The following is a 57,671-nucleotide window of genomic DNA, read 5'->3' as shown; positions in this document are numbered from 1 at the left end:
GCTTAATAAAGTCGCGATTATCAAACAGGCCGCCGACCTGCACGCCAGCTCACTGTCGCAAACGGTAGCGGAGTACTATTTAGGTCTGGGTCGTCTCGATAAGCAGATTGAAACCATTCGCGCCGCATACAAGAAAAAATGTACCGTACTGGCCGAGTTGCTTGAGCGTGAGCTGGGCCACGTGCTGACCTTCGAATATCCTAAAGGCGGCATGTTCCTGTGGGCGCGTTTCCGCGAGCCGCGTAACTGCACCGAGTGGATGAAGAAAACGCTGGAGCAGGGCGTGGTGTTTGTACCGGGCGAGTTCTTCTTCTCCGATAACCCGGATCACTCAACCTTCCGCATCTCCTTCGCCACCGCAACTGAAGAGCAGCTGCATGAAGCCGTTGCCCGTCTGAAGCGTGCGCTTTAAGGCCGGATAAGCAGGGTTTACCCCCTAAAAGACCTGTAATATGAATTTATGGCGCATTGCTCACCCAATGCGCCTTATTTTTGCCATCTTCCCGTCATCTGCGTTTCATGCTGCTGTCACGTTATTGTCATTTAACGGTTATTTTTCTGTCATTTAGCCGTGTCATGTTAGCTCCCGAATAAAAAATTTTGTAACTTCCATTATTTCTCTGCATTTCCTTACACCAGCAGAATTCAGGAGACAGGCATGTACATCAACGTAAAAAAATCAGCTCTGGGTGCAGCACTTATGCTGGCTATTAGTGCCAACGCTTTTGCCGTCACGGAAATCCCTTTTTGGCACTCAATGGACGGTGAGCTAGGTAAAGAAGTTAACTCACTGGCCGATCGTTTTAACCAAACGCACCCTGATGTAAAAATCGTTCCTGTTTATAAAGGCAAATACGACCAGAACCTGGCAGCAGGCATCGCGGCTTATCGTACCGGCAACGCACCGGCAATTTTGCAGGTTTATGAAGTGGGCACCGCGACCATGATGGCAAGCAAGGCGATTAAGCCGGTTTACCAGGTGTTTGCCGATGCGGGCCTGAAAGAAGACGTTTCCCAGTTTGTGCCGACGGTTTCCGGCTACTATTCAGATTCTCAGGGACGCCTGCTGTCGCAGCCGTTTAACAGCTCAACGCCGGTGTTGTACTACAACAAAGACGCGTTTAAAAAAGCCGGTCTGAATCCCGATCAGCCGCCAAAAACCTGGCAGGAGCTGGAGCAAGACACCGCCAAGCTGAAAGAAGCCGGCATGAAGTGTGGCTATGCCAGCGGTTGGCAGGGTTGGATTCAGATTGAGAACTTCAGCGCCTGGCACGGTCTGCCAGTGGCAACCAAGAACAACGGCTTTGACGGTACCGATGCGGTTCTGGAGTTCAACAAGCCTGAGCAAATCAAGCATATTCAATTCCTGGAAGACATGAACAAGAAGGGTGAATTCACCTACTACGGTCGTCAGGATGAGTCTACCGCCAAGTTCTATAACGGCGACTGCGCCATGACCACCGCCTCTTCCGGTTCACTGGCCGATATCCGCCAGTACGCCAAATTTAACTACGGCGTGGGTATGATGCCTTACGACGCCGACGTCAAGGGTGCACCACAAAACGCCATTATCGGTGGTGCAAGCCTGTGGGTTATGAAAGGCAAGGACGACGCAACCTATAAAGGTGTTGCCGAATTCCTGCAGTTCCTGACAACGCCAGCGATCGCCGCTGAATGGCACCAGAAAACCGGCTATCTGCCGGTGACGACGGCGGCCTATGAGCTGACCAAGCAGCAGGGCTTTTATGACAAGAACCCAGGCTCTGACGTGGCCACTCGCCAGATGATGAACAAGCCGCCGTTGCCTTTCACCAAAGGTCTGCGTCTGGGCAACATGCCACAGATTCGTACCATTGTTGATGAAGAGCTGGAAGGCGTGTGGAGCGGCCAGAAAACGGCTAAACAGGCGCTGGATGAGTCCGTACAGCGTGGAAATCTGCTGCTGCGTCGCTTTGAAGCATCAGTGAAGCAATAACGCCCGCGGTCTACTAAAGCCTGATAGGGCAGCACGTAAAAATGTGTCTCGATTGTCGTTTTTACGCGTTGCTCTGTCATTCGTTTTGGCGATTGCAAACGTACGAGCTTCACACCCTCTTGTCCGTCTCTTGTTTTGATGAGTAATTCATATGAGTTCACACCGTCCCGGGTTTGGCTGTAGCTGGCTGCCTTATGCGCTGGTTCTGCCTCAATTGTTGATTACGGCCATCTTTTTCCTGTGGCCCGCCGGTCAGGCACTGTGGTTTTCGATGCAAACAATGGATCCTTTTGGGGTCTCGAGCGTGTTTGCCGGTCTGACTAACTTTCAACAGCTGTTCCAGGATCCTTACTACCTCGCCTCTTTCTACACCACGCTGAAATTCAGCTTTATGGTGGCATTTTTTGGCCTGGGCATCTCTCTGCTGCTGGCGGCAATGGTTGACCACGTGATCCGCGGCAGCCGGATTTATCAAACGTTACTGATTCTGCCTTATGCCGTTGCGCCCGCCGTTGCCGCCGTACTGTGGATGTTTTTGTTCAGCCCTGGCTTGGGTTTGATAACGCATTTCCTCGGTACGCTTGGTTATAACTGGAACCATGCGCAAAACAGCGGACAAGCGATGTTTCTGGTGGTGCTGGCGTCAATTTGGCAGCAGGTGAGCTACAACTTCCTGTTCTTTTTAGCCGCGCTGCAGTCGATTCCCCGTTCACTGGTTGAGGCCGCGGCCATTGACGGCGCCGGTCCCATTCGACGCTTCTTCAATCTGGTACTGCCGCTGATTTCACCGGTCAGCTTCTTCCTGCTGGTGGTCAATCTGGTTTACGCCTTCTTCGACACCTTCCCGGTGATTGACGCGGCAACGCAGGGCGGACCGGTTCAGGCAACCACTACCTTGATTTATAAGGTATATCGTGAAGGTTTCACCGGTCTCGATCTCTCTAGCTCGGCCGCGCAGTCGGTAGTGCTGATGGTCATGGTGATTGCCCTGACATTTATTCAGTTCCGCTTCGTCGAGCGTAAGGTGCGTTACCAATGATTGAAAACAGAAGAGGTCTTGATATTTTCTGTCACGCTGTGCTGATTATTGGCGTGCTGATGGTGTTGTTCCCGCTGTACGTGGCCTTTGTTGCCGCGACGCTGGATAACAAACAGATTTTTCAGGTGCCGATGAGCCTGATCCCCGGCGGGCACTTTTTTGAGAACATCCGCACCATCTGGACGCAGGGCGCGGGCAGCAACAGTCCGGCGTTTGGTCCGCTGCTGTTGAACAGCTTTATCATGGCGATGGCGATTACCGTCGGCAAGATTTCAATTTCAATGCTATCGGCCTTCGCCATCGTCTATTTCCGTTTTCCGCTGCGTAACCTGTTCTTCTGGCTAATTTTTATGACTCTGATGTTGCCAGTAGAAGTGCGTATTTTCCCGACGGTGCAGGTTATTGCTAATTTGCACATGCTCGACAGTTACACGGGTCTTACGCTGCCGCTAATGGCTTCGGCCACCGCGACCTTCCTGTTCCGACAGTTCTTTATGACTCTGCCGGACGAACTGCTGGAAGCGGCGCGTATCGACGGCGCGGGTGCGATGCGCTTTTTCTGGGACATCGTGCTGCCATTATCGAAAACCAACCTCGCAGCGCTGTTTGTTATCACCTTTATTTACGGCTGGAACCAATATCTGTGGCCGATTTTAGTGACCAGCGATGCCTCGATGGGCACCGCGGTGGCCGGAATCAAGAGCATGATCTCCTCTGGAGACGGTTCGACACAGTGGAATCAGGTGATGGCCGCAATGATCCTGACGTTATTGCCACCTTTGGCAGTAGTGCTCCTGATGCAGCGCTGGTTTGTGCGCGGCCTGGTAGACAGTGAAAAATGATTAACATGGCAAACGATTCACTTGGTAAACAACAAACATGGCAAATTTAAAACTACAGGCAGTGACCAAGTCTTACGACGGACAGAATCAGATTATCAAAACTATCGATCTGGACGTTGCCGACGGCGAATTTATCGTGATGGTTGGCCCTTCGGGCTGCGGTAAGTCTACCCTGCTGCGCATGGTGGCCGGGCTGGAGCGCACCACCAGCGGCGATATTTATATCGACAATGTGCGTGTGACCAATCTTGAACCGAAAGATCGCGGCATCGCGATGGTATTTCAAAACTACGCGCTCTATCCGCACATGAGCGTGTACGACAACATGGCCTACGGCCTGAAAATTCGCGGCTTCGGTAAAGCGCAGATTCAGGCGCGGGTTGAAGAGGCGGCGCGTATTCTTGAGCTGGGTCCACTGCTTAAACGCAAACCGCGCGAGCTTTCCGGCGGTCAGCGCCAGCGTGTAGCAATGGGGCGTGCCATCGTGCGCGAGCCGGCCGTTTTTCTTTTTGATGAACCTTTATCGAACCTGGATGCGAAGCTGCGCGTGCAAATGCGCCTCGAGTTACAGCAGTTGCACCGCCGCCTGCGGACCACCAGCCTGTATGTGACGCACGACCAGGTTGAGGCGATGACCTTGGCCGAGCGCGTGATTGTGATGAACAAAGGGATTGCCGAGCAAATCGGTACTCCTTCAGAGGTTTATCAGCGTCCTGCCAGTCTGTTTGTCGCCAGCTTTATTGGTTCACCGGCAATGAACCTGCTGCCGGGGCAATTGACCTCCGACGGCACATCGCTGGTGATGGAGGGCGGATACGAGCTGCCGCTGCCAAAGGCCCGTCCCGAGTGGGGCGGTCGCGTGTTGACCTTAGGGGTGCGACCGGAGCATATTCAACTCACGGACGATCCGCACACTGGCATTCCGATGGAGCTGAAAAACCTTGAGTTGCTGGGTGCGGACAATCTGGCCCACGGCGTTTGGGCGGGAAGCGGCATGGTAGTGCGACTCTCACATGAAAATTGTCCGGCGACGGGCACGCAATTACGTTTGGTTTTACCCGCGCACGCGCTACACTTTTTTGATTCAAAAAGCGGATTACGGATGGAGTGAACATGACAGCTTGGCCTTATCCACGAATTGTGGCCCATCGCGGCGGCGGTTCGCTGGCGCCTGAAAATACTTTGGCGGCGATTGATACCGGTGCGCGTCTCGGCCACAGCATGATTGAGTTTGACGTCAAATTGGCACAGGGCGGCGAAATTTTTCTGCTGCATGATGACACCCTTAACCGCACCAGCAACGGCTGGGGCGTGGCGGGAGAGTTGGGTTGGGACAAACTGGTTCAGCTTGATGCAGGCAGCTGGTACAGCAGCAGCTTTAGCGGAGAGAAATTGCCGCTGCTGTCAGAAGTGGCGGCGCGCTGTGCCAAATACGGCATGATGGCCAATATCGAAATCAAAGGCACGACCGGACTGGCATTTGAGACCGGTGAGCAGGTGGCATTGGCGGCACGCGAACTGTGGCAGGGTCAGGCCGTTCCGCCTCTGCTTTCCTCGTTTGACGTCGCGTCGCTTGAGGCCGCGCAGGCCGCTGCGCCCGAGCTGCCACGCGGAATTTTATTGGATAAGTGGGACGAGAACTGGCAGGCGTTAACCACGCGTCTGGGCTGCGTTTCGTTGCATATTAATCATAAAGAACTGACCGAAGAGCGGGTGCACAGCCTGAAACAGGCCGGTTTGCACATTCTGGTGTATACGGTGAACAGTCCGGAAAGAGCAAGCCAACTGTTGGGCTGGGGCGTGGACTGCATCTGCACAGACCGCATCGACCTGATAGGCCCGGATTTTGCGGCCAAGATTTAAGAACTAACGCCCTTCCCCGTGGGAGGGGTTAGGATGGGGGACTGAGGTGGCGAAACACGTGCCCCCATCACGAATACCCTACGGTCTTTGGTTCAGCTTCTGCTGCAGAATCTGCTGGTTGTTATTGAGCTGGTTTTGCTGCAGGCGCTGTTGGTCATTGAGCGATTGAGAACGTAACCGCAATTGCTGCTGTTGTTGGCTGAACTTTTGATCCTGCTCCAACTGACGCTGATGCAGCCGATCATCGCTCTGCATACGTTGTTGCATGCGCTGTTGCGATGGATTGTTCAGCAACTGTTGCTGCCTTTCAATCGGCGTTTGCGTTACGGCGGCGAAAGCGGACGCTGCAATCAACGCCAGTGCCATGCCGGTGATAATCTGATGAATAACGTTCATGATAGTTCCCCTGCTAAAGTTTCCTGCTTTAAGTTTACTTCATCAACGAGGTCGTTGGGCATTTTTCAGACAAACCTTGAACTTAAGCACTAAGCGGGTTCTCGTTAAAGTATTCCACCAGATAATCGATAAAAGCCCGTAATTTGGGGGTCACATGTTTACTCACCGGCCACAGCGCCCAATAACCATTTTCGGCCGCAGACTGCCCTTTAAGAATCTGCTCTAATTTCCCCTCAATGAGATACTGACGCACCTGATATTCTGGCAAACAGGCGATCCCCAAGCCTTTAAGCGTGGCGTCGATAATCACCCGGTTAGTATTACACACCAACGCCGCGGGCAGCTCTGAGGCCTCAATATCCCCGGTCCACTGTTCGATTCTTCCCGTGCTGGGATATTTATGCAGCAGGCAGGTGTGTTGAGCCAGCTCGGCAGCATGCTGCGGCGTGTCCCTTTTCTCGAGATAAGCCGGCGCTGCCACAATCGCCCGCTGATAGCCCCCTAGAAATCGAGATTTTAGCCGTGAATCTATCGGCGTACCGGTGCGGATGACCGCGTCAAAACCCTCTTCGATGATATCTACCATCCGGTCGGTCATGTCGATATCGAGCTGAATATCGGGATAGCGCTGCATAAATCCACTGACCAGCGGCAGCACAATCACGTCGACAAACGGCAGGCTAATCTTCAGTTGGCCCTGAGGTGCGCGATGGCTTTCCATCAGTTCAAGCTCGGCGTTTTCAACTTCGGCAAGAATACGGCGACAGCGCTCTAAATACTGTGCCCCTTCCGTGGTGAGGGTGATGCTGCGCGTACTGCGATAAAACAACTGTGCGGATAAACGCGCCTCTAGCCGTGCAATGCTTTTACCCACCGCGGACGAAGACACGCCCAGCTGTTTGGCCGTTTCAGAGAAACTTCGCGTCTCGGCAACCTGTGCAAAAATTTCAATACCGCTGAGTTTACTCATGAGAAAAAACCCTCATTTAAGACATTTTTGTCCGATATGTTTGGAATTTTAGCTTATTTTTCTTCTGTGTTTTTATCTTTATCCTCTTCGTCAGGCTGAACGGTCTCTTCAGCCATTTAATTACAGGAAAAAATCATGTCGCAGTCGTTACCTGACGAAAGCCGTATAAACACCATAAATACTGCATCATTAACCTATTCTCCGCGCCAGATTATACAAACAGCGTGGATCGTTATTGCTGTCTTTATGCTATCCAATGCACCAACTTCGCTTTATATCCACTGGAAACAGCAGTTTAGTTTTACTTCTGGAACTCTGACGCTCATTTTCGGCTGTTATATTTTGGCTCTGGTGATAACGCTGCTGGTTGCCGGACAGCTTGCCGGCCGGCTGGGAAGAAAAAAAATCATTCTGCCCGGCCTGATCGCCGCCCTATTGGCGTGTCTGTGTTTCATGATGGCGCAGTCGGTCTGCTTACTGTTGGTGGCGCGGTTTCTGACCGGTATTGCGGTGGGGATCACCGTCACAGCCAGCATGGCGGCCGTAGTTGATGCGGGAGGTGAGGGCAGAAAAAGGCAGGCCGCGCTGATAGCGTCTATCGCGATGGTTACCGGCGCAGGGCTAGGACCGGTGATGAGTGGGGTCATTGTGCGATTCTTGCCGCATCCGGTATTCACCGTGTTTACCGTCGAGTTGGTGGTGCAGCTTAGCGCGATAGCCCTTGCACTGCGTTTACCTGCGGCACAGGAAAAAATGGCTGAGAAATCCCGCCCATTGCGTCTGCCGTCGATTGCGTCGAAGAATATTTTTCATTTAATGCTGGGAATACTGTTCTTCGCCCCCGGCCTGACCGCAACCTCGATGATGCTGTCGCTGGGACCCGTATTGCTCAATCGTTTTTCACATGCAAGCAGTCCGATGATTGCCGGATTAATGGCCTGTATGATGTTCAGCGTGGCGGTAGGTACGCAGTTGCTGTGTCGTAAGCAGCCGATTGCGAGAGTGTTTTATTTCAGCGGCGCGGCGCTGATTGTGGCGATGATGAGTATTATTTTTACATTGCACGGCGGTGGGGTTAAGACGATTTTCATTGCCGCTTTGGCGGCAGGGGCTGCACAGGGGCTGGGGCAGTTGGGTGGATTAACGCTGTTGTCGCTAAATATTGCCGCCGAGCGTCGCGCAGAAGCCAACGCATTGCTTAACATCGGCGCTTATATTCCAGCCGGTTTACTGCCGGTCGTCACCGGCTATCTTATTGATCTGACTTGCCTGTCCCTGGGCTTTACCTTGCTCGCCGCTACGCTAACGGCCCTCTCGATGGTGGCGATAACGTTGCTTGTCGTTCAGCGGCGAGTGAGCCTTTATTAACTCGCAGACGGCAACGGCAGCGCTTTTACCTGTGAAGCTGTACCGTTGGGCCGTGAAGCATCGCGTACGAACGGCAGGTTATTGCAGGCGTGCTGGCGTGCCGAGCGGATGAACGCCTCGGTTACGGCCTGGCGCTGCTCACCGTCGCGAACGGCGGCATAGAGTCGGCTCCACAGACCGTCGCCCAGCGTTTTGGTCACCACCAATCCCTGCTTCTCAAAGCTCTCAACCACCCAGTGTGGCAGGGCGGCGATACCCATGTGCGCCGACACCATCTGAATCAGCAGCAGCGTGTTATCGACGTTTTTCAGTGCCGGACTCACACCCGCCGGCTGCAGGAAATGACGCCAGATATCCAGACGCTGACGCTGAACCGGATAGATCATGAGGATCTCGCTGCTCAAGTCTTCCGGCGTAATTACCGCTTTCTTTGCCAGTGGATGGTCCGGCGCCAAAACCAGACGCACTTCAAAATCAAACATCGGTGAGTAGTGCAGACCGCTGCGCGGAAGAATGTCGGAGGTCAGCACGATGTCCAGCTCGCCCTGTTGGAGCGCAGGCTGCGGGTCAAAAGTGACGCCAGATTTAAAATCCATTAATACCTGTGGCCAATTCTTGTGGAACGCGTCCAGTGCAGGCGTTAACCACTGTATGCAGCTGTGACATTCGATAGCAATGCGCAGCGAAGTCTGTTGCGGCTCGTGACAAGCCTGGAGTGCCTGCTGAATTTGCGGCAGCACCTGCTCCGCCAGCTGTAGCATGATTTCGCCCTGCGGCGTAAACCGCAGCGGCTGGCTTTTACGCACGAAAAGTCTGAAACCGAGACGCTGCTCGAGGTCGCTGAACTGATGCGACAGGGCAGATTGGGTCTGGTGAAGCTGTGCCGCTGCGGCGGCAAGAGAGCCGGTATTTCGCAGAGCTTGCAGCGTCCGCAGATGTTTCAGTTCGATCATGAGAGTCCTTCACTTTCACTGTGAATAAATTGCGCTTGTGGATTATACAGTACCTGCGGATTATGGATGTGTAAACATCTGGATGGCCAAATGGGAATTTAAAGATGACGATACTGAATCACACTCTGGGTTTTCCGCGCGTTGGTTTGCGTCGTGAGCTGAAAAAAGCGCAGGAAAGCTACTGGGCTGGCAGCACCACTCAAGAAGAACTGCTGGCGACCGGGCGCGAGCTGCGTGCGCGTCATTGGCAGCAACAACAGCAGGCTGGTGTGGATCTGTTGCCGGTTGGCGATTTCGCCTGGTACGATCACGTGCTGACCACCAGCCTGCTGCTGGGTAACGTTCCGGCCCGTCACCAGAATGATGACGGTTCAGTTGATCTCGATACTCTGTTCCGTCTGGGTCGTGGTCGTGCACCGACCGGCAAACCTGCCGCCGCTGCTGAAATGACCAAATGGTTTAACACCAACTATCACTACATGGTGCCTGAGTTCACTCAAGGTCAGCAGTTCAAACTGACCTGGACTCAGCTGTTGGACGAAGTTGACGAAGCGCTTGCGCTGGGTCACAAAGTCAAACCTGTGTTGCTGGGTCCATTGACCTACCTGTGGCTGGGCAAAGTAAAGGGCCAGCAGTTTGAGCGCCTGTCGCTGATCAACGATATTCTGCCTGTTTACCAACAAGTGCTGGCCGAGCTGGCAAAACGCGGCATCGAATGGGTTCAAATCGACGAACCTGCACTGGTTCTGGAATTGCCCCAAACGTGGTTGGATGCCTACAAACCGGCTTATGAGCAGTTGCAAGGTCACATTAAAGTGCTGCTGACGACCTATTTCGACAGCGTGGGCCACAACATTGAAACCATCCGCCAATTGCCAGTGCAAGGTCTTCACATTGATGCCGTTGCCGGTCGCGATGATTTGGCTACGGTTGCCGACAAATTGCCAAAAGACTGGCTTCTGTCGCTGGGCGTGATCAACGGCCGTAACGTATGGCGTGCCGACCTGGGCACCTGGTTCGACCGTCTAAAGCCGCTGATTGCGGGCCGCAACGTTTGGCTTGGTAGCTCGTGTTCATTACTGCACAGTCCCATCGATTTAAGCGTTGAAACACGTCTTGATGACGAAGTGAAAAGCTGGTTCGCCTTCGGTCTGCAAAAATGTGCTGAGTTGGCGTTGCTAACGTCTGCCCTGAATGACCCGAGTGAAGAGACGCTGAAAAAACTGGCTGACTACAGCGCGCCAATTCGCGCTCGTCGCGAATCTAAGCGCGTACACAACGAAGCGGTGGGCAAACGTGTTGCGGCCATTACGGCGGCGGACATTGAACGTCCCAACGTTTACACCCAGCGAGCGCTAGCACAGCGCGCCCGCTTCAAATTGCCTTTATGGCCGACCACCACTATCGGTTCATTCCCGCAAACCACCGAAATCCGAGGCCTGCGACTGGACTTCAAACAAGGTCGTCTGGATAACGCCAATTACCGTACCGGCATCAGCGAGCACATCAAGCAGGCGATTAAAGAGCAGGAGCGTCTGGATATCGACGTTCTGGTCCACGGTGAGGCTGAACGTAACGACATGGTCGAATACTTCGGTGAGCATCTCGATGGTTTTGTGTTCACACAAAACGGTTGGGTACAGAGCTACGGTTCACGCTGCGTGAAACCACCGGTTATCATCGGTGACGTGAGCCGCCCCGAAGCTATTACCGTTGAGTGGGCACAATACGCACAGTCTCTGACCGCTAAACCGGTTAAAGGCATGTTGACTGGCCCCATTACCATTCTCTGCTGGTCTTTCCCACGTGAAGACGTCAGCCGTGAAACTATCGCCAAGCAAATCGGTTTAGCGCTGCGTGATGAAGTGGAAGATTTGGAAAAAGCCGGCATCGGCATCATCCAGATTGATGAACCTGCACTACGCGAAGGCTTGCCGCTGCGTCAGTCAGAGTGGAACGCGTATCTGCGTTGGGCGGTTGATGCATTCAAACTGAATGCCGCGATTGCCAAAGACGACACGCAGATCCACACCCACATGTGTTACTGCGAATTCAACGACATCATGGACTCCATTGCGGCACTCGATGCTGACGTTATCACCATTGAAACCTCGCGTTCTGATATGGAATTGATCGAAACCTTCAAAGCGTTCGATTATCCAAATGAAATTGGACCCGGCGTTTATGATATTCACTCACCAAATGTGCCAAGCGTTGAGTGGATTGAAAACCTGTTGCGTAAAGCGGCTGATAGCATTCCGGCAGAGCGCTTGTGGGTGAATCCAGACTGTGGCCTGAAAACGCGCGGCTGGACAGAGACCCGCGAGTCGCTGGAAAACATGGTGAAAGCAGCCAAGCGCCTGCGTGCTGAACACGCTTAAAAGTATGGGCGTAGTCGATATAGTGTGTGGGTTGTATTCTTCGTTAATCATTGGGCGCTTCGGCGCCCTTTTTGCGCCTGTTTTTAGTTTCATTAGTATTTTGTAACCTCTTAAACTTCTCACGTATCCCCCGACTCGCCTTGCCTGCAGCGAATTGCCACACGGATTAAAGTTCAAATGCCTTAATCCCTCGCCTCATTGACTAGGCTTAGTAGGGTGAAATCTTAATTCGAATCGTGTTCGAACAACGTAAGGAGACAAAGATGAGTCGATTTAAAGATAAAGTCGTGGTGGTCACAGGTGCAGGTTCCGGCATGGGGGCAGCAACCGCTCAGCGTTTTGCTGCCGAAGGGGCGACTGTGGTACTGGTGGGACGCACTGAAATCAAATTGGCCAAGATTGCCAATACGCTTGAAACCACGAATTACTATATTCACGTCGCCGATATCTCTAATCCTGAAGAGGTCGAACGCCTGGCGAAAGTGGTGCTGGATAAATTCGGTCACGTTGACGTGTTGGTTAATAACGCCGGCGTTGTGGTGCAGGGCCAGGTTAATGAGGCAAGCATTGAAGACTGGAAGAAAATTTTCGATATCGACGTCAGCGGGGTGTTCTACGCTACGCGCTTCTTTATTGACGCATTGAAGAAGAGCAAAGGCAACATCGTCAACGTTTCATCGGTATCAGGATTGGGCGGTGACTGGGGCATGAGTTTCTACAACGCGGCCAAAGGGGCGGTGACCAATTTTACCCGCTCTCTGGCGATGGACCACGGTGCCGACGGCGTGCGCGTCAATGCAGTTTGTCCTAGTCTGACGTTGACAGACATGGCAGGTGATATTAAAGAAAACAAGGTATTACTGGCGAAATTTGCCGAACGTATCCCACTGGGACGCGGGGCCGAACCGGAAGAGATTGCGTCGGTTATTGCTTTTCTGGCCAGTGATGATGCCCGTTTTGTTACCGGCGTCAATCTGCCGGTCGACGGCGGCCTGAGTGCCTCGAACGGTCAGCCCAAGCAGGCTTAAAACGGCTTAACTCATCAATAACTCAGGTTTTTAAGACAAAAATGAAAAAAGGCCTCGTGTGTTTTCACTGACGGGGCCTTTTTATTAATGCATGAACTTAACGTCGATGGGTTATTTAACGCCGTATTTGGCAAACCACGCCAGCATGCGTTGCCAACCGTCTGCCGCTGCTTCGGCGTTGTAGCTTGGACGGTAGTCGGCATTGAAAGCGTGGTCCGCATCAGGATAAACCACGATTTCCGCATTCGCATTGGCGGCGCGAATGGCCTGACGCATGGTTTCGACCGTATCTTGCGGAATACTGCTGTCACGGCCGCCATAAAGACCCAGCACCGGCGCCGTTAAATCAACCGCCTCGTCGACCGGGTGTGTTGGGCTGGTCAGCGTTTTATTGCCTACCAGTTTGCCGTACCAGGCGACACCGGCCTTCAACTGCGGGCTGTGCGCGGCGTAGAGCCAGGTGATGCGACCACCCCAGCAGAATCCGGTAATGGCCAGCTTACTGGCGTCACCGCCGTGCTGTGCCGCCCAGTGCGCCGTGTGGTCTAAATCGGCCAACACCTGCTGGTCTGGCACTTTACTCACCAGCTTCTCGAACAGCTCACTTATCTCGCTGTAGTCGGACGGGTCGCCCTGACGGAAATAGAGTTCTGGAGCGATCGCCAGATAACCCTCTTTCGCCAAACGGCGGCACAGGTCACGAATGTGCTCATGCACACCAAAGATCTCTTGCACCACTAAAATAATCGGCAGTTTGCCGGTGTATTCGGCAGGTCGTGCCAGATAGGCTGGCAGATTCTCACCCTGTGAAGGGATAGTGGTTTCGCCCGCGTGCAGGCCTTCAGTATCAGTGTGAATAGTGGTCGCAGATACAGGCGTAACGGCAGGGGAGAAACTGTCAGGTGCTTGTTTTAATTGTATTGAATCATCTTTCTTCATTGCAGTCTCCATACGGGGATAAGTTCTTTTCTTTAAAACTCACAATTTGATTTTTGAAAACAAGGGCCAGGAGCTAAAACTATAAGCCATAAAGTTAGCACATCAATCAACATAGCCTGTCCTATAGTTAACCCTTACGTAAAAAATGCTTCGCTGAGTAATATTTAATCTGTTTGTCATACAGATAGCAGGGCGCCTTTGTCTTGAAAGAACGATACGCAGCCTAATTTTGTGATATTAATCACGATTGCCGTGCAAGCGATGATAGCCGTAATACCACTTAGCGATTTGCATCACAAAATTCAATGCCAATGAACGTTAGAGTGGCAGGATGTTTTTTAAAAAGATGACCCGAATTAAGAAGGAGTTTATTTATGTCTCAGTCTGACGTTTTTCACCTTGGTTTGACCAAAAGCAGCCTTCAAGGTGCGACCCTGGCCATTGTTCCTGGCGATCCTCAGCGGGTTGAAAAAATCGCGAAGCTGATGGAAAACCCGGTTCATCTGGCTTCTCATCGTGAATTCACTACTTGGCGCGCAGAGCTTGACGGTAAAGCCGTGATTGTCTGCTCGACCGGTATCGGCGGTCCTTCCACTTCTATTGCGGTGGAAGAGTTGGCCCAGCTGGGTATCCGCACTTTCCTGCGTATCGGCACCACCGGTGCTATTCAACCGCACATTAACGTCGGAGACGTGCTGGTGACCACTGCCGCCGTGCGTCTTGACGGTGCCAGTCTGCATTTCGCACCGATGGAATATCCCGCGGTTGCCGATTTTGCCTGTACTACCGCGTTGGTCGAGGCGTCCAAGGCGGTGGGTGCCAATCTGCACATTGGCGTGACGGCGTCTTCGGACACCTTCTATCCGGGCCAGGAACGTTATGACACTTACTCAGGCCGCGTTGTGCGCCGTTTTAAGGAGTCTATGCAAGAGTGGCAGGAAATGGGCGTGATGAACTATGAGATGGAGTCCGCCACGCTGTTGACCATGTGCGCAAGCCAGGGCCTTCGCGCCGGTATGGTCGCAGGGGTTATCGTTAACCGCACACAGCAAGAAATTCCTAATGCAGAAACCATGAAGCAAACGGAAAGTCACGCAGTGAAGATTGTGGTCGAGGCCGCGCGTCGCCTGATTGCCTAAGCTCACTAATCTGATTTATTTCTGATTATTATCTGAAGCAATACTGAGTTTGTCTGAATAAGGGGTCGCCTGCCGGTGGCCCCTTTTTTTATCTCCGCGCGGCTATCTGGTATGGTCATAGTACGAATTATTGGAATAATAAGAGGCCCTATGACGGCAACAATCTTACTTCACCCTTCCTTGACCCCTTTACAGGGTGGCGTTAACTTCCGTGATCTCGGCGGTAATACGGTCGCCGATGGGCGAAGAATTAAACGTGGCTGGCTTTATCGCTCCGGTGCGTTAGACACGCTTACCGAACAAGATCAGCGTTTCCTGAGCAATATTCCGCTTCAGCACATTCTTGACTACCGCGATGCGGATGAAGTTGCCGCCAAGCCCGATATTCTGTGGCCAGGCTGCGAATATCACCATGCACCGGCGAATCCGCTGAGCAACGTGATTAATGCCAATCTTGAGCGGCTTACCGCCGAGACTATTGCGGCATTTGATCCGCAGGAATTCATGCTGGAGCTTTACCGCCGTCTGCCGTTCAATAACGATGCCTATAAAAAACTGGTGAGCCTGCTGGTTCAGCCCGGCGGCGGTGCGCTGGTTCAGCACTGTGCGGTAGGGAAAGACCGCACGGGTATTGGGTCAGTCATCGTGCTGCTGGCGTTGGGTGCAGACGTTGCTACCGTCAAAGAAGATTATCTGTTGACGGAAACGACGCTGGCGACCTTCCGTGAACATATGCTTGATAAAATGTCGATAACCCTGCCACCGGCGGCGCTGGAGAAGTTTGCCTATGTGTTTTCGGTGCAAGAAATATTCATTGATACGGCGCTAAATGCCATTAACGACCTGTATGGCAACACCGATAACTGGCTCGAAAAAGAGTACGGTCTTACGGCTGAGGTGCGTGAGTCGCTGTGCGCGCGCTATCTTGAATAATCGCTTCGTTAAGCTTTGGTTGTCATTGAATAATGTTTACTGTTATTGGGTAAAAAGTTGCGGATAAAATTCGGTTTTGAATATGGGTGGTAATTTTTGAGCATTAACGAGGTCATTCATTACGTGACGGAGTTTGTCCGTCAGCATCAGGCTTGGGCACCGCCGATTGTCTTCTTTCTGGCTTTTGGTGAGTCATTGGCCTTCCTCTCATTACTGTTACCAGCCACGGTTATCTTGCTCGGATTAGGGGCGTTGATTGGTGAAACCGGTATTCCTTTTTGGCCTATTTTTGCGGCAGCAGCGGCCGGCGCCTTCTTCGGGGACTGGTTGTCATACTGGATTGGTGCACACTACAGCGACAAAGTGCCGCACATCTGGCCTTTCAAATCTCATCCTCAAATGCTGGATCGCGGGCACGCCTTCTTTGAACGCTGGGGCATGCCGGGTGCTTTCATTGGTCGCTTCTTTGGACCGCTGCGCGCCGTTGTTCCCTTGGTGGCAGGAATTTGTGGCATGCCGCAGCGTTACTTCCAGCTGGCAAACTTCACGTCTGCGCTGGTCTGGGGCTTTGGTATTCTGGCGCCGGGTGCATTTGGGATAAAATGGCTAAGCCAGTGGTTTTGATCAGGCGGTGAAGTGAAATCAGCGCCGTTGCGCCCGTTTTCTGGAAGATGTCTCGCAAAGTGCAGGCAGGTAATTTAAAAGCATCTGGACATCCATACAGTATGCATTTACCTTGACCTTCAAGAGATTCAGACAGAGGAAAAACCGTGGATATCAGCATCATTTACGCGGTGGGCGCAGGAATTATCGGTCTTTTGCTCGGCTGGTTAATCGCCAGTTTGCGTCAACAGCAGGTTCAGGCCGATAACGACACCCGCTACAAATTGCTGGAGCAGGCTCAGAGCCAGCTTGCTCAAGAAAAAGAGGCACTGCAGCGCGATATGCTGCAGGCAAAACATCATCAGCGCGAAAATGAGCTGGAGCTGAGAACGCTGCACAGTGCGCAGGCCGCCAGCGCCGAAAAACTCCAGCTTTTGGCGCACTGGCAAAATGAGTGTGAGCAGCTCAATCAGGAACTGCGAGCCCAACGAGAAATTAACAGCGCTCAGGAAGCCGAGCTTCGTGAGGTTGTCACTCGGCTGGATGAAACGCGTCTGGCAGCCGAAGACAAGCAGCGGCTGTTAATTAACAGCGAACAGCGTCTCAACAGTCAGTTTGAAAATCTTGCAAATCGTATCTTCGAGCAAACCGGCCGTCGTGCAGACGAACAAAATAAACAGAGTCTCGACAAACTGCTGCTGCCGCTGCGTGAGCAGCTTGACGGTTTTCGCCGTCAGGTGCAGGACAGCTTTGGGCAGGAAGCGCGTGAACGCCACACGCTAACCCATGAAATTCGCAGTCTCCAGCAGCTCAATGCCCAAATGGCGCGCGAGGCGCTTAATTTGACCAAGGCTCTGAAAGGCGACAACAAAACGCAGGGTAACTGGGGCGAAGTCGTGCTCAGTCGCGTGCTAGAAGCCTCCGGCCTGCGAGAAGGCTACGAGTATCAGACGCAGGTCAGCGTGCAGACTGAAAATAACAGCAGAATGCAGCCCGACGTTGTGGTACGGCTGCCGCAGAACAAAGATGTGGTCATTGACGCCAAAATGTCGCTGGTGGCCTACGAACGCTATTTCAACAGCGAAGATGACCTTGAGCGTGAAGCTGCGCTCAACGAGCATATTACCTCGGTGCGCGGCCATATTCGCCTGTTAGGTCGTAAAGACTATCAGCAGTTGCCCGGCCTGCGCAGTCTTGATTACGTGCTGATGTTTATACCGGTAGAACCGGCCTTTTTGGTGGCTATCGATCGTGAACCCGAACTGATTAGTGAAGCGCTCAACCACAACATTATGTTGGTTAGCCCAACCACGCTGCTGGTTGCGCTGCGCACTATCAGCAATCTGTGGCGTTACGAGCATCAAAGTCAGAACGCCAAACGTATTGCAGACCGCGCCGCTCGCCTGTACGACAAACTCAGGCTGTTCGTTGATGACATGCAGTCAATGGGGCAAAGTCTCGATAAAGCGCAGGCAAGTTATCGGCTGGCAATGAACAAACTTGCCCAAGGGCGTGGTAATCTTATCGGCCAGGTTGAGGGGTTCAGGGCGTTGGGTGTGGAAGTAAAACGGCCTATCAGCCCGGCGCTTGCAGAGCAGGCCAGCGCTGAAGATGACCCAGAGTATCAGGCGTCACTGGATGAACAATATTCGGAGCCTGAGGCGCAGGAAACGGCGGAGCTGGCAACAGAAAACGCCCTGCAGGGCGACAATGACGAACGGCCACTTGAAGACGTTGCTGCGTCATCAAAGAATTTTTAATTTGTTTTGCTCATAGAGTGAACAATAATACCGCGGCTTGATCACCGCGTGCGGCGTTAATCGCATCGGAGATGGGGCTTTCACCGGGGTTCTGATACACTTTCCCCAGGCGATATACTGAATAAGCAGGCAAAAACATGGAAAAGCAGACGCAGGAAAATGTAGATTCTTCAGAAACTACACATTTTGGATTTCGTACCGTAGCCAAAAATAACAAAGCAGAGATGGTCGCTGAAGTCTTTCACTCTGTGGCCGCGAAATATGACCTGATGAATGACCTGATGTCATTCGGCGTTCATCGTATCTGGAAGCGTTATGCTATTGACTGCAGCGGCGTTCGTCGCGGGCAGCGCGTCCTGGATTTGGCTGGCGGCACAGGTGACTTGACCGCCAAGTTCTCTCGTCTGGTGGGCGAGCAGGGTGAAGTTGTGCTGGCCGATATCAACGACTCCATGTTGAAAATGGGCCGCGAGAAGCTGCGCAACAGCGGTATCGTTGGCAACGTCAGCTACGTGCAGGCTAATGCCGAAGCGCTGCCTTTCCCTGACAATTATTTCGACTGTATCACTATCTCTTTTGGTTTGCGTAACGTGACCGAAAAAGAGAAAGCACTGCGTTCAATGTTCCGCGTTTTAAAGCCGGGCGGCCGCCTGCTGGTACTTGAGTTCTCCAAGCCAGTTTTCGCTCCGCTGAGCAAAGCCTATGACACCTATTCATTCCATATTCTGCCAAGAATTGGCGAGCTGGTGGCCCAAGATGCCGAAAGCTACCGCTATCTGGCCGAGTCTATCCGTATGCATCCGGACCAGGACACGCTTAAAGGCATGATGTCTGATGCGGGCTTCGAGAACGTGACTTATAACAACCTCACCGGTGGCATTGTTGCGCTACACCGAGGTTTCAAGTTCTGATATGGAAATGCCGATGTTGTTAACTCCCTTATTGACTGCTGCTATCGAGACCGCCCTTAATCAGTTGTTGTTTAAGGAAAGCAGCATGAAGGCCGCGAGGCTGCGTCTTGCTGGCAAAGTTTTGCGTATTGAGCTAAAGGAACTGAGTTCACCGCTGACGTTTATCTTTAATGAACAAAAAGTTGACGTGGTGGGGCAGTGGGACGGCGAAGCAAATTGCACCGTTATCACACGCCTCTCTACCCTGCGCAAACTGCGCGATCGTCAACAGCTGGCCCCTCTTATTCGCAGCGGCGATTTAAACGTCGAAGGCGATATTCAGGTGGTGCAGCAGTTTTCTGCGCTGATAGACATGTCGGAATGGGAACCTGCCGAGTTGCTGGCTCCCTACATCGGCGATATCGCTGCACAGGGCATCAGTCAGGCCGTGAGTGGTGGATTTCGTTTCCTAACCGCGGGCGTCAAAAAACATCAGAGTCAGGTTGCACAAGTTGTCACCGAAGAATGGAAGCTGGCGCCGGGTGCGCTTGAAGCCGCCTGGTTCACCGATGAAGTTACCGCCGTTGAACACCAGACCCTGGCGCTGGAAGCGCGCTTGAACAAATTACTGGAAGGGAACCCATGACTCCAGGTGAAATGCGTCGCCTGTACCTGATTATTCGGGTATTTCTCTCCTACGGGCTAGATGAACTGATCCCCAAGATTAAGCTGACGCTGCCGCTGAGGTTAGGTCGTTATTTATTCTTTTGGATCCCTTTCCGCCACAAAGATAAGCCGCTCGGCACCCGCCTGCGTCTGGCACTTGAAGAGCTGGGGCCAGTGTGGATCAAGTTTGGTCAGATGCTGTCAACGCGCCGTGACCTTTTTCCGCCTCACGTTGCCGATCAGCTTGCGTTGCTGCAGGACCACGTCGCACCTTTTGACGGCGCGCTGGCCCGCAAGCACATTGAGCTAGCCCTGGGTGGCCCGATTGAAACCTGGTTTGACGATTTTGACCAAAACGCGCTGGCTTCGGCCTCTATTGCGCAAGTTCATACCGCCACCTTGAAAGAGAATGGCAAAAAGGTTGTGCTCAAGGTTATCCGTCCTGACATCATGCCGATTATCAAGGCCGATACCCGCCTGATGGCCCGTCTTGCCGGTTGGGTGCCCTTGCTGCTGCCTGACGGTCGCCGCTTGCGCCCCCTCGAAGTCGTCAAAGAATACGAGAAAACGCTGCTCGACGAGCTGAACCTGCTCCGCGAGGCCGCCAACTCGATTCAACTGCGCAGAAACTTCGAGAACAGCCCTATTCTGTATGTGCCTGAAGTCTATTCCGATTATTGTCGTGAACGTCTGTTGGTGATGGAGCGCATCTACGGTATTCCTATTTCCGACGTGGCTGCGCTGGAAAAACAGGGTACCAACATGAAGCTGTTGGCAGAGCGTGGCGTGCAGGTATTTTTCACTCAGGTATTTCGCGACAGCTTTTTCCATGCCGATATGCATCCGGGAAACATCTTTGTTAGCTATGAAACGCCGGAAGACCCTTGCTACATAGCTATAGATTGCGGCATAGTTGGATCGCTTAACAAAGACGATAAACGTTATCTGGCCGAAAACTTTATTGCCTTCTTCAACCGTGATTACCGCAAAGTTGCAGAGCTGCATGTTGATTCTGGCTGGGTTCCTCGTGATACCAACGTTGAAGAATTTGAGTTTGCCATCCGCACGGTTTGCGAGCCTATTTTCGAAAAGCCGCTAGCAGAAATCTCTTTCGGTAACGTATTGTTAAACCTGTTTAACACCGCCAGGCGTTTCAACATGCAGGTGCAGCCTCAGTTAGTGTTGCTGCAGAAAACACTGCTATATGTTGAGGGCCTGGGCAGACAGCTCTATCCACAGCTTGACCTCTGGACTACGGCAAAGCCTTTCCTGGAGAGCTGGATACGTGATCAGGTAGGTTTACCGGCAATGGTTCGCGCTTTCAAAGAGCGAGCACCTTTCTGGATTGAGAAACTTCCCGAACTTCCTGAGCTGGTGTACGACAGCTTAAAACAGCATCAACTTTTGCAGTACAACATTGAAAAACTGACTCATCAGTTACAGACGCAGAACGAACGTCAGGGCCAATCCCGATATCTTTTCGGCGTTGGGGCAACATTACTCTTCAGCGGTACAGTGCTGATGATGGGTAAGGTTGAGGTTTACCCTGTATGGATGATTGCTGCGGGGCTTGTCGCCTGGATTATCGGATGGAAGCGAACCAGAAAGACCGAGTAGGCCGATAAAATTTAAAATTGAAGTCATGCGTCGTTTATACGACAGTCATTAAATTATTGTTATGTTGAGGTGAATACCATGGGTGCATTTAGCATTACGCATTGGCTGGTCATCGCGGTTATCGTGGTTCTGTTGTTCGGTACCAAAAAATTACGTGGCCTCGGTAGCGATCTTGGCGCTTCAATCAAGGGCTTTAAAAAAGCCATGAACGAAGATGATGCCTCCAAGGCGCACAAAGAAACTGAAACAACCGGGTCTGATGCAGATTTTTCGGCCAAGTCTATCAATGGCACCAAGCCGGAAGTAAAAGCAGAAGAAACTAAGAGTCAAAACAAAGAGCAGGTATAAGCCGTGTTCGACATTGGATTTAGTGAACTGTTGCTGGTATTCGTTATTGGTTTGGTTGTGCTTGGACCAGAGCGTTTACCCGTTGCGGTAAGAACTGTTGCGGGCTGGATCCGTACACTACGATCGATGGCAGCATCCGTACAAAACGAGCTGAATCAAGAGTTAAAACTGCAGGAACTGCAGGATAGCCTGAAGAAAGCTGAAGAGGCCGGTTTAAAGAACCTGTCGCCGGAAATCAAATCATCGATTGATGATTTGAAAGAAGCGGCATCATCGATGAAGCGCTCAATTCATGAGAACCTCAGCCCGGCTGACCAGGCGGTGGCCGATGCCACAGAGGGAAATACCATTCATAATCCTGTACTCAGGGATGCCGAAGCGCATCATGATGAAGGTATTTCACCGGCTACTGCCGAGCATGTCGCGGATTCACCGGCTGTTGCACCGGTGGCAGAACAGACCGTTCCGCCAAAGGCTGCGATAGACTATGTGGTTCAACCGAAAGTTGCGCCATCGGTGCAGTCGGCCCCTTCTTCACAACCAACGGGTGAACGCTAAACATGGCAGTTGAAGATACACAACCGCTTATCAGCCATCTAATAGAGCTGCGTAAGCGCCTGCTGAATTCGATTATTTGCGTAATTGTGGTGTTTTTGGCACTGGTTTATTTTGCCAATGATATTTACTACCTGGTCTCTGCACCGCTTATCAAAGTCATGCCATTGGGCGCGAGCATGATAGCAACTGACGTTGCGTCACCGTTCTTCACGCCAATTAAACTGACGATGATCGTTTCGGTGTTTGTCTCGGCTCCGTTTATCCTTTATCAGGTGTGGGGCTTTGTGGCGCCGGCGCTGTATAAGCATGAACGCCGTTTGATGATGCCGCTGCTGTTCTCAAGCTCCGCGCTGTTTTATCTCGGCATGGCGTTTGCGTACTTCCTGGTGTTTCCGCTGGCCTTCGCCTTCTTTGCAAAAACGGCACCGGCTGGCGTAGAGATTGCGACGGATATCAATAAATATCTCGATTTCGTCATGACCATTTTTATGGCATTCGGCGTGTCGTTTGAAGTTCCGATTGCGATTATTCTACTGTGCTGGACGGGTGTAACCACGCCTGAAGATTTACGCAAGAAACGTCCTTATGTTTTGGTCGGGGCTTTTGTGGTCGCGATGCTGTTGACGCCACCTGACGTGTTCTCACAGACGTTGTTGGCTATTCCAATGTACATCTTGTTTGAAATTGGCGTGTTCTGCGCCCGTTATTACGTAGGCAAAAGACGCCGTGGCGATGAAGACGACGATGCGGACAGCGAGTCCGATGCTTCTTAAACGCTAGCTTGCAGATTAATTAACCGCCCAATTGGGCGGTTTCTGTTTTGAGAGGGTGTGATGTTCGAGATTGGCCTGAATTTAACCAGCAATCAATTTGATAAAGACCGCGCCGAGGTGGTTGATCGCGCTAAAATCGCCGGACTGACGGGGATGCTGATAACCGGCACCTCGCTTGAGGAAAGCCATCAGGCGCAGGCACTGGCCGCTCAATACCCCGACTTTTGCTGGTCAACGGCGGGCATTCATCCTCATCAGGCCAGTACCTGGGATGACGACGTGGAGCAGCAGTTACGTCAGTTAGCGAGTCATGCTCAGGTTGTGGCTATCGGCGAATGCGGACTGGATTTTAACCGCAACTTCTCCACGCCAGTCGCTCAGGAAAAGGCGTTCACCGCCCAGCTTAGCCTGGCCGCCGAGCTGAATATGCCGGTGTTTCTACACTGTCGCGATGCGCACCCGCGTTTTACGCAATTGCTGGAACCCTGGTTACCGCGCCTGCCGGGGGCAGTGGTGCACTGTTTTACCGGCAGTCGGCATGAGCTCGAGCATTATCTGGCTTTAGGTCTGTCAATCGGCATTACAGGTTGGGTGTGTGATGAGCGGCGCGGACTTGAGTTGCGCGAAATGCTGCCGTTCATCCCGCTTGATAAATTGTTACTGGAAACGGACGCGCCTTATTTGCTGCCCCGAGATATGGAAAAAAAACCTAAAAATCGACGCAACGAGCCGTGCTTCCTGCCGCACATTGTTAATCAGGTCGCGCATTGGCGTGAAAAAGAGGAGACCCCAGAAGCATTGGCACAGATAACCGACGGCAATGCGCGCCGGTTGTTCAGACTGTAGAAGGGAAGTCGGTGGGGGGTCAGATCTTTTGGAATTCGGTATTGCTCAGGCTCTGTTTAACCTGTTTGTTGAGCAGGTTTAACAGCAGGTGCGAACGTCGCTCGCCGTCAGGTTCGGTATAAATGGCCTGTAACCCCTCAAAGACGCCTTCGGTGATTAACACGCGGTCACCCTCGTACGGTGTTTCAGGGTCGCGAACATCGATAGGCGGCTGGGTTACCAACTGCTCAATAACTTTGGGATTGACCGTGGCAAGCTGGTGTCCAAAACGGACAAAGTGGCTAACACCGCGGGTTGCGCTGATGGTGGTGGTATGAACCTTTTCAGGATCAAAGGCGATAAACATATAGTTTGGAAACAAAGGCTCGTCCGCCATTGTTCGACGACCGCGCACGATTTTCTCTAACTTGATCGTCGGCACCAAACATTGAACGTGCTGACGCTCAAGGTGTTCCTGGGCACGAATATGTTGACCCCGTTTGCAATACAGTAAGTACCAGCTTTCCATTTATCGTTTTCCTCGTGACTAACAGATTGAGAATAACAAAAGCTTTAAGGGATAAATAGCCGCGCGTGCAGCGCAGCTGCTGCAGGAATGGTAACATCTAAGCTGATAACAATTTTGCAGTTTATTCACTGACTACCTGTTGAATCGAGATCCGCCGATGCAACAACGAACTTCCGGTCTGATAATTTTTTGGAGAAACGTAATGGAGTTGTTCTTACTCAGTAACGGCAAACTTTCAGGTGACAGCCAGCCGCTAGGTTATGCCCATGAGCAGATTAAAGCGATGTTCAACGCGCGCAATATCACTTCCGCAGTGTTAATCCCCTACGCATTGATCCGGACCGACTGGGACGCCAAAGCACTGGAGCTTGAAGAAGCGCTAGGTATTAAGGTGGGCAGTATTCATCATGCTGGCGTTCCTTCTGAGGCTATCGAGCAGGCACAGTGTATTCTGGTTAGCGGTGGCAATACCTGGATGCTGAACCAGATGCTGCACGAAAAAGGGCTAATTGTGCCGGTGCAGCGCGCGGTACGTGAGCGCGAAGTGCCCTATATCGGGTGGAGCGCAGGTTGTAACGTTGCTACGCCAAGCATTCGTACCACCAATGACATGCCAGTTCGTAACTCTGTGGTACTGCCCGCGCTCGGCCTGTTTCCGGTGCAAATTAACCCACACTATATTGATGCACACATCAGCGGCCACATGGGCGAGACGCGCGATGAACGCATTGCCGAATTTTGCGCGGTGAACCCGAGCGAGTCCGTGGTTGCGTTGCGCGAAGGCAGTATGCTGCACGTTTCGGGCAATAAATTGAGCTACTACAGTGCCAAGGGGGAAGGTTTTAAAGTCTTCCGTCACGGCCACGAGACGCAGGAATATCAAGACACGCGAGCACTTTCTGGTCTTGTACCCTTCCAATGCATTTAATAGATTGATAAGACTCGTGGACTGTTGTTTATCCTTTCGGTTGCCCATTTTTGGTTCATTAATCTTGAAAAATGCAGCAACAGCGTCCGACAGGCTTTATACTGCCCTCTAAATTTGGTGATAAAACTTTAATGACGTGCCTCGTATGAAATATCGTGACCTGCGTGACTTCCTGGCTTTGCTTGAAAAGCAGGGTGATCTGAAACGTATCACCCAGCCCGTTGATCCTTACCTCGAAATGACCGAAATCGCCGATCGCACCCTGCGTGCCGGTGGGCCTGCACTGCTGTTTGAAAATCCAAAAGGCTATGACATGCCGGTGCTGTGCAATTTATTCGGCACCCCGGAGCGTGTGGCAAAGGGCATGGGTCAGGACGACGTTAGCGCACTGCGCGAGGTAGGAGAGTTACTGGCTTTTCTTAAAGAGCCTGAGCCACCGCGAGGGTTTCGTGATTTTTACGACAAAATGCCCAAGTTCAAGCAAGTGCTTAACATGCCGACCAAGCGCCTGAACTCTGCGCCTTGTCAGGAACAGATTTGGAAAGGCGACGATGTTGATTTAGGCCGTATTCCCGTGATGCACTGTTGGCCGGAAGATGCGGCCCCGCTGATCACCTGGGGTCTGACGGTCACCCGCGGTCCACACAAAGTGCGTCAGAATCTGGGCATTTATCGCCAACAGGTATTAGGCAGAAACAAGCTGATTATGCGCTGGTTGTCGCACCGCGGCGGCGCGCTGGACTTTCAGGAGTGGTGCCAGCAGAACCCGGGCAAGCGTTTCCCGGTTTCCGTTGCGCTGGGCGCCGACCCCGCGACCATTTTGGGTGCCGTGACGCCGGTGCCTGACACACTTTCCGAATACGCCTTTGCCGGTCTGCTGCGCGGTAATAAAACGGAAGTGGTCAAATGTATCTCCAATGACCTGGAAGTTCCCGCCAGCGCTGAAATTGTGCTTGAAGGCTATATCGAGCCGGGTGAAATGGCACCGGAAGGCCCCTACGGCGACCACACGGGCTACTATAATGAAATAGACAGCTTCCCGGTGTTTACTGTTACACATATTACTCAGCGTAAAGATGCTATCTATCATTCAACCTTTACCGGTCGCCCACCGGATGAACCTGCAGTATTGGGACTGGCGTTGAACGAAGTGTTTGTGCCGATTTTGAAAAAACAGTTTCCAGAAATCGTCGATTTTTATCTGCCGCCGGAGGGTTGCTCTTACCGTTTGGCCGTGGTTACCATGAAAAAGCAGTATGCCGGACACGCCAAGCGCGTAATGATGGGTGTCTGGTCTTTCCTTCGCCAGTTTATGTACACCAAGTTTGTTATTGTGTGTGATGACGATATTAACGCGCGCGACTGGAAAGACGTTATCTGGGCGATTACGACGCGAATGGATCCGGCTCGTGACACGGTGCTGGTTGAGAACACGCCGATCGACTATCTTGATTTTGCCTCACCGGTTTCTGGACTGGGTTCCAAAATGGGGATGGATGCGACCAATAAATGGCCGGGTGAAACCCAGCGTGAATGGGGACGACCGATTGTCATGGATCCTAAAGTTCGTGACCGCGTTGATACCATGTGGGACGAGCTGGGCATTTTTGACGATAAAAAGTTTAGTGATACCAAGTTTGGCGACGCAAAGCCGACCAAATAACGGCTACAGTGTGCAAAATAACTATTCATAGACTGGCAAACGGCGCACGAGCCTGGCGCGATGTGCGTTTGCCATCAATGTAGATCCGATGACCCTCAGAGGGAACGCATGACAATAATGAGCTGTAAAGTGTCCTCAGTTGAGGCCATAACCGACACCGTATATCGGGTTCGCCTGCAACCTGAATCACCTTTTTCATTTCGTGCCGGTCAATATCTGATGGTGGTAATGGACGAGCGCGACAAGCGCCCGTTCTCGATAGCCTCCGTGCCTTCAGAAAAAGGCTATCTGGAGCTGCACATCGGTGCCTCCGAAATGAATCTGTATGCGATGGCCGTTATGGACCGCATTCTAAAAGAGCAAACCATTAACGTCGATTTACCGCACGGGGAAGCCTGGCTGCGCGAAGAGGGTGACCGTCCTCTGGTGTTGATCGCGGGTGGGACGGGGTTCTCCTACGTACGTTCAATTTTAGTGGCAGAGTTGGCGCAACATCCGGATCGCGATATTTCAATCTATTGGGGCGGCCGCGAGCTGAAGCACCTGTATGATTTGGGCGAGCTCGAAGCGCTGAGCATAGTGCATCCAAATCTGAAAGTTATTCCGGTAGTAGAGCAGACGGAAGAGGGCTGGCAGGGCAGAAGTGGCAACGTGCTGAGTGCGGTAATGCAAGATTTTGACTCTCTGAGTGAGCACGATATCTACATCGCCGGTCGTTTTGAGATGGCGAAAGTGGCGCGCGAGCGCTTCTGTGCCGAACGTGGCGCACTTGAAGACCGCATGTTTGGCGACGCCTTTGCCTTTATCTGATTATGCCAGAATCAGTAAAAATCCCGCCCACTGACAGGGGCGGGATGCATTAAATCAAATCCTTTCAGTTAGACTCTTTCAAACACCGTCGCAATACCCTGCCCCAAGCCGATACACATGGTGGCCACGCCAAACTGCACGTCTTTGCGCTCCATAAGATTCAGCAGGGTGGTTGAAATGCGCGCCCCCGAACATCCGAGTGGATGTCCCAGTGCAATCGCACCGCCGTTCAGATTGACCCTTTGTTCCATATTTTCCAGCAGCCCGAGATCTTTAATGCACGGCAATGACTGTGCGGCAAAGGCTTCATTCAACTCAAATAAACCAATATCCTCCACCGAAAGCCCGGCGCGCTTAAGTGCCAGTCGCGTTGCCGGTACCGGCCCGTATCCCATAATGGAAGGATCACAGCCGACCACGGCCATAGAACGGATTTTTGCTCGCGCTTTTAGGCCAAGCGAGGCGGCGCGAGATTCGCTCATAATCAGCATGGCCGAGGCACCATCAGAAAGCGCCGAGGCACTGCCGGCGGTAACGGTGCCGTTGACTGGGTCAAAAGCCGGACGCAGTGCCGCCAGAGATGCTACCGTGGTTTCAGGGCGAATTACTTCATCGAAATTCAGGTTGACCAGCGTGCCGTCGGCGTCATGTCCATACGTCGGCACAATTTCGTTGGCAAAATGGCCGGCGACGGTAGCGGCATGCGCGCGCTGGTGCGAGCGAGCGGCAAATTCGTCCTGCATCTCACGGCTGATATTGTGCATTTTAGCCAACATCTCGGCGGTAAGGCCCATCATACCGGCGGCTTTGGCCACGGTGCGGCTCAGCCCAGGATGGAAATCGACGCCGTGATTCATCGGGACATGGCCCATGTGCTCGACGCCGCCAATCAGGCTGATGTCTGCGTCACCCACCATAATCATACGCGCGGCGTCGTGCAGCGCTTGCATTGACGAGCCGCACAGCCGATTGATGGTGACCGCCGGCACGCTGTGCGGAATTTCCGCCAGCAGTGCAGCGTTGCGCGCCACGTTGAAGCCCTGCTCCAGGGTTTGCTGAACGCATCCCCAATAAATATCGTCGATATCTTTGGCATCAAGCGCTGGATTTCGTGAGAGCACGGCGCGCATCAGGTGCGCGGATAAGTCTTCAGCGCGCACATTGCGGAAGGCGCCGCCTTTGGATCGACCCATTGGGGTTCGGACCGCATCAACGATTACTACAGTTTCCATTATTTCGGTCCTTATGCCTGACGGCCTGTGTTGAGGGAAGCCAGGGGTTCGGCCTGCGGGTAATAGCGCTCGTTGGTTTCAGCCTTGAGGCGTAAACCTGCCGGTGCCTGATAAAGCGGGCCGAGATGCGCATATTTCTCAGTAAGTTGCATGTATTTAGCGCTGCCCAGCGTGTCGAGATAGCGGAACACACCGCCGTGGAAAGGCGGGAAGCCGATGCCGTATACCAGTGCCATATCTGCTTCGGCAGGGCTGGCAATAATCTCTTCTTCGAGACAGCGCACGACTTCATTAATCATCGGGATCATCATCCGCGAGATAATATCTTCAGGGCTGAAGGTGCCTGGCTGCGCATCGGTTGCCGCCAGCAGTGATGTGACCTCTGCATCCTGCTCCTTACGCGGCTTACCTTTGCTGTCTTCGCTATAACGATAGAAGCCGCGCTGATTTTTCTGACCAAACCGTTCGGCTGCAAACAGAATATCAACCACGTCGCGGTAGTCTTTTGCCATCCGGTCAGGGAATCCTTCGGCCATCACTGCCTGCGCGTGATGCGCGGTATCAATGCCGACCACGTCGAGCAGATATGCAGGCCCCATCGGCCAGCCAAACTGTTTTTCCATCACTTTATCAATCTGCACAAAGTCTGCGCCGTCACGCATCAGCATGCTGAATCCGGCGAAGTAGGGGAACAGCACGCGGTTAACGAAAAATCCGGGACAGTCGTTGACGACAATCGGCGTTTTTCCCATTGCCGAGGCGTAGGCTACAACGCGTGAGAGTGTTTGTTCGGACGTTTTGCTGCCGCGAATAATTTCCACCAGCGGCATACGGTGCACGGGGTTAAAGAAGTGCATACCGCAGAAATTTTCCGGGCGTTTCAGCGCCACGGCCAGAGTATCGATAGGGATCGTCGAGGTGTTGGAGGCCAAAATGGCGTCGCCGTCGAGCAGCGCCTCTGCTTCTGCCAACACGGCGGCTTTCACTTTTGGATTCTCAACCACGGCCTCAACCACGATTTGGGCGCGCTCAAGGCCGTTATAGCTCAGGGTAGGCTGAATGGTCGAGAGGATCTTGGCCATTTTCAAACCGTCGAGTTTGCCACGTTCGAGCTGTTTGTTTAACAGCTTGGATGCTTCATTAATACCAAGGTGCAGCGACTTGTCATTGATATCCTTCATGATAACCGGCACACCTTTGAGTGCCGACTGATATGCAATGCCGCCGCCCATAATTCCGGCCCCAAGTACCGCTGCCAGTTCCGGCTTGCCGTTGCTGCCGGCCAACTTCTTGGCTTTGCTTTTAATAAACTGGTCGTTAAGGAAGATACCGACCAGTGCGCGGGCCTCGCTAGACTGGGCCAGCGGCACAAAGCTGCCGGTTTCTAGCGCCAGCGCTTCTTCACGCCCCATCCGTGCTGCCGCTTCAATGGTTTTCACTGCGGTCAATGGCGCAGGATAGTGCCTGCCCGCCGTTTGCAGCACCATGCTCTTTGCTACACTGAAACTCATGGTTGCTTCGATGCGGCTCAGCTTGAGCGGCAGCAACTTGGGTTGGCGCGCGGCCTTCCAGTCCAGCTTGCCGTCAATAGCCTGACGCAGCATGTTGAGCGCTGAATTATGCAGCTTCTCGGCGCTGACTACGGCGTCTACCAGACCTAATTTCAGTGCCTCATTGCCGCTCACGTCTTTACCGGCGGCAATAATTTCCAGTGCGCTGTCTGCGCCCAAGAGGCGAGGTAAACGCACCGAACCGCCAAAGCCCGGCATGATACCCAGGCGAGTTTCAGGCAGGCCAATGCGCGTGTCCGGCGTTGCAATACGGAAATCAGTAGCCAGAACGCATTCGCAGCCGCCGCCAAGCGCGTAGCCACTGATGGCGGAAATTGTCGGCACGGGGAGATCTTCCAGACGATTGAAAATACCGTTGGCAAATCCCAGCCATTGATGGAGCTTTTCGGCGGGCGCGGTAAACAGCGACAGGAACTCCATAATATCGGCGCCGACAATAAAGGCGGGCTTGGCTGAGCTCAGCAGCAGCCCCTTTAATTCAGGCTGTTTTTCAAGAACGGTAATCGCTTCCCCCAAACTGGCAACGGTTTGGGTGTCAAGTTTGTTAACGGAGCCTGGAGCATCAAACACCAGCTCGGCAATGCCGTCTTCGAGCCAGTGCAGGTGTAGTGTTTCGCCTTGGTAGAGCATGTGTCTCTCCTGAATCATCGGGGATGATCTGGTATGACCAGATGAATGGAGTGTGGTTTTGATGTTAATGAAATGCAAATGGGCTGATTGATATTTGCAGGCAAGATCACAAAGAGCGCGGGGCTACGGCGTGGGCCCTGCTGTGATAAGATGCGGCATCGTTTTGCATTTATCGTATGAATCCAGTAAAGGACAGGTCGATGGAATCTCTCTCTACGCTTTATAAAGAACATATCGCCGTTTTACAGGCACGTGCGCTGGAAATACTGCAACGCAATCAACTTGATGCCCTGCTTATTCACTCCGGTGAGTTGCAGGTCACTTTTCTTGATGATTACAGCTACCCCTTCAAGGTTAACCCGCAGTTTAAAGCGTGGGTGCCAGTGACACAGGTCCCTAACTGCTGGCTGTGGGTGGACGGTGTGAATGCGCCGAAGCTGTGGTTTTACTCGCCGGTTGACTACTGGCACAGCGTCGAACCGCTGCCTGATTCCTTCTGGACCAAAGACGTTCAAGTACTGCCGCTGGCAAAACCGGATGATATTAAAAGCCAACTGCCGGCAGATTTATCGCGGGTGGTCTACATTGGTTACAACAAAGACCGCGCGTTGGATCTTGGCATCTCTGCCGACCATCTCAATCCAAAGCGCGTACTGGACTATTTGCATTATCATCGCGCTTATAAAACTGACTATGAAGTGGCCTGCATGCGGGGTGCACAAAAACTGGCGGTGAGCGGCCATCGCGCGGCGCACGAAGCCTTTTTGTCGGGGATGAGCGAATTCGACATCAGCATGGCATATCTGAGCGCCACCGGACATCGTGAAACCGAGGTGCCTTATGGCAATATCGTGGCGCTAAACGAACACGCCTCGGTGCTGCATTACACGACGCTACAGCAGCAGCCACCGGCAGAAATGCGCAGCTTCCTGCTTGATGCCGGTGCCGAATACAACGGTTACGCCGCCGACCTTACCCGCACCTACGCGGCAAAAAGTGACAGCGATTTTGCCGCGCTGATTAAAGACCTTAATACCGAGCAACTGGCGCTTATCGACTCCATCAAGCCCGGCGTTCGTTACACTGATTATCATGTTCAGATGCACCACCGCATTGCGCGAATTCTCAAAGCACATCGGTTGGTGGTGGATATAAGCGAAGAGGCCATGGTGGAACAAGACCTCACCGGACCGTTCTTGCCGCACGGGCTTGGGCATCCGTTAGGTCTGCAAGTGCACGACGTGGGCGGCTTTATGCAGGATGAAACCGGCACGCATTTGGCCGCGCCGTCGAAGTATCCTTATCTGCGCTGCACCCGTATCGTTCAGCCGGGCATGGTATTGACTATCGAACCTGGCCTGTACTTTATCGAGTCGCTATTGGCGCCTTGGCGTGATGGCACGTTCAGTAAGCACTTTGCCTGGGATAAAATCGAAGCCATGAAGCCGTATGGTGGCATTCGCATCGAAGACAATATTGTTATCCACGATAATCGTATTGAAAATATGACCCGTGACCTGAAACTGGCCTGATGCAGCCTTATCCTGTTCCCGCGCAGTCAGTCGAGATTAGCGAAGAGATAAAAAAGAGCCGTTTTATTACCCTGCTGGAGCCAACGGCAGGGATTGAAGCGGCGAAGGCTTTTATCCAGCGGATCAAAAGTTTGCATCCGTCTGCGCGTCATCACTGCTGGGCTTTTGTCGCCGGGCCACCCAATGACTCTCAGCAGTTGGGGTTCTCGGACGATGGCGAGCCGGCGGGTACGGCGGGTAAACCGATCCTCGGGCAGCTGATGGGCAGCGGAATTGGCGAGATAACCGCCGTGGTCGTACGCTATTACGGCGGCATAAAGTTAGGCACCGGTGGGCTGGTCCGCGCCTATGGTAACGGCGTTCAGCTGGCATTGGCCCAGCTGACCGTTTTAGAAAAAGTGCCACAGGCAGAATTCTTGCTGCAGTGCGACTACGCACAAATATCGATGATTGAAACGCTATTGCAGCAGGTCGGTGGCAGTATTTTGGAAAGTAAATACGGCGCAGCGGTGGATTTACGTCTGACGTTGCCGGCCTACGATGCGGCAGAAATTACGAACCGACTGTTTAATCTCAGCCGGGGTTCGCTGGTTCTGCAGCCTGTTTGATCAATTTATTGCATTTTAATTTGCTGAGGAACGCGCCAGCATGCATTTCCGTGCCATAACCCGAATTGTCGGGGTGCTCGTTATCCTATTCTCCGGAACGATGATTATTCCCGGAATAGTGGCATTAATTTATAGAGACGGGGCAGGGCGCGCGTTCAGTGAGACGTTTTTCGTTGCGCTGGCCATCGGCCTGTTTCTGTGGGTTCCCAATCGAAAACAGCGCAGCGAGCTGAAACCCCGCGAGGGCTTCCTCATCGTGGTGCTATTTTGGACCGTACTGGGGAGCGTAGGGGCTTTACCCTTCTTATTTTCCGAACGGCCCAATCTCTCTCTGACCGATGCCTTTTTTGAATCTTTTTCAGGATTGACAACCACCGGTGCGACCACGTTAGTCGGGCTCGACAGCCTGCCGCACGCGATTCTGTTTTATCGCCAAATGCTGCAGTGGTTTGGCGGTATGGGGATCATCGTGCTGGCGGTGGCGATTTTACCTATTTTAGGCGTGGGCGGTATGCAGCTCTATCGCGCCGAAATGCCGGGTCCCTTAAAAGACAATAAAATGCGTCCGCGTATCGCCGAGACGGCAAAAACGCTGTGGTTTATCTATATTCTGCTGACCATTGCCTGCGCGTTGGCGCTGTGGGGAGCCGGTATGTCGGGGTTTGACGCTATCGGCCACAGCTTCTCGACTATCGCCCTCGGGGGTTTTTCAACCCATGATGCCAGTATCGGCTATTTCCACAGCGGGACGATTAATACCATCATTGCTATATTCCTGTTGATCTCTGGCTGTAACTACGGCCTGCACTTTGCGCTGCTCAGCGGGCGTAATATTAAAGTCTACTGGCGTGACCCAGAATTTCGCATGTTTATTGGTGTGCAATTTACCCTGGTGCTGGTTTGCACCTCGGTACTGTGGATGCACGACACTTATACATCGGGGCTTGAGACGGTAAATCAGGCTTTCTTCCAGGTAGTCTCTATGGCAACGACGGCGGGATACACCACGGACAGTATTTCCAAGTGGCCGCTGTTTTTACCGATTCTTCTACTTTGCTCGGCGTTCATCGGCGGATGTGCCGGTTCTACCGGCGGTGGTCTCAAGGTCATTCGTATTCTTCTTTTATACCTGCAGGGGTCACGCGAGCTTAAACGTCTGGTTCACCCAAATGCGGTCTATACCATCAAGCTGGGTAATCGTGCATTGCCAGAGCGAATTCTTGAAGCCGTATGGGGATTCTTCTCTGCCTATGCGCTGGTGTTTATTGTCAGCATGTTGGCGATTGTGGCGACCGGTGTAGATAACTTCTCTGCCTTTGCTGCGGTAACGGCCACGCTGAACAACTTGGGACCCGGCCTTGGCGTTGTGGCAGATAACTTCCAGTCGATGAATCACGTCGCGAAATGGATCCTAATCGTGACCATGTTGTTTGGGCGTCTTGAAGTATTCACCTTATTAGTGCTGTTTACGCCAACCTTCTGGAAGGAGTAATCAGTTTATGGATTCATTATTTATAAAGGAGACCGAGATGAAAGCCTTGGTACTTTACTCAACGCGTGACGGTCAAACCCATGCTATCTCTTCTTATATAGCTAACTGTTTAAAAGAGAATGCCGAATGTGACGTTATGGATCTGCAGGATGCGGAAAATATTGACCTCTCACGCTACGCCAAGGTGATGATTGGTGCATCTATTCGCTACGGCCACTTCTCCCCGCTGCTCGACAAGTTTGTTAAGCGCCACATTAATCATCTAAACACCATGCCGTCGGCTTTCTTCTCGGTAAACCTGACTGCGCGTAAGCCGGAGAAGCGTACGCCGCAAACCAACGCCTATACCAGCAAGTTCCTTTTAGCTACGCCGTGGAAGCCAACGCAGTGCGGCGTTTTTGCAGGCGCGCTGCGTTATCCGCGTTATCGCTGGCTCGACAGAGTGATGATCCAGTTAATAATGCGTATGACCGGTGGCGAAACCGATACCCGTAAAGAAGTTGAGTACACTGACTGGGAGCAGGTGAAGCAGTTTGCAGCCGACTTTGGCAAATTAGCGGTTAAGAAATAGCTAAAAAGGTTCTCAAATAACCTTTTTGTGGAAAAAACAGACGGTCAGAAAGTTTTTTAAAAATAAGGGTTGCGGCCTTCTGAGAACTCCCTATAATGCGCCTCCACTGACCGGGAACAACGACTCCTCTAACGAGAACCAAGTCGCCGGGTTAGGTAGAGAAAAGAATGACTTCGAAAGAAAAATTTCTTGACTCTTCAGCGGGAAAGCGTAATATGCACCTCCCGCGCCGCATAAGATTCATTGCGAACGGCGGCGCTGCTCTTTAACAATTTATCAGACAATCTGTGTGGGCACTCACAAGACGATATCAGCCACTTCGGTGGTAACAGAATATCAAGGCAGCAATGCCAAGTCTTAGAGTGACCAAGCAGTAATTCATTATGAATGATGTGAAGTAACTTTGAGCATCGCTGAACTTGTTTCAGCAAATCGAACTTTTAATTGAAGAGTTTGATCATGGCTCAGATTGAACGCTGGCGGCAGGCCTAACACATGCAAGTCGAGCGGTAGCACGGGAGAGCTTGCTCTCTGGGTGACGAGCGGCGGACGGGTGAGTAATGTCTGGGAAACTGCCTGATGGAGGGGGATAACTACTGGAAACGGTAGCTAATACCGCATGATGTCGCAAGACCAAAGTGGGGGACCTTCGGGCCTCACGCCATCGGATGTGCCCAGATGGGATTAGCTAGTAGGTGGGGTAATGGCTCACCTAGGCGACGATCCCTAGCTGGTCTGAGAGGATGACCAGCCACACTGGAACTGAGACACGGTCCAGACTCCTACGGGAGGCAGCAGTGGGGAATATTGCACAATGGGCGCAAGCCTGATGCAGCCATGCCGCGTGTGTGAAGAAGGCCTTAGGGTTGTAAAGCACTTTCAGCGAGGAGGAAGGCGTTGTTGTTAATAGCAACAGCGATTGACGTTACTCGCAGAAGAAGCACCGGCTAACTCCGTGCCAGCAGCCGCGGTAATACGGAGGGTGCAAGCGTTAATCGGAATTACTGGGCGTAAAGCGCACGCAGGCGGTTTGTTAAGTCAGATGTGAAATCCCCGAGCTTAACTTGGGAACTGCATTTGAAACTGGCAAGCTAGAGTCTTGTAGAGGGGGGTAGAATTCCAGGTGTAGCGGTGAAATGCGTAGAGATCTGGAGGAATACCGGTGGCGAAGGCGGCCCCCTGGACAAAGACTGACGCTCAGGTGCGAAAGCGTGGGGAGCAAACAGGATTAGATACCCTGGTAGTCCACGCTGTAAACGATGTCGACTTGGAGGTTGTGCCCTTGAGGCGTGGCTTCCGGAGCTAACGCGTTAAGTCGACCGCCTGGGGAGTACGGCCGCAAGGTTAAAACTCAAATGAATTGACGGGGGCCCGCACAAGCGGTGGAGCATGTGGTTTAATTCGATGCAACGCGAAGAACCTTACCTACTCTTGACATCCACGGAATTCGCTAGAGATAGCTTAGTGCCTTCGGGAACCGTGAGACAGGTGCTGCATGGCTGTCGTCAGCTCGTGTTGTGAAATGTTGGGTTAAGTCCCGCAACGAGCGCAACCCTTATCCTTTGTTGCCAGCACGTAATGGTGGGAACTCAAAGGAGACTGCCGGTGATAAACCGGAGGAAGGTGGGGATGACGTCAAGTCATCATGGCCCTTACGAGTAGGGCTACACACGTGCTACAATGGCATATACAAAGAGAAGCAAACTCGCGAGAGCAAGCGGACCTCATAAAGTATGTCGTAGTCCGGATTGGAGTCTGCAACTCGACTCCATGAAGTCGGAATCGCTAGTAATCGTAGATCAGAATGCTACGGTGAATACGTTCCCGGGCCTTGTACACACCGCCCGTCACACCATGGGAGTGGGTTGCAAAAGAAGTAGGTAGCTTAACCTTCGGGAGGGCGCTTACCACTTTGTGATTCATGACTGGGGTGAAGTCGTAACAAGGTAACCGTAGGGGAACCTGCGGTTGGATCACCTCCTTACCTAAAGATACGCATTGTGCAGTGTCCACACAGATTGTCTGATAGATGTAAATGAGCAAGAGCACCTGTTGATGCAGTGGGGGAGACCCTGCGCTGATACGAAAAAGTGCCGAGTCTGTGGATTCGGTGCTGCATTTTCGTGTCCCCATCGTCTAGAGGCCTAGGACACTGCCCTTTCACGGCTGTAACAGGGGTTCGAATCCCCTTGGGGACGCCATCCGATAACGCGTGAAAGTCGTTATCACTCTGACCGTGCAGGTCAGAAATTATCTTAAAGATGACTTTAACGAGTCGTGTTTAAGATATTGCTCTTTAACAATCTGGAACAAGCTGAAAAATTGAAACGATACAGCTGAACATAACTCTCCGTAGAAGTACTGAGTTATGCGCACCTGTATTAGAGTCTCTCAAATAATCGCAGCACGAACGGGCGTCGCAAGACACCTTCGGGTTGTGAGGTTAAGCGACTAAGCGTACACGGTGGATGCCTAGGCAGTCAGAGGCGATGAAGGGCGTGCTAATCTGCGAAAAGCGTCGGTAAGGTGATATGAACCGTTATACCCGACGATACCCGAATGGGGAAACCCAATGTGATACGTCACATTATCGCATGGTGAATACATAGCCATGCGAGGCGAACCGGGGGAACTGAAACATCTAAGTACCCCGAGGAAAAGAAATCAACCGAGATTCCCCCAGTAGCGGCGAGCGAACGGGGAACAGCCCAGAACCTGAATCAGTTTATGTGTTAGTGGAAGCGTCTGGAAGGTCGCACAGTATAGGGTGATAGTCCCGTACACAAAAATGCATAGGCTGTGAGTTCGATGAGTAGGGCGGGACACGTGACATCCTGTCTGAATATGGGGGGACCATCCTCCAAGGCTAAATACTCCTGACTGACCGATAGTGAACCAGTACCGTGAGGGAAAGGCGAAAAGAACCCCGGCGAGGGGAGTGAAATAGAACCTGAAACCGTGTACGTACAAGCAGTGGGAGCCTACTTTGTTGGGTGACTGCGTACCTTTTGTATAATGGGTCAGCGACTTATATTTTGTAGCAAGGTTAACCGTATAGGGGAGCCGTAGGGAAACCGAGTCTTAACTGGGCGTCAAGTTGCAAGGTATAGACCCGAAACCCGGTGATCTAGCCATGGGCAGGTTGAAGGTTGGGTAACACTAACTGGAGGACCGAACCGACTAATGTTGAAAAATTAGCGGATGACTTGTGGCTGGGGGTGAAAGGCCAATCAAACCGGGAGATAGCTGGTTCTCCCCGAAAGCTATTTAGGTAGCGCCTCGTGAACTCATCTTCGGGGGTAGAGCACTGTTTCGACTAGGGGTCCATCCCGGATTACCAACTCGATGCAAACTACGAATACCGAAGAATGTTATCACGGGAGACACACGGCGGGTGCTAACGTCCGTCGTGAAGAGGGAAACAACCCAGACCGCCAGCTAAGGTCCCAAAGTCATGGTTAAGTGGGAAACGATGTGGGAAGGCATAGACAGCCAGGATGTTGGCTTAGAAGCAGCCATCATTTAAAGAAAGCGTAATAGCTCACTGGTCGAGTCGGCCTGCGCGGAAGATGTAACGGGGCTAAACCATGCACCGAAGCTGCGGCAGCGACGCTTAGGCGTTGTTGGGTAGGGGAGCGTTCTGTAAGCCGTTGAAGGTGGTCTGTGAGGGCTGCTGGAGGTATCAGAAGTGCGAATGCTGACATAAGTAACGATAATGCGGGTGAAAAACCCGCACGCCGGAAGACCAAGGGTTCCTGTCCAACGTTAATCGGGGCAGGGTGAGTCGACCCCTAAGGCGAGGCCGAAAGGCGTAGTCGATGGGAAACAGGTTAATATTCCTGTACTTGGTGTTACTGCGAAGGGGGGACGGAGAGGGCTAGGCTAGCCGGGCGACGGTTGTCCCGGTTTAAGCGTGTAGGGGGTGTGACTTGGTAAATCCGGTTGCATATCAACCCTGAGGCGTGATGACGAGCCACTACGGTGGTGAAGTAGTTGATGCCGCACTTCCAGGAAAAGCCTCTAAGCATCAGGTAACATTAAATCGTACCCCAAACCGACACAGGTGGTCAGGTAGAGAATACTCAGGCGCTTGAGAGAACTCGGGTGAAGGAACTAGGCAAAATGGTGCCGTAACTTCGGGAGAAGGCACGCTGTCGCTAGGTGGAGGAACTTGCTTCCCGAGCTGAAGACAGTCGAAGATACCAGCTGGCTGCAACTGTTTAATAAAAACACAGCACTGTGCAAACACGAAAGTGGACGTATACGGTGTGACGCCTGCCCGGTGCCGGAAGGTTAATTGATGGGGTTATCCGCAAGGAGAAGCTCTTGATCGAAGCCCCGGTAAACGGCGGCCGTAACTATAACGGTCCTAAGGTAGCGAAATTCCTTGTCGGGTAAGTTCCGACCTGCACGAATGGCGTAATGATGGCCAGGCTGTCTCCACCCGAGACTCAGTGAAATTGAACTCGCTGTGAAGATGCAGTGTACCCGCGGCAAGACGGAAAGACCCCGTGAACCTTTACTATAGCTTGACACTGAACATTGAGCCTTGATGTGTAGGATAGGTGGGAGGCTTTGAAGCGTGGACGCCAGTCTGCGTGGAGCCAACCTTGAAATACCACCCTTTAATGTTTGATGTTCTAACTCGGCCCCGTGATCCGGGGTGAGGACAGTGTCTGGTGGGTAGTTTGACTGGGGCGGTCTCCTCCTAAAGAGTAACGGAGGAGCACGAAGGTTAGCTAATCACGGTCGGACATCGTGAGGTTAGTGCAATGGCATAAGCTAGCTTGACTGCGAGAGTGACGGCTCGAGCAGGTACGAAAGTAGGTCATAGTGATCCGGTGGTTCTGAATGGAAGGGCCATCGCTCAACGGATAAAAGGTACTCCGGGGATAACAGGCTGATACCGCCCAAGAGTTCATATCGACGGCGGTGTTTGGCACCTCGATGTCGGCTCATCACATCCTGGGGCTGAAGTAGGTCCCAAGGGTACGGCTGTTCGCCGTTTAAAGTGGTACGCGAGCTGGGTTTAGAACGTCGTGAGACAGTTCGGTCCCTATCTGCCGTGGGCGTTGGAAGATTGAGAGGGGCTGCTCCTAGTACGAGAGGACCGGAGTGGACGCATCACTGGTGTTCGGGTTGTCATGCCAATGGCATTGCCCGGTAGCTAAATGCGGAAAAGATAAGCGCTGAAAGCATCTAAGCGCGAAACTTGCCTCGAGATGAGTCTTCCCTGGGACTTCGAGTCCCCTGAAGGGACGTTTAAGACTAAGACGTTGATAGGCTGGGTGTGTAAGTGCAGCGATGCATTGAGCTAACCAGTACTAATGACCCGAGAGGCTTAACCTTACAACACCGAAGGTGTTTTAGAGAGACACAAAGACTTAAGTTTCAATGAAATCAGCTTGTTCAAAGATTGGTTCTGATGGCTTACCCTGAGTAATGGGGAAAGCGGTTAGAATAAAAAGAATTTGCCTGGCGGCAGTAGCGCGGTGGTCCCACCTGACCCCATGCCGAACTCAGAAGTGAAACGCCGTAGCGCCGATGGTAGTGTGGGGTCTCCCCATGCGAGAGTAGGGAACTGCCAGGCATCAAATAAAGCACAGAACCTCAGCGAAAGCTGGGGTTTTTTGCTATTTGGCGTGTGTAAAAGGGCGAAAAGCCGGGTCAACTGCCACGAAAAGCGGGCCCCTGTCTGACGACAGGGGCCTTTTTACGTCTGTAAGTGGCTAAATCATGCAATAATCGCTAAAATTTTCGTCATTATTTTCACTCTTCGGTTTTCAGATCTCGGAAAAGCGGTGAAAAACAGTCGCGTCAGCCCGCACAGGATCGGGTAAACTAAGGCTAATTAAGCCACGAATGAGTAACATGCGTTATGTCGAGTCACGACACATCACTGAAAAACCTTAATACCTTCGCTATTGAAGCGCAGGCGTCAAAAATTATCACGGCGACGCGAAATGAGCATCTGACAGATGCCTGGTATTTGGCCAAGGAAAATCATCAGCCAATGTTGCTGCTTGGTGAAGGAAGTAACGTCCTGTTTCTGGAGAACTTTACCGGTATTGTGGTGGTAAATCGCCTAAAAGGCATCGAAATTACACAAACAGACAGTGAATGGCTACTCCACGTTGGAGCTGGTGAAAACTGGCATCAGCTGGTCTGCCATACTTTAGAAAATAACATCGGCGGTTTAGAAAATCTTGCGTTAATTCCGGGATGCGTTGGCTCTGCGCCAATCCAGAACATTGGCGCCTACGGCATTGAGCTGCAAAGCCTGTGCAGCTACGTTGATTTACTTAACCTTGATAACGGTGAAGTACTGCGTCTGTTGGCTATCGATTGCCTGTTTGGCTATCGTGAAAGTATCTTCAAACATGCTTATCGCGAAGGCTATGCCATTGTCGCTGTAGGATTACATTTGCCTAAACAGTGGCATCCTAAGCTGACTTATGGGGATTTGACGCGCATGGACCCCGTAACGGTCACACCAAAGCAGATATTTGATTCCGTATGTGCCATGCGCCGCAGCAAATTACCAGATCCTGCTAAAACAGGTAACGCGGGCAGCTTCTATAAGAATCCAATTGTTGATGCCGAAAGTGCAGAGGCACTGCGCATCGATTACCCAAATATGCCGATATACCCACAGGCCGACGGCAAGGTGAAACTTGCGGCAGGCTGGCTGGTCGAAAACGCTGGCCTGAAAGGTTTTAAAATAGGCGGAGCTTCAGTACATCAACAGCAGGCTTTAGTGCTGATTAACCAAGATAATGCCACCAGTCAGGACGTTGTTGCGCTCGCACGCCACGTTCGCCAGCAGGTTGCAGACAAGTTTTCCGTGTGGTTGGAGCCCGAGGTGCGATTTATCTCCGCTCTGGGTGAAGTGAACGCAGTTGAGGCTTTATCATGAAAGACATCACCGTGCCGCTGCGCCTGATTTCTATTCTGTCCAACGGTGAATTTCATTCCGGAGAACAGCTTGGAACTGAACTGGGCATGAGCAGAGCCGCCATTAACAAACATATTCAAACCGTACGAGAGTGGGGATTAGATATCTTCACTGTGCCGGGTAAAGGCTACAGACTACCGGCGCCGATACAGCTGTTGAATAGCGATAAAATCCTCGCGGCTTTGCCAGAAGGAAAGGTAGACGTTCTTCCGGTTATTGATTCAACCAATCAATATTTAATGGACCGCATTCACCAGCTTAACTCAGGTGATGCTTGCGTGGCTGAATACCAGCAGGCTGGCAGAGGGCGTCGTGGGCGCAAGTGGTTTTCACCCTTCGGCTCTAACCTTTATCTTTCAATGTATTGGAAATTGGATCAGGGTCCTGCAGCGGCTATGGGACTGAGTCTGGTTATTGGTATTGTGATGGCGGAAGTGATGCAACGCCTGGGTGCTGCCGATGTCAGAGTGAAATGGCCAAACGATCTGTACCTGAAAGATCGCAAGCTTGCGGGTATCTTAGTCGAATTAACGGGTAAAACGGGCGATGCGGCACATTTGGTTATCGGCGCCGGTATTAATCTTCGTATGCGCGAACCGGCGGCTGATATCATCAATCAGGGGTGGATTAACCTGCAGGAAGCCGGTATTGATATCGATCGCAATGAACTGACGGTCACTTTACTGAAAGACCTGCGGGCAGCGTTACGCCAATTCGAGTTGGATGGGCTTGCACCGTTTATTATACGCTGGCGCAATATTGATAATTTCCTCGATCGCCCGGTTAAATTGCTGATTGGCGATAAGGAAATACACGGTATCGAACGTGGTATTGATCAGCAGGGCGCACTATTGCTCGAAATTGATGGGGAAATTAAGACTTATATCGGCGGTGAAATATCTTTGCGCGGCCTTTGAAGTCGAGAATTTTATAGCTAATTAATAAGAAAGGGAGGCAATTATGTCTCCCTTTCTTATTTTAGAAATTATTTTCGCAGCCGGACATTTTCTACTGCGTGATTTGCACTCTTTGTCATAATTAGACTGGCGCGCTCGCGTGTAGGTAAGATATTTTCTTTTAGATTCAGTCCGTTAATGTCGTTCCACAGTCCGGTAGCAATTTGAACAGCTTCGGCTTCAGGCAGTTTGGAATAATGGTGGAAATAAGAATCGGGATCTGAGAAGGCGCCCTGACGGAATTTCAGGAAGCGATTGATGTACCAACTTTGTAATAAATCTTCTGGGGCATCAACATAAATAGAAAAATCGACAAAGTCCGACACAAATACACGATGTGGATCATGAGGATAATCCATCCCGCTTTGCAGAACGTTGAGACCTTCAAGTATCAGTATATCCGGCTGATTAATGACTTTATTGCCGTCGGGGATGACGTCATAAATCAAATGCGAATAGACCGGCGCACTGACGTTTTTAGCACCCGATTTAACTTCGGATACAAACTTCACCAGCTGCTGGATATCGTATGACTGCGGGAACCCCTTTTTCTTCATGATCCCACGCTCGTTGAGCGTTTTGTTGGGATAGAGGAAACCGTCGGTTGTAATCAACTCTACACTGCGATGCTCAGGCCAGCGGCTTAACAGGGCCTGAAGCAGACGCGCCGTCGTGCTTTTACCCACCGCAACGCTGCCGGCAATGCCAATCACATAAGGGATTTTTTGCCCATCGGTTCCTAAAAACTGCTCAAGAACTGCCTGGCGGCGCAGGTTGGAGCTGATGTAGAAATTTAGCAGACGCGAAAGCGGCAGGTAGATTTGCGCAACTTCTTCAAGAGACAGGTCCTCGTTGATACCTTTCAGTTTCATGATTTCCGCTTCTTTGAGCGTTAACGGCACTGAATCACGTAGGGCTGCCCACTGAGTTCTGTCGAACTGTAGGTATGGGGTTGCCAAAGATAAGTCTCTTTTCTTCATAAGTTAAAGTCTGCCTGTTAGCGCAGGTCAGGAAAGGCGCTGCACGCCAACTCCAGACAGTAAACCAGCTGGCTATTATAGACAGCTTGCTTTCAGGCGTAGACATTTTTCTTATTTACTTATCGATTTCTTTGATTGAGTTAAAACATTTTTGAAAAAAAAGACATGAAAAATGGGGTCATAAACCCCTAACCCTCTGTTAACTAATTGTTAATTATAGAGAGGCAATTAATTTACGGTCCGTGAGGGGAGCGGAGCGTTCGGGATCAAGCGCTTATAATAAAGCCTGTCGAGCTGGGGAGATGCGTAGGACTCAGGCGAATCAGTCGATTTTTTACCAGAGCATCGGTAACCCTGCGCGCGATAAAAAGCCTCCGCGGCGCTGCCTGCCTGTATATCGAGTGACAGCAGCCCACGGCGCAGACTAAAAGCCGTATTCTCCAGTTCCCGCATAAGCTGCTTCGCCACACCCTGCCTTCTGGCTGCCGTATCCACCACTAACGTCGATACGGTACCGCATTGCCGCAAAGTATCACTTGCCGCTAACTCAAGCTGTACTGTTCCTATTAGCCCCTGCTCACTGCGGGCAATCCATAATAATCGCTGATGCCTCGACATGGCCTCACGCAAGTCATGGAAAAATGCTTCGCTGACGACAGGGGAGTCTTCATTGCAAAGCCACCCCGGCTGGCCTCCCGCATGGGCATCGCAAAACAGTTCAGCCAGTTCTTCGCGGTATATAGGCAACGTTGCGGCATTGAGCAGGACAATTTTCATATTCGCTTCTCCAAAGAAGGATGTGGGAGTATGGGATATCAGGAAAAAACTCTCATTCATCTCTTATCCATAACCAAAGCAATAAGCGCGCCAACTAAAAAACCCCAAATAACAGGTAGCGTTGCTGCTGCTGGGGAGAGACCTGGCACAAAAGTGTGCGTTAGATCACTCTTTTGGTGCAAAGAGGGAGAGCGGATTTATCCGTGAGAAGAAATGAATCGCCACTTTTTTCCTTTTTTTGAATCGCGCCCCACCGAAAGCGCAAGGAGGATGTGTAAAATAACGGCTCAACTGGCTGCTCTTTAAGCAATAAAGAGACTAAAATGGGCCTGAAAGCACTATTTTGAATAAAACATGAGCTAACGAACAATTATCTCAATTTTTTTGTTGCATGACCCGCCAAGTCCCCCTAGAATGCGCAGCACTTGATGCCGGCTTAGCTCAGTTGGTAGAGCAACTGACTTGTAATCAGTAGGTCACCAGTTCGATTCCGGTAGCCGGCACCATCAAGTACTTAACACAATTAGGTGGGGTTCCCGAGCGGCCAAAGGGAGCAGACTGTAAATCTGCCGTCATCGACTTCGAAGGTTCGAATCCTTCCCCCACCACCATCTTCCTCTGCGAGGTAGAAACGGCAGTCGCCGAATCAACCAGCCAGCAGAGTGAAAGATGAAAGTTTACAACCTTGAGTCTCCTGGCTTTCATTTAAATGAAACAGCAAGGGTCTTGAGGTGAAGGTGCGGAATTAAGTGTTTCATCGCCTTGTCCCCACCTTGATGTTCTTCAGAAAAATCAGGTAGCCGGGTTCTAGGATGCGGGCATCGTATAATGGCTATTACCTCAGCCTTCCAAGCTGATGATGTGGGTTCGATTCCCACTGCCCGCTCCAACTAACTAGATGTGCTGATATAGCTCAGTTGGTAGAGCGCACCCTTGGTAAGGGTGAGGTCGGCAGTTCGAATCTGCCTATCAGCACCACTTCTAAATTCATCCCCCTGATTTTCTTCTGAAACTTAATTCAAACAAGCAATTGCTTGGTTGATGTGGTGATACCACCGATCTAACCGTGTCTCAGAGGGACAATCGATGTCTAAAGAAAAGTTTGAACGTTCTAAACCGCACGTCAACGTTGGTACTATCGGCCACGTTGACCACGGCAAAACTACCCTGACTGCTGCTATCACCACCGTTCTGGCTAAAACCTACGGCGGTTCTGCTCGTGCATTCGACCAGATCGATAACGCACCAGAAGAAAAAGCACGTGGTATCACCATCAACACCTCTCACGTTGAGTACGATACCCCAGCTCGTCACTACGCGCACGTTGACTGCCCAGGGCACGCCGACTACGTGAAAAACATGATTACCGGTGCTGCTCAGATGGACGGCGCTATCCTGGTTGTTGCTGCGACTGATGGCCCAATGCCACAGACTCGTGAGCACATCCTGCTGGGTCGTCAGGTTGGCGTTCCTTACATCATCGTGTTCATGAACAAATGTGACATGGTTGATGATGAAGAGCTGCTGGAACTGGTAGAAATGGAAGTTCGTGAACTTCTGTCTATGTACGACTTCCCAGGCGATGATCTGCCAGTCGTTCGTGGTTCAGCGCTGAAAGCACTGGAAGGCGACGCTGAGTGGGAAGCTAAAATCATTGAGCTGGCCGGTTTCCTGGATTCTTACATCCCAGAACCAGAGCGCGCAATTGACAAGCCATTCCTGCTGCCAATCGAAGACGTATTCTCCATCTCCGGCCGTGGTACAGTTGTTACCGGTCGTGTAGAGCGCGGTATCGTTAAAGTTGGCGAAGAAGTAGAAATCGTAGGTATCAAAGACACCGTTAAGTCTACCTGTACCGGCGTTGAAATGTTCCGTAAACTGCTTGACGAAGGTCGTGCAGGCGAGAACGTAGGTGTTCTGCTGCGCGGTATCAAGCGTGAAGACATCGAACGTGGTCAAGTATTGGCTAAACCAGGTTCAATCAAACCACACACCAAATTTGACTCAGAAGTCTATATCCTGAGCAAAGATGAAGGCGGCCGTCATACTCCGTTCTTCAAAGGCTACCGTCCACAGTTCTACTTCCGTACAACTGACGTGACCGGTACCATCGAACTGCCAGAAGGCGTAGAGATGGTAATGCCAGGTGACAACGTGAACATGGTTGTGACCCTGATCCACCCAATCGCGATGGACGACGGCCTGCGTTTCGCAATCCGTGAAGGCGGTCGTACTGTTGGTGCTGGTGTTGTTGCTAAAGTTATCGCTTAATCGCTGATAGTTTTTTGTCACTTTACGTTGACGCAATACACACTAAAAGGGCATCATTCGATGCCCTTTTCTACGCTATAGCGTTAGAACCTATCTCATCAGCGATTTATACGTCATAATCATTGGTGAGATAGGCTCTCAGAGATAGCGTAAACACCGAGTGTACGCTCTTGCAGAGCATCAATCGGTTTGGTTTGCCTCGCAATGCGAGGCAAAGTTGTTTGTTCTGATTCATTGTGACGGGTTGGTTTATGAGTGCGAATACCGAGGCTCAAGGGAGCGGGCGCGGCCTGGAAGCGGTTAAGTGGATTGTTGTAGCCGTTTTACTGGTCGTAGCTATTGTCGGTAACTATTATTACCGTGCATATAGCCTGCCGTTACGTGCGTTGGCAGTTGTCGTTGTTATTGCTATTGCTGGTGCAGTAGCCCTGATGACGATTAAAGGCAAAGCAACTGTCGCCTTCGCGCGAGAAGCACGTACAGAAGTACGTAAAGTAATTTGGCCTACACGCCAGGAAACATTGCATACCACACTGATCGTGGCTGCTGTTACGGCAGTAATGTCACTGATTCTTTGGGGCCTGGATGGTATTCTGGTCCGTCTGGTATCCTTCATTACTGGCTTGAGGTTCTAAAATGTCTGAAGCACCTAAAAAACGTTGGTACGTCGTTCAGGCGTTTTCCGGCTTTGAAGGCCGCGTGGCTCAATCGCTGCGTGAGCACATCAAATTGCACGACATGGAAGAGTTGTTCGGTGACGTGATGGTTCCTACCGAGGAAGTTGTTGAAATCCGCGGTGGGCTGCGTCGCAAAAGCGAGCGTAAATTCTTCCCGGGTTATGTGCTGGTTCAGATGGTGATGAACGATGCCAGCTGGCACCTTGTTCGTAGCGTTCCGCGCGTGATGGGTTTCATCGGCGGCACCTCGGACAGGCCAGCACCAATCAGTGATAAAGAAGTTGATGCCATCATGAATCGCCTGCAGCAAGCCGGTGATAAACCACGTCCGAAAACTCTGTTCGAGCCGGGCGAGCTGGTTCGCGTCAACGACGGTCCTTTTGCAGACTTCAACGGCGTTGTCGAAGAAGTGGACTACGAAAAAAGCCGCCTGAAAGTTTCTGTTTCCATCTTTGGCCGTGCTACACCGGTTGAACTGGACTTCGGACAGGTAGAGAAGGGTTAATCACCTTCACCGCCGCGTTCACGCAGCGGGCAATAAATAACCTGGTTCAGGTGTTGTATGAGGCGCGAAATTAAACTATAATTTCGCGCCTTTTGTTTTTATGCTCAGCAAAAATGCTGAACGCCGGTCCTTAAGACGGGTGACGACATGGCGCTGTGCTTAAAAACGCATACTTAAGTAATTAAGTATCAAAGCTAGATATCGAAAACCACGGGGAGCCTCTTCAAAAAGGCGCTAATACCCAACTGAGGAAATTAACATGGCCAAGAAAGTACAAGCCTACGTCAAGCTGCAAGTTGCAGCCGGCGCTGCTAACCCAAGTCCACCGGTCGGTCCGGCACTGGGTCAGCAAGGTGTTAACATCATGGAATTCTGTAAGGCGTTCAATGCTAAGACTGAAAGCATCGAAAAAGGTCTGCCGATCCCTGTTGTTATTACCGTTTATTCTGACCGTTCTTTCACCTTCGTTACCAAAACGCCTCCAGCAGCAGTTCTGCTGAAGAAAGCGGCTGGTATCAAGTCTGGTTCCGGCAAGCCGAACAAAGACAAAGTAGGTACTGTAACGAGCACTCAGGTTCGTGAAATCGCAGAAACCAAAGCTGCGGACATGACTGGTTCTGACGTGGAAGCAATGGTTCGCTCCATCGAAGGTACCGCTCGTTCCATGGGCCTGGTAGTAGAGGGATAAGAAATGGCTAAGCTGACCAAGCGCTTGCGCGTGATCCGTGACAAAGTTGATACTACTAAACAGTATGAAATCAACGAAGCTTTAGCCCTGCTCAAAGAGCTGGCTACCGCTAAATTCGTAGAAAGCGTAGACGTTGCCGTTAACCTCGGTATCGACGCACGTAAATCTGACCAAAACGTTCGTGGTGCTACCGTTCTGCCTAACGGCACCGGTCGTTCCGTTCGCGTTGCTGTCTTCGCCCAAGGTGCAAACGCTGAAGCTGCTAAAGCTGCAGGCGCTGAGCTGGTAGGTATGGAAGACCTGGCTGACCAGATCAAGAAAGGCGAAATGAACTTCGACGTTGTTATCGCATCTCCAGATGCAATGCGCGTTGTAGGTCAATTGGGCCAAGTTCTTGGTCCACGCGGTCTGATGCCAAACCCGAAAGTGGGTACTGTAACTCCTAACGTTGCTGAAGCAGTTAAGAACGCTAAAGCGGGTCAGGTTCGTTATCGTAACGACAAAAACGGCATCATTCACACCACCATCGGTAAAGTTGACTTTGACGCTGACAAGCTGAAAGAAAACTTGGAAGCACTGCTGGTTGCGTTGAAGAAAGCCAAGCCTTCACAGGCTAAAGGCGTGTTCATCAAGAAAGTTAGCCTGTCCACCACCATGGGCGCTGGCGTTTCTGTTGATCAGAGCGGCCTTTCAGCAACAGTTGCCTAACTTTTAAAAGTTAGAATAAGCACTGCTTGCTTTTATCGCTTTACGTGGGCGATAGATTTGTCTAAAATCTATCCCCCGTTCGTTTTTTTAAAAAGCGATAGTGTTTCGGTCGAACGAAACCAAGAATTTTTCGGTTGGAGCCTGGCCTATCCAGGCCTCCGTCCAAGACCGCAGGAGTCTTGCAAAAGACTTAATATTTCCTGCGTAGACGGTGACAGAGCCTGAATAAAAATTTTTCTTTTTAAGAATTGTTTTACTGGATTCTCTGCTCACCGTGTTTGAACGCTTATTTCCGATCCCGGTTATAAGTGATGTGAGTTCCGGGGATTTTCCCCGGCTAAATCCAGGAGCTAAAGCTAATGGCATTAAATCTTCAAGACAAACAAGCGATTGTTGCTGAAGTCAACGAAGTAGCCAAAGGCGCGCTGTCTGCGGTTGTTGCGGATTCTCGCGGCGTTACCGTAGATAAAATGACTGAACTGCGTAAAGCAGGTCGTGAAGCTGGCGTTTACATGCGTGTTGTTCGTAACACCTTGATGCGCCGCGTCGTTGAAGGTACTCCATTCGAGTGCCTGAAAGACACGTTTGTTGGTCCAACCTTGATCGCGTTTTCTCATGAACACCCAGGCGCTGCTGCCCGTTTGTTCAAAGATTTCGCTAAAGCGAACGCTAAGTTCGAGGTTAAAGCTGCGGCCTTTGAAGGTGAGTTCATTTCAGCCGATCAAATCGATCGTCTGGCAACTCTGCCTACTTACGATGAAGCAGTCGCACGCCTGATGGCAACCATGAAAGAAGCCGCTGCCGGCAAATTGGTTCGCACATTGGCTGCTGTTCGCGATCAGAAAGAAGAAGCTACTGCTGCTTAATCAGCAACTTCCTTTCTTATCACGTTTCGCTTACGTATAAACTATTTCTGTTTTCTAGGAACAAATCTAAATGTCTATCACTAAAGACCAAATCATTGAAGGCGTTGCAGCTCTGTCTGTAATGGAAATCGTAGAACTGATCGCTGCGATGGAAGAGAAATTCGGCGTTTCTGCTGCTGCTGCTGTTGCTGGCCCTGCTGCCGCTGCTGAAGCTGTAGAAGAGAAAACCGAGTTTGACGTTGTACTGAAAGGTATCGGCGCAAACAAAGTTGCAGTAATCAAAGCTGTTCGTAGCGCAACTGGCCTGGGCTTGAAAGAAGCTAAAGACCTGGTTGAGTCTGCACCAGCAGCTCTGAAAGAAGGCATCAGCAAAGACGACGCTGAAGCACTGAAAAAAGCTCTGGAAGAAGCTGGCGCTGAAGTTGAAGTTAAATAAGCCACTGCTTTCTGAGTGCAGTCTGTTTTAATTAACAGACTGATGGCTGGTGACTTTTTAGTCACCAGCCTTTTTGCGCTATAGAGTGTCAGTGGTGTTTCACACTGTTTGACCACTGAATTACTCCGATATCTCTTTCTATTTTACGACTTAATATATTGCCGCCGCTTGCCTTGGCTCATCCAGGGATAATGCGCAACGAAATGATTTAAGAGTGGTAGTGACGGATATTGCGGAAAGTGTTTCGACTTTCCGATCGACAGAAATGGTGTTGCATGAACTGTCCATCCGGACAGACAAGATTGGGTCACTGATCAGCGAGCTGAGGAACCCTATGGTTTACTCCTATACCGAAAAGAAACGCATCCGTAAGGATTTTGGGAAACGTCCACAAGTTTTGGATATTCCTTATCTCCTTTCTATCCAGCTTGACTCGTTCCAGAAGTTTATCGAGCAAGACTCGGAAGGCCAACACGGTCTGGAAGCAGCATTCCGTTCCGTATTTCCTATTAAGAGCTACAGCGGAAACTCTGAGCTGCAATACGTTAGCTACCGTCTCGGTGAGCCGGTGTTCGACGTTAAAGAATGCCAGATCCGCGGTGTAACGTATTCCGCGCCACTGCGCGTGAAACTGCGTCTGGTAATTTACGAACGCGAAGCACCAGAAGGTACGGTCAAAGACATCAAGGAACAAGAAGTCTATATGGGCGAAATTCCGCTCATGACCGAAAATGGTACCTTTGTGATTAACGGTACTGAGAGGGTTATCGTATCTCAGCTTCACCGTAGTCCAGGCGTATTCTTTGACAGCGATAAGGGCAAAACCCACTCTTCGGGTAAAGTGCTGTACAACGCACGTATCATCCCTTACCGCGGTTCATGGTTGGACTTCGAGTTTGACCCGAAAGACAACCTGTTTGTACGTATTGACCGTCGCCGCAAACTGCCAGCGACCATCATTCTGCGTGCACTAAGCTACACCACAGAACAGATCCTTGACCTGTTCTTTGACAAGGTTATCTACCAGATCCGCGACAACAAGTTGCAGATGGAACTGGTACCTGAGCGCCTGCGCGGTGAAACAGCTTCCTTTGATATCGAAGCTGACGGCAAAGTCTATATCGAAAAAGGCCGCCGTATTACTGCACGTCATATTCGTCAGCTTGAAAAAGATGACATTCAGCGCATCGAAGTTCCTGTTGAGTACATCGCAGGGAAAGTCGTTTCTAAAGACTACATCGACACCAATACCGGTGAGCTGATTGTTCCTGCGAACATGGAATTGTCTCTGGACCTGTTGGCTAAACTGAGCCAGGCCGGACACAAAACCATTGAAACGCTGTTCACCAATGACCTCGATCATGGCGCGTACATGTCCGAGACCATTCGCGTCGACCCAACCAGCGATCGCTTAAGCGCTCTGGTTGAGATCTACCGTATGATGCGCCCTGGTGAGCCGCCAACTCGCGAAGCTGCTGAAAGCCTGTTTGAGAACCTGTTCTTCTCTGAAGATCGTTACGACCTGTCTGCTGTAGGCCGTATGAAGTTCAACCGTTCTCTGCTGCGTGATGAAATCGAAGGTTCAGGTATCCTGAGCAAAGACGACATCATCCAGGTTATGAAAAAGCTGATCGGCATTCGTAACGGCATTGGCGAAGTGGATGATATCGACCACTTGGGCAACCGTCGTATTCGTTCTGTCGGCGAAATGGCTGAAAACCAGTTCCGTGTAGGTCTGGTCCGTGTTGAGCGTGCGGTTAAAGAGCGTCTGTCTCTTGGCGACCTCGATACCCTGATGCCTCAGGACATGATCAACGCCAAGCCGATTTCGGCGGCGGTGAAAGAGTTCTTCGGCTCAAGCCAGCTTTCACAATTTATGGACCAGAACAACCCGTTGTCTGAAATCACGCATAAGCGTCGTATTTCTGCACTGGGCCCGGGCGGTTTGACCCGTGAGCGTGCTGGCTTTGAAGTTCGAGACGTACACCCGACTCACTACGGTCGCGTATGTCCAATCGAAACGCCAGAAGGTCCAAACATCGGTCTGATCAACTCCTTGTCTGTTTATGCACAGACCAATGAGTATGGTTTCCTCGAAACGCCTTATCGCCGCGTGCGCGAAGGTGTGGTGACTGATGAAATCAACTATCTGTCAGCCATTGAAGAAGGTAACTTCGTTATTGCTCAGGCGAACTCCAACCTGAGTGAAGAAGGCCACTTCCTGGAAGACCTGGTTACCTGTCGTAGCAAAGGCGAATCAAGCCTGTTTAGCCGCGATCAGGTTGACTATATGGACGTATCTACCCAGCAGATCGTATCCGTTGGTGCTTCACTGATTCCATTCTTGGAACACGATGACGCCAACCGTGCATTGATGGGTGCGAACATGCAACGTCAGGCTGTACCTACTCTGCGCGCTGACAAGCCGCTGGTGGGTACCGGTATGGAACGTGCTGTAGCGGTTGACTCCGGCGTTACTGCCGTTGCCAAACGTGGCGGTACTGTTCAGTACGTGGATGCATCCCGTATCGTTATCCGTGTTAACGAAGACGAGATGTACCCGGGCGAAGCAGGTATCGACATTTATAACCTGACCAAATACACCCGTTCTAACCAGAACACCTGCATCAACCAGATGCCTTGTGTGAATCTGGGTGAGCCAATCGAGCGCGGCGACGTGCTGGCAGATGGCCCATCAACAGACCTGGGTGAATTGGCACTGGGCCAAAACATGCGCGTCGCGTTCATGCCTTGGAACGGTTACAACTTCGAAGACTCCATCTTGGTGTCCGAGCGTGTTGTTCAGGAAGACAGATTTACCACCATCCACATTCAAGAACTGGCGTGCGTGTCTCGTGACACCAAGCTGGGGCCGGAAGAGATAACTGCCGACATCCCTAACGTGGGTGAAGCAGCGCTGTCCAAGCTGGATGAATCCGGTATCGTTTATATCGGTGCTGAAGTGACCGGTGGTGACATTCTGGTTGGTAAGGTAACGCCTAAAGGTGAAACCCAGCTGACGCCAGAAGAGAAACTGCTGCGCGCTATCTTCGGTGAGAAAGCGTCTGATGTTAAAGACTCTTCTCTGCGTGTACCAAACGGTGTTTCCGGTACGATTATCGACGTTCAGGTCTTTACCCGCGATGGCGTGGAAAAAGACAAGCGTGCGTTGGAAATCGAAGACATGCAGTTGAAGCAGGCTAAGAAAGACCTGACTGAAGAGCTGCAGATCCTGGAAGCCGGTTTGTTCTCACGTATCCATTCAGCGCTGGTTAGCGGTGGTATTGAAGCTGAGAAGCTTGCAAAACTGCCACGCGATCGCTGGTTGGAACTGTCTCTGACCGACGAAGACAAACAAAACCAGTTGGAACAGCTGGCCGAACAGTACGACGAATTGAAGTCAGAGTTTGAGAAAAAACTCGATGCCAAACGTCGTAAAATCACCCAAGGCGATGACCTGGCACCTGGCGTGCTGAAAATCGTTAAAGTGTATCTGGCCGTTAAACGTCAGATTCAACCGGGTGACAAAATGGCCGGTCGTCACGGTAACAAAGGTGTTATCTCCAAGATCAACCCGATCGAAGATATGCCTTACGATGCAGACGGTACGCCGGTTGACATCGTACTGAACCCGCTGGGCGTTCCGTCTCGTATGAACATCGGTCAGATTCTGGAAACCCACTTGGGTATGGCAGCGAAAGGTATTGGTGAAAAAATCAATGCCATGCTGAAGAAACAGGAAGAAGTTTCCAAGCTGCGCGAGTTCATTCAGAGAGCCTATGATTTGGGCGACGACGTTCGTCAGAAAGTTGACTTGAACACCTTCACCGACGACGAAGTATTGCGTCTGGCTGAGAACCTGAAAAAAGGTATGCCAATCGCAACACCAGTCTTCGACGGTGCCAAAGAGACTGAAATCAAGCAGCTGCTTGAGATGGGCGGTATTCCGACCTCAGGTCAGATTACACTGTTTGACGGCCGTACCGGTGAGCAGTTCGAGCGCCAGGTTACTGTCGGCTACATGTACATGCTGAAACTGAACCACCTTGTCGATGACAAGATGCACGCGCGTTCTACCGGTTCTTACAGCCTCGTTACTCAGCAGCCGCTGGGTGGTAAGGCGCAGTTCGGTGGTCAGCGCTTCGGTGAGATGGAAGTATGGGCACTTGAAGCATATGGTGCCGCTTATACCCTGCAAGAGATGCTAACCGTGAAGTCCGATGACGTTAACGGCCGTACCAAAATGTATAAAAACATTGTGGATGGCGATCATCGTATGGAACCGGGTATGCCGGAATCCTTCAACGTATTGTTGAAAGAGATCCGTTCCCTGGGTATCAACATCGAGCTGGAAGACGAGTAAGTTTGCCCCCAATATTTCGAGCTGCAGGAAGGCGACCCGCACCTGTAGCTTGAATTATTGCAGAAACACTCGAATTCACTGTGGTCACAGGGGTGCCTGCCTGTTTACCAGTAGACAGCAGGTGCCTAACAGGTCTAACCAGACGGGAGCCAATCCGTGAAAGACTTACTAAAGTTTCTGAAAGCGCAAACTAAGACCGAAGAGTTTGATGCGATCAAAATTGCTCTGGCATCGCCAGACATGATCCGTTCTTGGTCTTTTGGTGAAGTTAAGAAGCCAGAAACCATTAACTACCGTACGTTCAAACCAGAACGTGACGGCCTTTTCTGCGCCCGTATTTTCGGACCAGTAAAAGATTACGAATGCCTGTGCGGTAAGTACAAGCGTTTGAAACACCGTGGCGTGATCTGCGAGAAGTGCGGCGTTGAAGTGACCCAGACTAAAGTACGCCGTGAGCGTATGGGCCACATCGAACTGGCATCTCCTACTGCACACATCTGGTTCCTGAAATCTTTGCCATCGCGCATCGGTTTACTGCTGGATATGCCACTGCGCGACATCGAACGTGTCCTGTACTTCGAATCCTATGTGGTTATCGAAGGCGGCATGACTAACCTCGAAAAACGCCAGATCCTGACTGAAGAGCAGTATCTTGACGCGTTGGAAGAGTTTGGTGACGAGTTCGACGCCAAGATGGGTGCAGAAGCTATTCAGGCCCTGTTGAAAAACATGGATCTGGAAGCAGAGTGCGAGCAGCTGCGTGAAGAGTTGAACGAAACCAACTCCGAAACCAAGCGTAAGAAACTGACCAAGCGCATCAAGCTGCTGGAAGCGTTCGTACAGTCTGGCAACAAGCCAGAGTGGATGATCCTGACCGTGCTGCCTGTGCTGCCGCCAGACTTGCGTCCATTGGTTCCGTTGGACGGTGGTCGTTTCGCAACGTCAGATCTGAATGACCTGTATCGTCGCGTGATCAACCGTAACAACCGTTTGAAACGCCTGCTTGACCTGGCTGCGCCAGACATCATCGTACGTAACGAAAAACGTATGCTGCAAGAAGCGGTAGATGCTTTGCTGGATAACGGCCGTCGCGGTCGTGCAATTACCGGCTCCAACAAGCGTCCGCTGAAATCTCTGGCAGACATGATTAAAGGTAAACAGGGTCGTTTCCGTCAGAACTTGCTGGGTAAACGTGTCGACTATTCAGGTCGTTCCGTTATCACCGTAGGTCCATACCTGCGTCTGCACCAGTGTGGTCTGCCGAAGAAAATGGCTCTCGAGCTATTCAAACCGTTCATCTACGGCAAGCTGGAACTGCGTGGTCTTGCTACCACCATCAAAGCTGCCAAGAAGATGGTTGAGCGCGAAGAAGCTGTCGTTTGGGATATCCTCGACGAAGTTATCCGCGAACACCCGGTACTGCTGAACCGTGCACCAACCCTGCACCGTTTGGGTATCCAGGCGTTTGAACCTGTATTGATCGAAGGTAAGGCAATTCAGCTTCACCCGCTGGTTTGTGCGGCATACAACGCCGACTTCGATGGTGACCAAATGGCAGTACACGTTCCACTGACGCTTGAAGCTCAGTTGGAAGCGCGTGCCCTGATGATGTCTACCAACAACATTCTGTCACCAGCGAACGGCGAGCCAATCATCGTTCCTTCACAGGACGTTGTATTGGGTCTTTACTACATGACCCGTGACTGTGTTAACGCCAAAGGCGAAGGCATGGTACTGACTGGCCCGAAAGAAGCTGAGCGTGTTTACCGCGCCGGTCTTGCTTCTCTGCATGCTCGCGTAAAAGTGCGTATTACAGAAGAGATCAAGAATACCGAAGGCGAAGTGACTCACCGGACTTCTATTATCGATACGACGATTGGCCGCGCCATCCTTTGGATGATCGTACCTACAGGTCTGCCGTTCTCTATCGTTAACCAGCCGTTGGGCAAAAAAGCTATCTCCAAAATGCTGAACACCTGTTACCGCATTTTGGGCCTGAAGCCGACCGTTATTTTTGCTGACCAGACCATGTACACCGGTTTTGCCTATGCAGCACG

47 protein-coding genes, 5 tRNA genes and 3 rRNA genes (2 of these 55 cut by a window edge) are annotated in these 57,671 nt (G+C 51.6%); 46 read left to right on the top strand and 9 right to left on the bottom strand.

What is annotated here, in order from left to right; translation table 11 throughout:
• The 6 genes from GA565_RS23700 to ugpQ all read left to right on the top strand — a co-directional run.
• The coding region annotated (locus GA565_RS23700; RefSeq protein WP_152201255.1) for a PLP-dependent aminotransferase family protein crosses the window boundary (this coding region is incomplete at its 5' end): on the top strand, positions 1-412 show 412 of its 1,150 nt. 738 nt of the annotated region lie to the left of the window's left edge.
• A 246-nt stretch (positions 413-658) separates the two neighbouring features.
• Positions 659-1,975: a sn-glycerol-3-phosphate ABC transporter substrate-binding protein UgpB gene (ugpB, locus tag GA565_RS23695; RefSeq protein WP_152201254.1), complete on the top strand. Its 1,317-nt coding sequence runs from the start codon at positions 659-661 to the stop codon at positions 1,973-1,975.
• A gap of 151 nt (positions 1,976-2,126) precedes the next feature.
• Entirely contained in the window at positions 2,127-3,014 is an 888-nt protein-coding gene (ugpA, locus tag GA565_RS23690) for a sn-glycerol-3-phosphate ABC transporter permease UgpA (RefSeq protein WP_152201252.1), read from the top strand.
• Complete coding sequence (gene ugpE / locus GA565_RS23685) at positions 3,011-3,856, top strand: sn-glycerol-3-phosphate ABC transporter permease UgpE (RefSeq protein WP_152201250.1); 846 nt, start codon at positions 3,011-3,013, stop codon at positions 3,854-3,856. The genes ugpA and ugpE overlap by 4 nt, the downstream gene beginning before the upstream one ends.
• A 37-nt stretch (positions 3,857-3,893) precedes the next feature.
• Positions 3,894-4,967, top strand: coding sequence for a sn-glycerol-3-phosphate import ATP-binding protein UgpC (locus GA565_RS23680; RefSeq protein WP_055773275.1), 1,074 nt, complete (start codon positions 3,894-3,896; stop codon positions 4,965-4,967).
• Between the two features lie 2 nt (positions 4,968-4,969).
• On the top strand, positions 4,970-5,719 hold the full coding sequence (ugpQ, locus tag GA565_RS23675) for a glycerophosphodiester phosphodiesterase (protein WP_152201248.1): 750 nt from the start codon (positions 4,970-4,972) through the stop codon (positions 5,717-5,719).
• A 78-nt stretch (positions 5,720-5,797) separates the two neighbouring features.
• Here the strand turns inward: ugpQ and GA565_RS23670 are convergent, their stop codons facing one another.
• Positions 5,798-6,115, bottom strand: a complete 318-nt coding sequence (locus tag GA565_RS23670; RefSeq protein WP_152201247.1) for a hypothetical protein — start codon at positions 6,113-6,115, stop codon at positions 5,798-5,800.
• 82 nt (positions 6,116-6,197) lie between these two features.
• Positions 6,198-7,085: a LysR family transcriptional regulator gene (locus tag GA565_RS23665; RefSeq protein WP_152201245.1), complete on the bottom strand. Its 888-nt coding sequence runs from the start codon at positions 7,083-7,085 to the stop codon at positions 6,198-6,200.
• Between the two features lie 135 nt (positions 7,086-7,220).
• Here GA565_RS23665 and GA565_RS23660 point away from each other — a divergent pair, with 135 nt between their 5' ends.
• Entirely contained in the window at positions 7,221-8,453 is a 1,233-nt protein-coding gene (locus GA565_RS23660; RefSeq protein WP_152201243.1) for an MFS transporter, read from the top strand.
• On the opposite strand, the gene metR is transcribed toward GA565_RS23660, so the two are convergent.
• The gene (metR, locus tag GA565_RS23655; protein ID WP_152201241.1) at positions 8,450-9,406 is read right to left on the bottom strand and encodes an HTH-type transcriptional regulator MetR; all 957 of its coding nucleotides are present in this window, start codon (positions 9,404-9,406) and stop codon (positions 8,450-8,452) included. The two genes, GA565_RS23660 and metR, sit on opposite strands and share 4 nt — an antisense overlap.
• Positions 9,407-9,510: 104 nt before the next feature.
• Between metR and metE the strand changes: the two genes are divergently transcribed.
• Both metE and GA565_RS23645 read left to right on the top strand, forming a co-directional pair.
• Positions 9,511-11,787: a 5-methyltetrahydropteroyltriglutamate--homocysteine S-methyltransferase gene (metE, locus tag GA565_RS23650; RefSeq protein WP_152201239.1), complete on the top strand. Its 2,277-nt coding sequence runs from the start codon at positions 9,511-9,513 to the stop codon at positions 11,785-11,787.
• 263 nt (positions 11,788-12,050) lie between these two features.
• Positions 12,051-12,815: an SDR family NAD(P)-dependent oxidoreductase gene (locus tag GA565_RS23645; protein WP_152201237.1), complete on the top strand. Its 765-nt coding sequence runs from the start codon at positions 12,051-12,053 to the stop codon at positions 12,813-12,815.
• 111 nt (positions 12,816-12,926) lie between these two features.
• Here the strand turns inward: GA565_RS23645 and GA565_RS23640 are convergent, their stop codons facing one another.
• Positions 12,927-13,754, bottom strand: coding sequence for a dienelactone hydrolase family protein (locus tag GA565_RS23640; protein WP_152201235.1), 828 nt, complete (start codon positions 13,752-13,754; stop codon positions 12,927-12,929).
• A gap of 374 nt (positions 13,755-14,128) precedes the next feature.
• Between GA565_RS23640 and udp the strand changes: the two genes are divergently transcribed.
• From udp to tatD, 11 genes are all read left to right on the top strand, one after another.
• Positions 14,129-14,893, top strand: coding sequence for a uridine phosphorylase (udp, locus tag GA565_RS23635; protein WP_152201234.1), 765 nt, complete (start codon positions 14,129-14,131; stop codon positions 14,891-14,893).
• Between the two features lie 150 nt (positions 14,894-15,043).
• Complete coding sequence (locus tag GA565_RS23630; protein ID WP_152201232.1) at positions 15,044-15,826, top strand: tyrosine-protein phosphatase; 783 nt, start codon at positions 15,044-15,046, stop codon at positions 15,824-15,826.
• Positions 15,827-15,922: 96 nt separating this feature from the next.
• Complete coding sequence (locus GA565_RS23625) at positions 15,923-16,450, top strand: DedA family protein (RefSeq protein WP_152201230.1); 528 nt, start codon at positions 15,923-15,925, stop codon at positions 16,448-16,450.
• Between the two features lie 146 nt (positions 16,451-16,596).
• Positions 16,597-18,189 carry a DNA recombination protein RmuC gene (gene rmuC / locus GA565_RS23620; protein WP_152201229.1) on the top strand — a complete coding sequence of 531 codons (1,593 nt, stop codon included), beginning with the start codon at positions 16,597-16,599 and terminating at the stop codon, positions 18,187-18,189.
• A 137-nt stretch (positions 18,190-18,326) separates the two neighbouring features.
• Positions 18,327-19,100: a bifunctional demethylmenaquinone methyltransferase/2-methoxy-6-polyprenyl-1,4-benzoquinol methylase UbiE gene (ubiE, locus tag GA565_RS23615; protein WP_152201227.1), complete on the top strand. Its 774-nt coding sequence runs from the start codon at positions 18,327-18,329 to the stop codon at positions 19,098-19,100.
• Between the two features lie 13 nt (positions 19,101-19,113).
• Entirely contained in the window at positions 19,114-19,725 is a 612-nt protein-coding gene (locus GA565_RS23610) for an SCP2 domain-containing protein (protein ID WP_152201225.1), read from the top strand.
• The gene (gene ubiB / locus GA565_RS23605; RefSeq protein ID WP_152201223.1) at positions 19,722-21,362 is read left to right on the top strand and encodes a ubiquinone biosynthesis regulatory protein kinase UbiB; all 1,641 of its coding nucleotides are present in this window, start codon (positions 19,722-19,724) and stop codon (positions 21,360-21,362) included. The genes GA565_RS23610 and ubiB overlap by 4 nt, the downstream gene beginning before the upstream one ends.
• A 78-nt stretch (positions 21,363-21,440) precedes the next feature.
• Entirely contained in the window at positions 21,441-21,710 is a 270-nt protein-coding gene (gene tatA, locus GA565_RS23600; RefSeq protein WP_152201222.1) for a Sec-independent protein translocase subunit TatA, read from the top strand.
• Positions 21,711-21,713: 3 nt separating this feature from the next.
• Positions 21,714-22,268, top strand: a complete 555-nt coding sequence (gene tatB, locus GA565_RS23595; RefSeq protein WP_152201220.1) for a Sec-independent protein translocase protein TatB — start codon at positions 21,714-21,716, stop codon at positions 22,266-22,268.
• 2 nt (positions 22,269-22,270) lie between these two features.
• Entirely contained in the window at positions 22,271-23,041 is a 771-nt protein-coding gene (gene tatC / locus GA565_RS23590; protein WP_152201218.1) for a Sec-independent protein translocase subunit TatC, read from the top strand.
• Positions 23,042-23,101: 60 nt separating this feature from the next.
• The gene (tatD, locus tag GA565_RS23585; RefSeq protein WP_152201216.1) at positions 23,102-23,887 is read left to right on the top strand and encodes a 3'-5' ssDNA/RNA exonuclease TatD; all 786 of its coding nucleotides are present in this window, start codon (positions 23,102-23,104) and stop codon (positions 23,885-23,887) included.
• A 19-nt stretch (positions 23,888-23,906) separates the two neighbouring features.
• Here tatD and rfaH read toward each other — a convergent pair whose 3' ends face one another.
• On the bottom strand, positions 23,907-24,395 hold the full coding sequence (gene rfaH / locus GA565_RS23580) for a transcription/translation regulatory transformer protein RfaH (RefSeq protein ID WP_152201214.1): 489 nt from the start codon (positions 24,393-24,395) through the stop codon (positions 23,907-23,909).
• Between the two features lie 202 nt (positions 24,396-24,597).
• On the opposite strand from rfaH, the gene pepE reads away from it, so the two are divergent.
• The 3 genes from pepE to fre all read left to right on the top strand — a co-directional run bounded on the left by pepE (position 24,598) and on the right by fre (position 27,796).
• On the top strand, positions 24,598-25,323 hold the full coding sequence (pepE, locus tag GA565_RS23575) for a dipeptidase PepE (RefSeq protein ID WP_152201212.1): 726 nt from the start codon (positions 24,598-24,600) through the stop codon (positions 25,321-25,323).
• Positions 25,324-25,468: 145 nt separating this feature from the next.
• Positions 25,469-26,986, top strand: a complete 1,518-nt coding sequence (gene ubiD, locus GA565_RS23570) for a 4-hydroxy-3-polyprenylbenzoate decarboxylase (protein ID WP_152201211.1) — start codon at positions 25,469-25,471, stop codon at positions 26,984-26,986.
• Between the two features lie 108 nt (positions 26,987-27,094).
• Positions 27,095-27,796 (top strand): NAD(P)H-flavin reductase, encoded by a 702-nt coding sequence (fre, locus tag GA565_RS23565; protein WP_152201209.1) that lies wholly within the window; start codon positions 27,095-27,097, stop codon positions 27,794-27,796.
• A 68-nt stretch (positions 27,797-27,864) separates the two neighbouring features.
• Here fre and fadA read toward each other — a convergent pair whose 3' ends face one another.
• Both fadA and fadB read right to left on the bottom strand, forming a co-directional pair.
• On the bottom strand, positions 27,865-29,028 hold the full coding sequence (fadA, locus tag GA565_RS23560; RefSeq protein WP_152201207.1) for an acetyl-CoA C-acyltransferase FadA: 1,164 nt from the start codon (positions 29,026-29,028) through the stop codon (positions 27,865-27,867).
• A gap of 11 nt (positions 29,029-29,039) precedes the next feature.
• Positions 29,040-31,229, bottom strand: coding sequence for a fatty acid oxidation complex subunit alpha FadB (gene fadB / locus GA565_RS23555; protein ID WP_152201205.1), 2,190 nt, complete (start codon positions 31,227-31,229; stop codon positions 29,040-29,042).
• A 200-nt stretch (positions 31,230-31,429) separates the two neighbouring features.
• Between fadB and pepQ the strand changes: the two genes are divergently transcribed.
• From pepQ to birA, 10 genes are all read left to right on the top strand, one after another.
• Positions 31,430-32,761, top strand: coding sequence for a Xaa-Pro dipeptidase (gene pepQ / locus GA565_RS23550; protein ID WP_152201204.1), 1,332 nt, complete (start codon positions 31,430-31,432; stop codon positions 32,759-32,761).
• Positions 32,761-33,369, top strand: coding sequence for an IMPACT family protein (locus GA565_RS23545; RefSeq protein ID WP_152201202.1), 609 nt, complete (start codon positions 32,761-32,763; stop codon positions 33,367-33,369). Before pepQ ends, GA565_RS23545 begins: the two co-directional genes overlap by 1 nt.
• A 40-nt stretch (positions 33,370-33,409) precedes the next feature.
• The gene (gene trkH, locus GA565_RS23540) at positions 33,410-34,861 is read left to right on the top strand and encodes a Trk system potassium transporter TrkH (RefSeq protein WP_152201200.1); all 1,452 of its coding nucleotides are present in this window, start codon (positions 33,410-33,412) and stop codon (positions 34,859-34,861) included.
• A gap of 37 nt (positions 34,862-34,898) precedes the next feature.
• A complete protein-coding gene (hemG, locus tag GA565_RS23535; protein ID WP_152201199.1) occupies positions 34,899-35,432 on the top strand; it encodes a menaquinone-dependent protoporphyrinogen IX dehydrogenase in 534 nt (177 codons plus the stop codon).
• A 441-nt stretch (positions 35,433-35,873) separates the two neighbouring features.
• Positions 35,874-37,416 (top strand): 16S ribosomal RNA (locus GA565_RS23530).
• A 141-nt stretch (positions 37,417-37,557) separates the two neighbouring features.
• Positions 37,558-37,633, top strand: a tRNA-Glu gene (locus tag GA565_RS23525).
• Between the two features lie 240 nt (positions 37,634-37,873).
• Positions 37,874-40,781, top strand: a 23S ribosomal RNA gene (locus tag GA565_RS23520).
• Between the two features lie 125 nt (positions 40,782-40,906).
• A 5S ribosomal RNA gene (gene rrf, locus GA565_RS23515) occupies positions 40,907-41,022 on the top strand.
• Together the 16S, 23S and 5S rRNA genes with 1 tRNA gene alongside form the textbook arrangement of a ribosomal RNA operon.
• Positions 41,023-41,310: 288 nt before the next feature.
• Positions 41,311-42,348, top strand: a complete 1,038-nt coding sequence (murB, locus tag GA565_RS23510; RefSeq protein ID WP_152201197.1) for a UDP-N-acetylmuramate dehydrogenase — start codon at positions 41,311-41,313, stop codon at positions 42,346-42,348.
• Positions 42,345-43,304: a bifunctional biotin--[acetyl-CoA-carboxylase] ligase/biotin operon repressor BirA gene (birA, locus tag GA565_RS23505; RefSeq protein ID WP_152201195.1), complete on the top strand. Its 960-nt coding sequence runs from the start codon at positions 42,345-42,347 to the stop codon at positions 43,302-43,304. The genes murB and birA overlap by 4 nt, the downstream gene beginning before the upstream one ends.
• 68 nt (positions 43,305-43,372) lie before the next feature.
• On the opposite strand, the gene coaA is transcribed toward birA, so the two are convergent.
• Positions 43,373-44,323 carry a type I pantothenate kinase gene (gene coaA, locus GA565_RS23500; RefSeq protein WP_152201194.1) on the bottom strand — a complete coding sequence of 317 codons (951 nt, stop codon included), beginning with the start codon at positions 44,321-44,323 and terminating at the stop codon, positions 43,373-43,375.
• Positions 44,324-44,551: 228 nt separating this feature from the next.
• Positions 44,552-45,100 carry a GNAT family N-acetyltransferase gene (locus GA565_RS23495; RefSeq protein ID WP_152201192.1) on the bottom strand — a complete coding sequence of 183 codons (549 nt, stop codon included), beginning with the start codon at positions 45,098-45,100 and terminating at the stop codon, positions 44,552-44,554.
• A 430-nt stretch (positions 45,101-45,530) separates the two neighbouring features.
• Here GA565_RS23495 and GA565_RS23490 point away from each other — a divergent pair.
• The 13 genes from GA565_RS23490 to rpoC all read left to right on the top strand — a co-directional run.
• Positions 45,531-45,606 (top strand) — tRNA-Thr (locus tag GA565_RS23490).
• 20 nt (positions 45,607-45,626) lie between these two features.
• Positions 45,627-45,711, top strand: a tRNA-Tyr gene (locus GA565_RS23485).
• 203 nt (positions 45,712-45,914) lie between these two features.
• Positions 45,915-45,989 (top strand) — tRNA-Gly (locus GA565_RS23480).
• A 13-nt stretch (positions 45,990-46,002) separates the two neighbouring features.
• A tRNA-Thr gene (locus tag GA565_RS23475) sits at positions 46,003-46,078 on the top strand.
• A gap of 108 nt (positions 46,079-46,186) precedes the next feature.
• Positions 46,187-47,371: an elongation factor Tu gene (tuf, locus tag GA565_RS23470; RefSeq protein WP_152201191.1), complete on the top strand. Its 1,185-nt coding sequence runs from the start codon at positions 46,187-46,189 to the stop codon at positions 47,369-47,371.
• A 251-nt stretch (positions 47,372-47,622) separates the two neighbouring features.
• On the top strand, positions 47,623-48,006 hold the full coding sequence (gene secE, locus GA565_RS23465) for a preprotein translocase subunit SecE (protein WP_055773965.1): 384 nt from the start codon (positions 47,623-47,625) through the stop codon (positions 48,004-48,006).
• A 1-nt stretch (position 48,007) separates the two neighbouring features.
• Positions 48,008-48,553, top strand: a complete 546-nt coding sequence (gene nusG, locus GA565_RS23460; protein WP_055773967.1) for a transcription termination/antitermination protein NusG — start codon at positions 48,008-48,010, stop codon at positions 48,551-48,553.
• Positions 48,554-48,812: 259 nt separating this feature from the next.
• Complete coding sequence (gene rplK / locus GA565_RS23455; RefSeq protein WP_055773969.1) at positions 48,813-49,241, top strand: 50S ribosomal protein L11; 429 nt, start codon at positions 48,813-48,815, stop codon at positions 49,239-49,241.
• Positions 49,242-49,244: 3 nt separating this feature from the next.
• Complete coding sequence (gene rplA, locus GA565_RS23450; protein WP_055773971.1) at positions 49,245-49,949, top strand: 50S ribosomal protein L1; 705 nt, start codon at positions 49,245-49,247, stop codon at positions 49,947-49,949.
• 359 nt (positions 49,950-50,308) lie between these two features.
• Positions 50,309-50,815 carry a 50S ribosomal protein L10 gene (gene rplJ, locus GA565_RS23445; RefSeq protein WP_055773973.1) on the top strand — a complete coding sequence of 169 codons (507 nt, stop codon included), beginning with the start codon at positions 50,309-50,311 and terminating at the stop codon, positions 50,813-50,815.
• Positions 50,816-50,885: 70 nt separating this feature from the next.
• Positions 50,886-51,251: a 50S ribosomal protein L7/L12 gene (gene rplL, locus GA565_RS23440; RefSeq protein ID WP_055773975.1), complete on the top strand. Its 366-nt coding sequence runs from the start codon at positions 50,886-50,888 to the stop codon at positions 51,249-51,251.
• Between the two features lie 334 nt (positions 51,252-51,585).
• The gene (rpoB, locus tag GA565_RS23435; RefSeq protein WP_055773977.1) at positions 51,586-55,614 is read left to right on the top strand and encodes a DNA-directed RNA polymerase subunit beta; all 4,029 of its coding nucleotides are present in this window, start codon (positions 51,586-51,588) and stop codon (positions 55,612-55,614) included.
• Positions 55,615-55,770: 156 nt separating this feature from the next.
• Positions 55,771-57,671 carry the 5' portion of a DNA-directed RNA polymerase subunit beta' gene (gene rpoC / locus GA565_RS23430; RefSeq protein WP_152201189.1) on the top strand. 2,320 nt of this gene lie beyond the right edge of the window, so the window shows 1,901 of its 4,221 coding nt (coding positions 1-1,901); it begins with the start codon at positions 55,771-55,773; its stop codon lies beyond the right edge, outside the window.

It is taken from the genome of Rouxiella sp. S1S-2 (genome assembly GCF_009208105.1).
Classification (GTDB): Bacteria; Pseudomonadota; Gammaproteobacteria; order Enterobacterales; family Enterobacteriaceae; genus Rouxiella.
This window is presented reverse-complemented; position numbering and strand designations above follow the sequence as displayed.

Coding starts and splice junctions, on each gene's coding strand:
- tatC (WP_152201218.1), top strand. CDS start 22,271: ATGGCAGTTGAAGATACACAACCGCTTATCAGCCATCTAATAGAGCTG.
- GA565_RS23645 (WP_152201237.1), top strand. CDS start 12,051: ATGAGTCGATTTAAAGATAAAGTCGTGGTGGTCACAGGTGCAGGTTCC.
- GA565_RS23680 (WP_055773275.1), top strand. CDS start 3,894: ATGGCAAATTTAAAACTACAGGCAGTGACCAAGTCTTACGACGGACAG.
- ugpA (WP_152201252.1), top strand. CDS start 2,127: ATGAGTTCACACCGTCCCGGGTTTGGCTGTAGCTGGCTGCCTTATGCG.
- secE (WP_055773965.1), top strand. CDS start 47,623: ATGAGTGCGAATACCGAGGCTCAAGGGAGCGGGCGCGGCCTGGAAGCG.
- GA565_RS23630 (WP_152201232.1), top strand. CDS start 15,044: ATGACGGCAACAATCTTACTTCACCCTTCCTTGACCCCTTTACAGGGT.
- tatD (WP_152201216.1), top strand. CDS start 23,102: ATGTTCGAGATTGGCCTGAATTTAACCAGCAATCAATTTGATAAAGAC.
- metR (WP_152201241.1), bottom strand. CDS start 9,406: ATGATCGAACTGAAACATCTGCGGACGCTGCAAGCTCTGCGAAATACC.
- ugpQ (WP_152201248.1), top strand. CDS start 4,970: ATGACAGCTTGGCCTTATCCACGAATTGTGGCCCATCGCGGCGGCGGT.
- birA (WP_152201195.1), top strand. CDS start 42,345: ATGAAAGACATCACCGTGCCGCTGCGCCTGATTTCTATTCTGTCCAAC.
- tuf (WP_152201191.1), top strand. CDS start 46,187: ATGTCTAAAGAAAAGTTTGAACGTTCTAAACCGCACGTCAACGTTGGT.
- fadA (WP_152201207.1), bottom strand. CDS start 29,028: ATGGAAACTGTAGTAATCGTTGATGCGGTCCGAACCCCAATGGGTCGA.
- nusG (WP_055773967.1), top strand. CDS start 48,008: ATGTCTGAAGCACCTAAAAAACGTTGGTACGTCGTTCAGGCGTTTTCC.
- GA565_RS23640 (WP_152201235.1), bottom strand. CDS start 13,754: ATGAAGAAAGATGATTCAATACAATTAAAACAAGCACCTGACAGTTTC.
- rfaH (WP_152201214.1), bottom strand. CDS start 24,395: ATGGAAAGCTGGTACTTACTGTATTGCAAACGGGGTCAACATATTCGT.
- pepQ (WP_152201204.1), top strand. CDS start 31,430: ATGGAATCTCTCTCTACGCTTTATAAAGAACATATCGCCGTTTTACAG.
- udp (WP_152201234.1), top strand. CDS start 14,129: ATGTCTCAGTCTGACGTTTTTCACCTTGGTTTGACCAAAAGCAGCCTT.
- fadB (WP_152201205.1), bottom strand. CDS start 31,229: ATGCTCTACCAAGGCGAAACACTACACCTGCACTGGCTCGAAGACGGC.
- hemG (WP_152201199.1), top strand. CDS start 34,899: ATGAAAGCCTTGGTACTTTACTCAACGCGTGACGGTCAAACCCATGCT.
- GA565_RS23495 (WP_152201192.1), bottom strand. CDS start 45,100: ATGAAAATTGTCCTGCTCAATGCCGCAACGTTGCCTATATACCGCGAA.
- pepE (WP_152201212.1), top strand. CDS start 24,598: ATGGAGTTGTTCTTACTCAGTAACGGCAAACTTTCAGGTGACAGCCAG.
- ugpE (WP_152201250.1), top strand. CDS start 3,011: ATGATTGAAAACAGAAGAGGTCTTGATATTTTCTGTCACGCTGTGCTG.
- murB (WP_152201197.1), top strand. CDS start 41,311: ATGTCGAGTCACGACACATCACTGAAAAACCTTAATACCTTCGCTATT.
- ubiE (WP_152201227.1), top strand. CDS start 18,327: ATGGAAAAGCAGACGCAGGAAAATGTAGATTCTTCAGAAACTACACAT.
- ugpB (WP_152201254.1), top strand. CDS start 659: ATGTACATCAACGTAAAAAAATCAGCTCTGGGTGCAGCACTTATGCTG.
- ubiD (WP_152201211.1), top strand. CDS start 25,469: ATGAAATATCGTGACCTGCGTGACTTCCTGGCTTTGCTTGAAAAGCAG.
- coaA (WP_152201194.1), bottom strand. CDS start 44,323: ATGAAGAAAAGAGACTTATCTTTGGCAACCCCATACCTACAGTTCGAC.
- rplL (WP_055773975.1), top strand. CDS start 50,886: ATGTCTATCACTAAAGACCAAATCATTGAAGGCGTTGCAGCTCTGTCT.
- rplA (WP_055773971.1), top strand. CDS start 49,245: ATGGCTAAGCTGACCAAGCGCTTGCGCGTGATCCGTGACAAAGTTGAT.
- rpoB (WP_055773977.1), top strand. CDS start 51,586: ATGGTTTACTCCTATACCGAAAAGAAACGCATCCGTAAGGATTTTGGG.
- ubiB (WP_152201223.1), top strand. CDS start 19,722: ATGACTCCAGGTGAAATGCGTCGCCTGTACCTGATTATTCGGGTATTT.
- GA565_RS23545 (WP_152201202.1), top strand. CDS start 32,761: ATGCAGCCTTATCCTGTTCCCGCGCAGTCAGTCGAGATTAGCGAAGAG.
- rplK (WP_055773969.1), top strand. CDS start 48,813: ATGGCCAAGAAAGTACAAGCCTACGTCAAGCTGCAAGTTGCAGCCGGC.
- rplJ (WP_055773973.1), top strand. CDS start 50,309: ATGGCATTAAATCTTCAAGACAAACAAGCGATTGTTGCTGAAGTCAAC.
- fre (WP_152201209.1), top strand. CDS start 27,095: ATGACAATAATGAGCTGTAAAGTGTCCTCAGTTGAGGCCATAACCGAC.
- tatA (WP_152201222.1), top strand. CDS start 21,441: ATGGGTGCATTTAGCATTACGCATTGGCTGGTCATCGCGGTTATCGTG.
- trkH (WP_152201200.1), top strand. CDS start 33,410: ATGCATTTCCGTGCCATAACCCGAATTGTCGGGGTGCTCGTTATCCTA.
- GA565_RS23660 (WP_152201243.1), top strand. CDS start 7,221: ATGTCGCAGTCGTTACCTGACGAAAGCCGTATAAACACCATAAATACT.
- GA565_RS23610 (WP_152201225.1), top strand. CDS start 19,114: ATGTTGTTAACTCCCTTATTGACTGCTGCTATCGAGACCGCCCTTAAT.
- GA565_RS23665 (WP_152201245.1), bottom strand. CDS start 7,085: ATGAGTAAACTCAGCGGTATTGAAATTTTTGCACAGGTTGCCGAGACG.
- metE (WP_152201239.1), top strand. CDS start 9,511: ATGACGATACTGAATCACACTCTGGGTTTTCCGCGCGTTGGTTTGCGT.
- GA565_RS23670 (WP_152201247.1), bottom strand. CDS start 6,115: ATGAACGTTATTCATCAGATTATCACCGGCATGGCACTGGCGTTGATT.